Annotated in this window: 54 protein-coding genes; 34 read left to right on the top strand and 20 right to left on the bottom strand. The window is 41.0% G+C overall.

Annotated elements, in window-relative coordinates; all coding sequences use genetic code 11:
- From G563_RS38675 to G563_RS0116220, 15 genes are all read right to left on the bottom strand, one after another.
- Positions 1-244, bottom strand: a 244-nt coding sequence (locus G563_RS38675) for a hypothetical protein (RefSeq protein WP_211235281.1), incomplete at its 3' end; no start/stop codon positions are given.
- Positions 245-279: 35 nt separating this feature from the next.
- Positions 280-501 (bottom strand): NAD(P)-binding domain-containing protein, encoded by a 222-nt coding sequence (locus tag G563_RS34980; protein ID WP_037327165.1) that lies wholly within the window; start codon positions 499-501, stop codon positions 280-282.
- Between the two features lie 102 nt (positions 502-603).
- Positions 604-1,212 carry a Crp/Fnr family transcriptional regulator gene (locus tag G563_RS0116285; protein WP_037327183.1) on the bottom strand — a complete coding sequence of 203 codons (609 nt, stop codon included), beginning with the start codon at positions 1,210-1,212 and terminating at the stop codon, positions 604-606.
- A gap of 487 nt (positions 1,213-1,699) precedes the next feature.
- Positions 1,700-2,227, bottom strand: a complete 528-nt coding sequence (locus G563_RS0116280) for a hypothetical protein (protein ID WP_028666251.1) — start codon at positions 2,225-2,227, stop codon at positions 1,700-1,702.
- Between the two features lie 239 nt (positions 2,228-2,466).
- On the bottom strand, positions 2,467-2,955 hold the full coding sequence (locus tag G563_RS0116275; RefSeq protein WP_028666250.1) for an SMI1/KNR4 family protein: 489 nt from the start codon (positions 2,953-2,955) through the stop codon (positions 2,467-2,469).
- A 787-nt stretch (positions 2,956-3,742) separates the two neighbouring features.
- A complete protein-coding gene (locus tag G563_RS0116270; RefSeq protein ID WP_028666249.1) occupies positions 3,743-4,354 on the bottom strand; it encodes a FeoB-associated Cys-rich membrane protein in 612 nt (203 codons plus the stop codon).
- A 489-nt stretch (positions 4,355-4,843) separates the two neighbouring features.
- Positions 4,844-5,278, bottom strand: coding sequence for a hypothetical protein (locus tag G563_RS0116265; protein ID WP_028666248.1), 435 nt, complete (start codon positions 5,276-5,278; stop codon positions 4,844-4,846).
- Positions 5,279-5,399: 121 nt separating this feature from the next.
- On the bottom strand, positions 5,400-7,172 hold the full coding sequence (locus G563_RS34975) for a hypothetical protein (RefSeq protein ID WP_051211022.1): 1,773 nt from the start codon (positions 7,170-7,172) through the stop codon (positions 5,400-5,402).
- Positions 7,169-7,852, bottom strand: coding sequence for a type II restriction-modification system restriction endonuclease (locus G563_RS0116255; protein ID WP_028666247.1), 684 nt, complete (start codon positions 7,850-7,852; stop codon positions 7,169-7,171). The genes G563_RS34975 and G563_RS0116255 overlap by 4 nt, the downstream gene beginning before the upstream one ends.
- A 27-nt stretch (positions 7,853-7,879) precedes the next feature.
- Entirely contained in the window at positions 7,880-8,068 is a 189-nt protein-coding gene (locus tag G563_RS0116250) for a hypothetical protein (protein ID WP_028666246.1), read from the bottom strand.
- A gap of 676 nt (positions 8,069-8,744) precedes the next feature.
- Positions 8,745-10,727 (bottom strand): glycoside hydrolase family 3 protein, encoded by a 1,983-nt coding sequence (locus tag G563_RS0116245; protein ID WP_051211023.1) that lies wholly within the window; start codon positions 10,725-10,727, stop codon positions 8,745-8,747.
- Between the two features lie 234 nt (positions 10,728-10,961).
- Entirely contained in the window at positions 10,962-11,732 is a 771-nt protein-coding gene (locus tag G563_RS0116240; protein ID WP_028666244.1) for a LytR/AlgR family response regulator transcription factor, read from the bottom strand.
- The gene (locus G563_RS0116235; protein WP_229598517.1) at positions 11,729-12,787 is read right to left on the bottom strand and encodes a sensor histidine kinase; all 1,059 of its coding nucleotides are present in this window, start codon (positions 12,785-12,787) and stop codon (positions 11,729-11,731) included. Before G563_RS0116235 ends, G563_RS0116240 begins: the two co-directional genes overlap by 4 nt.
- A 233-nt stretch (positions 12,788-13,020) precedes the next feature.
- Complete coding sequence (locus G563_RS0116230; RefSeq protein ID WP_028666242.1) at positions 13,021-13,635, bottom strand: hypothetical protein; 615 nt, start codon at positions 13,633-13,635, stop codon at positions 13,021-13,023.
- A 438-nt stretch (positions 13,636-14,073) separates the two neighbouring features.
- The gene (locus G563_RS0116220) at positions 14,074-14,880 is read right to left on the bottom strand and encodes a hypothetical protein (RefSeq protein ID WP_028666240.1); all 807 of its coding nucleotides are present in this window, start codon (positions 14,878-14,880) and stop codon (positions 14,074-14,076) included.
- A 383-nt stretch (positions 14,881-15,263) separates the two neighbouring features.
- On the opposite strand from G563_RS0116220, the gene G563_RS0116215 reads away from it, so the two are divergent.
- The 4 genes from G563_RS0116215 to G563_RS0116200 all read left to right on the top strand — a co-directional run bounded on the left by G563_RS0116215 (position 15,264) and on the right by G563_RS0116200 (position 21,359).
- Positions 15,264-17,546 (top strand): glycosyl hydrolase family 95 catalytic domain-containing protein, encoded by a 2,283-nt coding sequence (locus G563_RS0116215; RefSeq protein WP_028666239.1) that lies wholly within the window; start codon positions 15,264-15,266, stop codon positions 17,544-17,546.
- Between the two features lie 183 nt (positions 17,547-17,729).
- The gene (gene surE / locus G563_RS0116210; protein WP_028666238.1) at positions 17,730-18,527 is read left to right on the top strand and encodes a 5'/3'-nucleotidase SurE; all 798 of its coding nucleotides are present in this window, start codon (positions 17,730-17,732) and stop codon (positions 18,525-18,527) included.
- An 82-nt stretch (positions 18,528-18,609) separates the two neighbouring features.
- A complete protein-coding gene (locus tag G563_RS0116205) occupies positions 18,610-20,172 on the top strand; it encodes a GH3 family acyl-acid amido synthetase (protein WP_028666237.1) in 1,563 nt (520 codons plus the stop codon).
- Between the two features lie 245 nt (positions 20,173-20,417).
- On the top strand, positions 20,418-21,359 hold the full coding sequence (locus tag G563_RS0116200; RefSeq protein WP_037327161.1) for a threonine ammonia-lyase: 942 nt from the start codon (positions 20,418-20,420) through the stop codon (positions 21,357-21,359).
- A gap of 111 nt (positions 21,360-21,470) precedes the next feature.
- Here G563_RS0116200 and G563_RS0116195 read toward each other — a convergent pair whose 3' ends face one another.
- Positions 21,471-22,922: a S41 family peptidase gene (locus G563_RS0116195; protein WP_028666235.1), complete on the bottom strand. Its 1,452-nt coding sequence runs from the start codon at positions 22,920-22,922 to the stop codon at positions 21,471-21,473.
- A gap of 165 nt (positions 22,923-23,087) precedes the next feature.
- Between G563_RS0116195 and G563_RS0116190 the strand changes: the two genes are divergently transcribed.
- The 3 genes from G563_RS0116190 to G563_RS0116180 all read left to right on the top strand — a co-directional run bounded on the left by G563_RS0116190 (position 23,088) and on the right by G563_RS0116180 (position 27,314).
- A complete protein-coding gene (locus G563_RS0116190) occupies positions 23,088-23,681 on the top strand; it encodes a MiaE family protein (protein WP_028666234.1) in 594 nt (197 codons plus the stop codon).
- A 110-nt stretch (positions 23,682-23,791) separates the two neighbouring features.
- Positions 23,792-26,518 carry a T9SS type A sorting domain-containing protein gene (locus G563_RS0116185; RefSeq protein WP_084650885.1) on the top strand — a complete coding sequence of 909 codons (2,727 nt, stop codon included), beginning with the start codon at positions 23,792-23,794 and terminating at the stop codon, positions 26,516-26,518.
- Between the two features lie 67 nt (positions 26,519-26,585).
- Positions 26,586-27,314, top strand: coding sequence for a 3-keto-disaccharide hydrolase (locus G563_RS0116180; protein ID WP_084650884.1), 729 nt, complete (start codon positions 26,586-26,588; stop codon positions 27,312-27,314).
- Between the two features lie 8 nt (positions 27,315-27,322).
- Here G563_RS0116180 and G563_RS0116175 read toward each other — a convergent pair whose 3' ends face one another.
- Complete coding sequence (locus tag G563_RS0116175; protein ID WP_051211021.1) at positions 27,323-28,213, bottom strand: alpha/beta fold hydrolase; 891 nt, start codon at positions 28,211-28,213, stop codon at positions 27,323-27,325.
- A 30-nt stretch (positions 28,214-28,243) separates the two neighbouring features.
- Here G563_RS0116175 and G563_RS39300 point away from each other — a divergent pair, with 30 nt between their 5' ends.
- The 4 genes from G563_RS39300 to G563_RS0116160 all read left to right on the top strand — a co-directional run bounded on the left by G563_RS39300 (position 28,244) and on the right by G563_RS0116160 (position 32,133).
- On the top strand, positions 28,244-28,531 hold the full coding sequence (locus G563_RS39300; RefSeq protein ID WP_051211020.1) for a hypothetical protein: 288 nt from the start codon (positions 28,244-28,246) through the stop codon (positions 28,529-28,531).
- A gap of 30 nt (positions 28,532-28,561) precedes the next feature.
- On the top strand, positions 28,562-30,445 hold the full coding sequence (locus G563_RS0116170) for a helix-turn-helix domain-containing protein (RefSeq protein ID WP_028666230.1): 1,884 nt from the start codon (positions 28,562-28,564) through the stop codon (positions 30,443-30,445).
- Positions 30,446-30,606: 161 nt separating this feature from the next.
- Positions 30,607-31,026: a nuclear transport factor 2-like protein gene (locus tag G563_RS0116165; RefSeq protein WP_157585384.1), complete on the top strand. Its 420-nt coding sequence runs from the start codon at positions 30,607-30,609 to the stop codon at positions 31,024-31,026.
- An 87-nt stretch (positions 31,027-31,113) separates the two neighbouring features.
- Positions 31,114-32,133, top strand: a complete 1,020-nt coding sequence (locus tag G563_RS0116160) for a proline iminopeptidase-family hydrolase (RefSeq protein ID WP_028666228.1) — start codon at positions 31,114-31,116, stop codon at positions 32,131-32,133.
- 149 nt (positions 32,134-32,282) lie between these two features.
- Here the strand turns inward: G563_RS0116160 and G563_RS0116150 are convergent, their stop codons facing one another.
- Both G563_RS0116150 and G563_RS37065 read right to left on the bottom strand, forming a co-directional pair.
- Entirely contained in the window at positions 32,283-32,579 is a 297-nt protein-coding gene (locus G563_RS0116150) for a hypothetical protein (protein ID WP_028666227.1), read from the bottom strand.
- A gap of 669 nt (positions 32,580-33,248) precedes the next feature.
- Positions 33,249-33,758 (bottom strand): helix-turn-helix domain-containing protein, encoded by a 510-nt coding sequence (locus tag G563_RS37065; protein WP_051211019.1) that lies wholly within the window; start codon positions 33,756-33,758, stop codon positions 33,249-33,251.
- Positions 33,759-34,093: 335 nt separating this feature from the next.
- Between G563_RS37065 and G563_RS0116140 the strand changes: the two genes are divergently transcribed.
- The 17 genes from G563_RS0116140 to G563_RS0116065 all read left to right on the top strand — a co-directional run bounded on the left by G563_RS0116140 (position 34,094) and on the right by G563_RS0116065 (position 40,845).
- The gene (locus G563_RS0116140; RefSeq protein ID WP_157585383.1) at positions 34,094-34,351 is read left to right on the top strand and encodes a hypothetical protein; all 258 of its coding nucleotides are present in this window, start codon (positions 34,094-34,096) and stop codon (positions 34,349-34,351) included.
- Positions 34,352-34,363: 12 nt separating this feature from the next.
- Entirely contained in the window at positions 34,364-34,519 is a 156-nt protein-coding gene (locus tag G563_RS38095; protein WP_157585163.1) for a hypothetical protein, read from the top strand.
- Positions 34,520-34,556: 37 nt separating this feature from the next.
- Positions 34,557-34,868, top strand: coding sequence for a hypothetical protein (locus tag G563_RS0116135; RefSeq protein WP_028666225.1), 312 nt, complete (start codon positions 34,557-34,559; stop codon positions 34,866-34,868).
- A gap of 86 nt (positions 34,869-34,954) precedes the next feature.
- On the top strand, positions 34,955-35,266 hold the full coding sequence (locus tag G563_RS0116130; RefSeq protein WP_028666224.1) for a hypothetical protein: 312 nt from the start codon (positions 34,955-34,957) through the stop codon (positions 35,264-35,266).
- Positions 35,263-35,478, top strand: a complete 216-nt coding sequence (locus G563_RS0116125; RefSeq protein ID WP_028666223.1) for a hypothetical protein — start codon at positions 35,263-35,265, stop codon at positions 35,476-35,478. Before G563_RS0116130 ends, G563_RS0116125 begins: the two co-directional genes overlap by 4 nt.
- A 71-nt stretch (positions 35,479-35,549) precedes the next feature.
- The gene (locus G563_RS0116120; protein ID WP_028666222.1) at positions 35,550-36,239 is read left to right on the top strand and encodes a hypothetical protein; all 690 of its coding nucleotides are present in this window, start codon (positions 35,550-35,552) and stop codon (positions 36,237-36,239) included.
- Positions 36,240-36,490: 251 nt separating this feature from the next.
- Complete coding sequence (locus G563_RS0116110) at positions 36,491-36,961, top strand: hypothetical protein (protein ID WP_028666221.1); 471 nt, start codon at positions 36,491-36,493, stop codon at positions 36,959-36,961.
- Entirely contained in the window at positions 36,928-37,422 is a 495-nt protein-coding gene (locus tag G563_RS0116105; RefSeq protein WP_028666220.1) for a hypothetical protein, read from the top strand. Before G563_RS0116110 ends, G563_RS0116105 begins: the two co-directional genes overlap by 34 nt.
- 11 nt (positions 37,423-37,433) lie before the next feature.
- A complete protein-coding gene (locus tag G563_RS0116100; RefSeq protein WP_028666219.1) occupies positions 37,434-37,799 on the top strand; it encodes a hypothetical protein in 366 nt (121 codons plus the stop codon).
- On the top strand, positions 37,762-38,154 hold the full coding sequence (locus G563_RS0116095; protein WP_028666218.1) for a hypothetical protein: 393 nt from the start codon (positions 37,762-37,764) through the stop codon (positions 38,152-38,154). Before G563_RS0116100 ends, G563_RS0116095 begins: the two co-directional genes overlap by 38 nt.
- 4 nt (positions 38,155-38,158) lie before the next feature.
- Positions 38,159-38,935 (top strand): DNA adenine methylase, encoded by a 777-nt coding sequence (locus G563_RS0116090; protein WP_028666217.1) that lies wholly within the window; start codon positions 38,159-38,161, stop codon positions 38,933-38,935.
- A 134-nt stretch (positions 38,936-39,069) separates the two neighbouring features.
- Entirely contained in the window at positions 39,070-39,378 is a 309-nt protein-coding gene (locus G563_RS0116085; RefSeq protein WP_157585382.1) for a hypothetical protein, read from the top strand.
- Positions 39,379-39,396: 18 nt separating this feature from the next.
- Positions 39,397-39,708: a DUF3850 domain-containing protein gene (locus G563_RS39220; RefSeq protein ID WP_051211018.1), complete on the top strand. Its 312-nt coding sequence runs from the start codon at positions 39,397-39,399 to the stop codon at positions 39,706-39,708.
- A complete protein-coding gene (locus tag G563_RS38090) occupies positions 39,647-39,895 on the top strand; it encodes a hypothetical protein (RefSeq protein WP_157585381.1) in 249 nt (82 codons plus the stop codon). The genes G563_RS39220 and G563_RS38090 overlap by 62 nt, the downstream gene beginning before the upstream one ends.
- Positions 39,896-39,991: 96 nt before the next feature.
- Complete coding sequence (locus tag G563_RS0116075) at positions 39,992-40,201, top strand: hypothetical protein (RefSeq protein WP_028666215.1); 210 nt, start codon at positions 39,992-39,994, stop codon at positions 40,199-40,201.
- A 112-nt stretch (positions 40,202-40,313) separates the two neighbouring features.
- Positions 40,314-40,475, top strand: coding sequence for a hypothetical protein (locus tag G563_RS0116070; protein ID WP_157585380.1), 162 nt, complete (start codon positions 40,314-40,316; stop codon positions 40,473-40,475).
- Entirely contained in the window at positions 40,468-40,845 is a 378-nt protein-coding gene (locus tag G563_RS0116065) for a PIN domain-containing protein (RefSeq protein WP_028666213.1), read from the top strand. Before G563_RS0116070 ends, G563_RS0116065 begins: the two co-directional genes overlap by 8 nt.
- Positions 40,846-40,849: 4 nt before the next feature.
- Here G563_RS0116065 and G563_RS38085 read toward each other — a convergent pair whose 3' ends face one another.
- Positions 40,850-41,065: a hypothetical protein gene (locus G563_RS38085; protein ID WP_157585378.1), complete on the bottom strand. Its 216-nt coding sequence runs from the start codon at positions 41,063-41,065 to the stop codon at positions 40,850-40,852.
- Positions 41,066-41,308: 243 nt separating this feature from the next.
- Here G563_RS38085 and G563_RS0116055 point away from each other — a divergent pair, with 243 nt between their 5' ends.
- From G563_RS0116055 to G563_RS34960, 6 genes are all read left to right on the top strand, one after another.
- The gene (locus G563_RS0116055; protein WP_028666212.1) at positions 41,309-41,701 is read left to right on the top strand and encodes a hypothetical protein; all 393 of its coding nucleotides are present in this window, start codon (positions 41,309-41,311) and stop codon (positions 41,699-41,701) included.
- Positions 41,698-42,099 carry a hypothetical protein gene (locus G563_RS0116050; RefSeq protein WP_028666211.1) on the top strand — a complete coding sequence of 134 codons (402 nt, stop codon included), beginning with the start codon at positions 41,698-41,700 and terminating at the stop codon, positions 42,097-42,099. Before G563_RS0116055 ends, G563_RS0116050 begins: the two co-directional genes overlap by 4 nt.
- A complete protein-coding gene (locus G563_RS0116045; RefSeq protein WP_028666210.1) occupies positions 42,096-42,890 on the top strand; it encodes a hypothetical protein in 795 nt (264 codons plus the stop codon). Before G563_RS0116050 ends, G563_RS0116045 begins: the two co-directional genes overlap by 4 nt.
- The gene (locus tag G563_RS0116040) at positions 42,890-43,591 is read left to right on the top strand and encodes a hypothetical protein (protein WP_028666209.1); all 702 of its coding nucleotides are present in this window, start codon (positions 42,890-42,892) and stop codon (positions 43,589-43,591) included. The genes G563_RS0116045 and G563_RS0116040 overlap by 1 nt, the downstream gene beginning before the upstream one ends.
- Positions 43,588-43,842 carry a hypothetical protein gene (locus G563_RS0116035; protein ID WP_028666208.1) on the top strand — a complete coding sequence of 85 codons (255 nt, stop codon included), beginning with the start codon at positions 43,588-43,590 and terminating at the stop codon, positions 43,840-43,842. The genes G563_RS0116040 and G563_RS0116035 overlap by 4 nt, the downstream gene beginning before the upstream one ends.
- Positions 43,839-44,076 (top strand): hypothetical protein (locus G563_RS34960; RefSeq protein WP_037327151.1); only part of this gene is annotated, 238 nt, incomplete at its 3' end. The genes G563_RS0116035 and G563_RS34960, both read left to right, overlap by 4 nt.

The following is a 44,076-nucleotide window of genomic DNA, read 5'->3' as shown; positions in this document are numbered from 1 at the left end:
CAAGAACATCATAAGTAGTCGCTACTTTATAATGATATAATAAAAAAAACAAAGCTTCTTTTGAGTTTTGAAATATACTATTGTTACCAAACCCATTAGGAAATCCTGATAGAACTGTTGGAGTATAATAACAAGAAAACTTTTCAGATAACCTATTAAACTCCTCTTTACTAAGGCCTGTTGTAGCTCGAAAATCTCTATCAGATTTTATATTACTAAATATACTAATTCTTTGTGATTTCATAATAACTTATTAAAATGTTAATTACCGCAAATATATCATAAAATATTGATTATCAGCAAAAGAACAAGTCTATTCTTAATAGCTTCCCGTATTTCGGTTGCTGTCGCGAGTGTTCCTAATTCTTTTGCCAATGCTTTTGCATCTTCCAACTTTCGGCTTGCAATAATGATAGGACGATTCCCTTTTACAAAGTTTTGGGCTAAAGTTTTTCCGATATTTCCTAAGCCAATAATGGCTACTTTTGATGTTGTTGACATACTATCTCTCTTTAAATTTTAATGAAAATTTGACAGCACAAAGTTGGGTTGTAAATAGCTCCAACTCCAATGAACTAGGTCAAGAAATAGTATTGATATAGTTTAAGATTTTTTGGTTTGCTTGTTCCTTAAACGGCTTAAAAATTCGGGTGTAATGCCTAAGAATGAAGCGATTTGCGTTTGTGGAATGCGGTTTGTGAGGTGCGAATAACTTTCTATAAATGATAAATATCGTTCTTCAGCAGAAGAACTAATGTTTTGCAATAATCGCTTTTGAAGCGATATGAAGCTATTTTCAATGAGTACTCTAAAAATGCGGTCAAACTTGGGTGCTTGGATATATAGAGTCAATAAATTATCATGGCTTATTTGTAATACCATTGTATCTTCCAAAGCATCAATATTGAGTTCAGAGGGTTTGCGTTCGTGAAAACTACCAATATTGCTCAACCACCAATTTTCGGAAGCAAACTGTACAATGTGTGTATTTCCTTTATCATCTACCTTGTACATACGCAGGCAACCTCGAACTATAAAATTGAACTGATTGCATACATCACCTTCTTGCAATACATACTGTCGTTTGCGATACAGTCTGGGTTTGAACAAGTCGCATACCAATTGTTTTTCTTCCTTATTTAGAGGAATCAAATTTTGGAAGTAAGCTAACAAAGGTTCAATTTGTTTATGTATTATTTTGTCTTCTTTCATTTTTTGGAAGTCCGTTGAAGCATGGTCGTTCACTGCATTGCCTACAATAAGATATAGGCGAAAGAATTCGCCTACACCCCAAATGTATCCACTTTCAATAAAATGTACCCAATGATGTTATGCAAATTTTTCCCAAAGTGGGTAACAGCTAAACACATATAGCGCTTTTAGCGTACAATCACCCCCATTTTGTTATCATTTTGAAACGGTCTTTTTGCGACTCCTGTTGTGATGTATTCAGGGCCCCTAGCAAAATCGTTGCTCAGGAATGCAAGTTTTGCAAATCAAGTTTGGAATTTGCTATCAAAATAGCTATAGATATGATTACTGCTAACGTTTAGTGTTTATATTGTGCCCGATTAAGAGTACCTTCGTGTAGAGCCAGCACTAATGTAATTAAAAAGCAGAAACCTTCGAGAACCACGTCACCGGGCATAATTTAAACATGGTGTTATGGGCTTTAGTTATTTAAGCTCTATATGAGAACTTAGTTTAATTCTCTGGTAACTTCTACTGGATAGTATTTTGCAATTATTTCTGCAGTTGAGAATAGTTCTTTTATTTTAGGAATAAGTGCTTTTGTATGCTCTTCTATGTCTGTCAATGTCATAGAGTTTAATTTGCCTTGATAACGCCTTGAGGAAACAATTTTTAGAGTTTCGCCTTCGAGAAAGGGGTTGTGGGCAATAAAGTCTCTAACGTTTCTAATTGATTTGTTATAATATTTAGAGAACCCCTTTAACGACTCTACTGCATCTTCTAGTTCAGCATTCGCTTGATTATTCATAGTTATCATAGTTATAAGTAGGATGATTTGATTTATTCGTATACGCAAGCTTTGTTCTTGAATGAAATCAATCGTATCGTTCAACAAATCTTTATTTGTAGAGTTTTCAGAATAAGTACCAACAATTTGTTCCAGCATCACGTTAACAATAAACTCGAACGTATTGACCTTTGAGACAAATTCTCCGATAATTGTATAGTATTTAATTTGTTGATTTTCAGTAGTCATTTGAAATATATTGGATTTTTACTATTACCCATAACGTAAAAGCATTGGCGATGTGGCCGGATTCATGGCTTCGTCCGCCTGGCTACCAATGCCCGATAAAGGTAGAGTGTTTAAGTTAAATTCTGCTGCCCAATAGCGCAACTTCTGCCGGAACTGAAGCCTAATAGCATTCCGTCCGCCCAATGGCTGAACGTCCAGCCGGCCATATAGCCAATGCGATGTTGTGTGCTGTATATTCTTCACACGTTAATCTTTCCGTCTAACCACCATTCTATGAATTTGGCCAAGTTGGGTGCTACCCAATTTCTACTATCGTCTTCGTGATTCCAACTAAAAATGTCATGATGGTCAAACTTTCCGTTCAGTGTTACGATACCGAATAAGTCCCCGTTCCCAGCGTCCGAAAAGAACAGTAACTGTTCAAAGGACATATACAAATCTTTAAATTCTTTATAATTTCTGTACTCCTTATTTGTTTCAATAGTTCTCTCCACTGTCCAAATTAATTCACCAATTGTCAGTTCACCAATATTGTCCACAGTCATTTTATGTTCAATTCCGTTAGTCTGCCTATATAATTCTTCAAGTTCACTCGGTAATTCGTCAAGGTTAAATTCCAATTTCAAATCTTCTAACAATAAGTCTGTTGTCGGTGAATTAAAGCCAAAACTTATTGTCTTGTCCGCTGAATTTGAGTTTATTTTAGTAATATGATCTTTCCAATTCATAGTATATATGTCGCTTCATTATATAGCACACAACGGGTAGGGAATAGCCGAAGTTCCCTGAAATAAAGACCGATTAGGTCGAAATGTAAGGGAATTTTGGCTATTCCCTGTTGGACGAAGTTGAGGTGTAGGAAAAGTGGCCTTAAGCTCTCTAAAGCCGGAATGAGAAAAATATTTTGCAAATCTTAGATTTGAGAAGTCTTTTTCTCATGGTTTTTGTCTAACTTCGCCGCGCTTGAAAGCTCTGCTTCCCTCACCGCGAAGTTAGACAAAAACCGGCTACTTGCTCTCCAAACGGCCTACTGCTGGCCCCACCTCAATTTTGTTCAACAAGATATAGCCGCAACCCTTTCGCCTATACCCCAAATATACCCACTTTCAATAAAATGTACCTAATGATTTTACAGGATGTTATGCGAATTTTTCCCCAAAATGCGTCCCAGCTAAACAGACATAGCGTTTTGGGTGCAAAATCACCCATTTTGCTATCATTTTAAAGTGGTGCTTTTGCGGATCCTGTGATGATCAGTGCAATGGCCACTTTCATTTGATAGCAAAATCGTTGCTCAGAAATGCAAGCTTTGCAAATCGAGCTTGGAATTTGCTATCAAATAGTTCCGTTGTAGATTAGAGTGGGGTATTTTTTTATAGAAAGTAACGAATTACGGCTTGGCGATGTGGCGGATTTTAGCATCCCGAAGGCTTTCGGGATTTCATAGAAGCATCGCGCCGCCGACCCGGTTCAGCCGCCATATTGCCAAACCGATGTTGGTGGCTGGGCTTCCTTTCAACGTCTCATTGATATGTTTTCGTGAACCCATTTTGCTTCTTCGTCTGGCGTTACTTTGTCTATCGTACTACTTATTCTGCTAAAAGTTGCTTGTGGAAAGTCGTAAGGTTTGCTGTCGTCAAAATATGGTCCAACTACACCTAAAAACCATCCGTCTTTTGCAGCCCAATGTGGTTCGTTCACTCTACATTTAAAAACTTCATAGTGAACAAAGTTGTTTTGTCCGTCAAAGTCAAAGGTTACACGTTTGATATGTTCGATTTCGTCAGGGCAAGCACCAAGTTCAGTCGGAAATTCTAACCAATTTGCAAGGTTGCTTTCTGCACCTGAAATTAAATTATTGAATTCCTTCGGGAAAAGATTTGTCTTGTCCTGGTCTGCTAAAAGTTGAAATGCGGTCTGTCTGGTTGATACGTTTTTCGCAAAAGGCAAAACGTCATTTTCTGTAACTTCTTGTCCACTTTCAAGTTTGTCATAGAGCTTTTTAACTCTATCAAAGCGTTCTGCATTTAGTTTGTTGTTCTGTCGTTTTACAGTTACAAGTCTGTAAATAGCAAAAATTGCTATTGCTAAAACTATCAGCCCGATTATTATAAAAGCTATTTTCATTCTTCCTTTATTTTGATTTTGTCTGTGTAGTGTCTGTTAGCCTTGCCACCAACACAATATGGACGCAATCATTGCGCCTATACCCCAAATGTACCTAATGATTTCATAGAATGTTATGCAAATTTTTCCCCACAATGCGTCCCAGCTAAACAGACATAGCGTTTTGGGCGCAAAATCACCCATTTTGCTATCAAAAACCCAAAGGCTGCACTCAGTGAAATCGGGCAGCCTTTGGGGGAGGGGGAGAAGGGGTGTTACTTCTTTTTATAAATACGATTGTATGAATCTACGGAGTTGTTCGGGATTTGATAAAGCACTCGACTATCAAACAGACAGAAGAAAGTTGCACAATCAACGATAACTCCATAACAAAAGAAAAGGGTTTGTGAGCACCACTCACCGCTAGGCTAGCCGCCCGCCCGAGTTTCGTTCAATCCCGAAGGCTTTCGGGACTTTATGGCTTGGCTTTCAGCCACTACGAAACCTTAGTTATTGTAGCCAGTTTTCTTCACACTTTTCAATTTCTTTCTTGAATTCTTCAACTAGCTCATAGAAATAACTTATTGATTTCAAATGTTGCTCCTTTGTCACAGTGGTTGCAAAAACGACTTCCCAACTAATATCTTTTGATTCAAATCCCATGCAATAAGCTAGTATCATATTAGCCCAACCCGCAGTCGATTCATAATATCCAAGTTTTTTCGCTACCCAGTCGAAAAAAGGTTCATTTGAATGTGAAACTATCCCATTGTCTACAAGCGCATGGTGGTAACCGTTGCAATAATTATTAATGCTTTTTAAAGTAGCTTCTCCAGTCCACATTGCTGGGCGTTGCTCTATTTGCTTCAATATTTTATAACATTCTAGTATCATATAATTGCACCTAACGGTTTTCGGCTTGGCGATGTGGCGGATTTTTAGCATTCTGAACGTTTTCGGGGTTCAATTTAAGAACGAATATTGAAATTTTTACAAATGATCAATCCAAATTATTCAACCCCACTTTTAATCATACATTGTTATTATGTACAGTTGCTCGCTCGGTCTAGGCAAATAATTGAGTTTGTCTATTTTCTATTGGAGACATTTTATTTATGAATTCGCACCAATAGACCAAAGTTAGGTTGAAATTGTATGTTTCGTTTATATAATTTAATTCTTTCTGTAATTCTGACTTGTCAATGATTTGAGCCAATTTCAAAAGGTCAATACGCATTAAAACGTCTTTAGTAAAAGTTCTCTTAGCATCTGAAAAAGTTATGGATTGCAGAAACCTCACCGTCGTCTGAGAGTTTAAAAGTATTAAAGAATAAACAGCAAATTCCAGATTGTCAAAACCTAACATATAACAAGTGTCGTCAAGCATTACAGGCTTTTCATCCTGTGGTAAAACAAGCGTAAAATGAAATGTTTTGTAAAGACCCGAAATAGCAACTTTGTATGGCTTAAACGAATAATCTCCTATACCAAAAATAGAAAATGGAGGTTTGTTATTATAAATGCTCGACTTTCTTGAATTAAAAACATTTTCATGTTTACTCAAATATTTGTAGGTCTTGGGAAAGTCGTATTTGATGTAATTAGTTTCTTGCCCAACTTTTTTTTGCGTTACAATCGTATATTTTCTCGTTTCTTTAATGACTGTATTTTTTAAGTCAGAACTTTTTAGCATTCCATAAACCAAGTCATTTTCCAATTTGATTTCTTCTTTCAGTCCATTTACAAAATGCTCGTTCACTTTGTCTAATTCCATAATGGAAGAACAATCGTGTTTTATACCTTGTCGCCACTCAAAGGGGCATTGCCCGTCAATTCGCTCCACGTTTGAATAAGTATCAAGATTGGAAACAAATTTGTTAGCTAACCAACCGAAATTTACTTTTGCAGTTGAGTTATTGTAGAAATCAAATTCTGTACAATTGAATGATGGATTTGAGTTTAGCTTGCAACAAAACAAAGCTGCTTCAACAGAAACATTAAATTCCTTTTTGCTATCAATACAATGTTTTTCTATATCAGAAACTGCATATTTTTTTACCAGCTGGTCAAAAACGATGTTTTTTATCACCGTGTTTTTGACCAATAAAGCAATATTACCTTTTTGATGCTGAAAGGTTTCAATCATCATTAGGGTAATGTATTCGGCAATATCAAAATTGCCTTTTCCTGTCATTGCATCTAATCCGCTATGGTTTTTAAAGTTTGTTTTTTTAGGAAGATTTGATGAATTTAAACTTCCTAATTTTGAGTTCGTTACCCATGGTGGATTGCCGATGATTAAAATCTCTTTTGTGCTATCTTCTTTTAAAATACTTTTGAAATTAAAGTCAAAAACGCTACTGTGAATGATTGAAATTTCGGGTTTGTTTTTAGTTGGATTACTCAAATAAAAATTTATAATATTGAATTTGCTTTCCCAAACGTAGGATTTGTAAATTTCAATACCGAAAACTTTTTTTATGCCCGTAAATTGCTCCAAACAAGCAATAATAAAGTTGCCTTTTCCGCAAGTTGGCTCAATCACTATTTCTGGTGAAATATTTTTTGTGGTCAGATTAAAAGCAATTTTTTTTGCTAAAACTGTATTGGTTTGAAAGTCGCCATATTCAGCTCTGTCGGGTTCTGAAACAATATTTTGAGAACTTAAGATAGTTTCTTTGAGTATTTGTAAATCTTCCACATTATCAAAAAAATGTATGAAGCCGAACGCTTCATGCATTTTTTGATTAGCCTTTTCAATAGATACAATATTCTTCAGAATATCGTTTAAATAATCCGAAACTTGATGAGTAATATTTACTTCAAATACTTTAATCATTGTGGTCGGTTATAGCTTACAATTTTTTCAATTCCTGGAATGTCATTTGCTAAGGCAACAATACGCTGATATTGTAGCCTCCATTGTAAAGCATTGGAAATGGTCAGATAACCTTGCTCTGGTGGTGTTTGTATGATTTGTTCCGCTATTTGGTTAAGAGTTATTTCATCTGCTGGAATATTTTTATCTTGTAGATACGCAACAATATCTGCTTCGTTAGCACCGTCTTTTACCATTTCTCGTAAGCGAAATGAAGTTGTATAGTCGGCAGTCCTTTCTTTATGAACAAAAGAACAGCTCACAAAATTTAGTGTTGCAGTTTTAGTATTTGGGTCGTCTGCTTTGTCATAAACAAATACAAGAAGATTATAGCCAAGTCCAAATATTTTTTGCTTGGCATCTTTGAAAGGGCAAGATGATTGCGGTTGCTTAATAGAAGTTACTTTTATGTCAGTATGAATGTTGTCAGAAGGCAAATCAATTCCTTTAGCTGAAGAACCTACTGTTACTTCATATCTTTCGTTTAGGTATTTTTGAAACTTCTGTTCAATCAATGTTCCTACGGCCTTTCCGTCAGTAACACCATAAAGTTCTTTGTGTTGAAATTTGGACTGTTCAACGCAAAATTTTTTAGCTTCTTCTATCAGTTTTTTTATTGTAAGTTCCTTTTTTTGTTCCATTCGGTAAATTTATAATTTTTACTGGCGTTAGATTTGGCCTGTTATTCCTTCCACTAAACTCTGATAGATAACTCTTTCTATTATGTCAGTTTCAGATGAATAGCGTATTTTAAATACTGGCTTTGGAATGTCAAAATGAATTGCCTTTCCAGCTTTATACTCCTGATTTTTATTGTTATACTTTTCTAATTTCTCTGAAACAAATTTAGCATCCAAAATATCTTCATATTTTAGAGGGCCTTGAAACCAATCGTCTTTTATGTCAAGTTTTACTCTTTTGATAACCTTATCAATATCTAAACTGAGTTATTTGTTAGTAATTGTATTTGCCACTTGAGTTTAATGAATAAGATTAAAGTGTCTGCACGGGTGTGTGTCGTTAGGGGGGCAGCTAACAACATACAAGATTTCACTATCCCCCAAATATACCCACTTTCATCAAAATATGTCTAATGATTTTATATGGTGGTGTGTAAGCTTCTATTAAAGTAATTGATAGTCAAATAGATATGGTTTTAAGGTTGTATTTATAGCGTAAAATCGCCCATTTTGCTATCATTTTGTGTTTGCAAAAATGTAGCTTCAGCTGGCATCCGTGCGGGAAAATAGACTCAAATTACTTACTATTATCGCCTTAGTCTATGATTTTCTGCGGATGTTATTGAGAAATTGGAACCAGTGGGTTGCGCTTTTTCTTAGATATTGGTGCCATAGAACAGGAAATCGGTACCGAAACGCTTCGATACCGATTTACAGATTAAGAATAGCCATCTCACACGCCCTTTATACTACTGCTTGCGCATACCAATATTGGGGATAAATTATGTTTGTTTGATTTCGAATTTGAGAGTTTAATGGCAAGTAAATAGCAGTCCGTTAATATGGCTTAGTATCAATGATAACTTAAGCCATCTCCAAATTTGAACAATGAATAACCCTTGGGTTCTAGCATACCGGGTACATCTGATTTGTTTTGTTCTACCGCCTGTTGAGAAGCGGGAATTGTAAATGGCAATTTACCTGTTGGGTTAAACTTCCCACTTATGATGTCCAAAAGGGCGTCGGTAGTGGTGCCAAAGGTCGCTATGATTGTTTTGGCGGCCTCACTGTTAAGTTCATCTAGCACCCATGGACTTGAAAAATTGATAGCCAATACCGTAGGTTTGCTTTTGAGGGTTTCGTTTACGCGGCTTATATCAATTTTGTTTTTTGATAAACCTAATTCAATGGGCTTATCGGCTGAGGCAAACAAACCTCCAGCACTTGGAACAAGCCACAATACCACCACATCTGCTTCTTCTTTGGTCGTCACGAATTCCAAGGATGGGTGATGAGAGGTGGGTTTATAAACCGTAATTGGGTTGGCAACTCGACCATTGTCGTAATGGGTTTCAAAATAGACCTTTGTTTTGGGGGCTAATGGCAGAATTTTCGAATCATTTTTTAAAAGAACGATAGATTTACGCAACGCCAACTCGGCTTTTTCTTGAAAAGCGGTACTGCCCACCGTAGTTTGTGCTTTTTCAGGGTCAACGTAAGGATTTTCAAATAGACCCAATGCAAACTTCTCGGTCAATAAACGTGCGACAGATTCATTGATTCGAGTTTCGGAGACCAGTCCTTGCTTCACTACATCTTTCAAAATAGTAGGGTCTGCGGTGCCAGAAAATAAATCTACGCCTGCTTCCAAGGCCTTTTGGTAGCGTTGGGCTAAGGTGAGCTGTTCGACTCCCCAAGGCATCATTTCAATAGGGCCGGTGTCAGAATTGACGATACCTTTGAATCCCAATTTTTTTCGTAAGAGGTCTTGAATAATGGCTTTGTTATAAGAAAAACCCACTTCTTCAAATCCCTTCCCTTTAGGACTTGAATAATACGGCATGATAGCCGAGGTACCAGCTTCAATCGCCGCTTTAAAAGGCTTTAGGTGATATTCAAACATACCCCCTGGATAATGTGCATATTTTCCCCAATCAAAATGCGAATCCAAGCCTTTTTCTTGAGGCCCACCCCCCGGAAAATGCTTCGTTGTCATGGCTACCGAACTGGGGGATAGATGCGCTCCTTGAAATCCTTTTACAATCTCGCCTATCATGGCGGCGCTCCAATCGGCATCTTCTCCAAAAGTTCCTTCGATACGCTGCCAGCGGGGTTCGGTTGCCAAGTCGGCCATGTACATATACCCTTTGCGCAGCCCCACTGCCGTCCATTCTTGCCGCGCAATCTCGGCAAACTCTCTCGTAAGTTTTAGATCATGCATGGCCGCGAGTCCTAGCTCTCCGGGCCATTTTGAAAACGCCGTAGTTCCGACACTCAATCCAATGGCGGCATCAATCGTGATGTGATTTCGGGGGTTGGAGGCCACAATAGCCGGAATTCCCAAACGAGTGCTTTCGCACAAATCTTGCAAAAGATTGGCCCATTCGGCTATGGTTTTTGCGGGTGGATTGGCACGAAGTATAAAGTGTCGTAAGTGGAATTCTTTTACTCCTTTGGTGGTACCCGCAGCCGACATCATAGGCACCGTGAGGGGCTTCCGAGTAAACATATTATTGGGTTGTACCAAATCTTCTTCATTAAACCCACTGGTGATTTGCGTTCGCGGTCCTCCTTGCTGAAAGGCGTTGTCGCCCGCCATTCGGGTGGTACTAATAAGCATAAAGCCTACTTTTTCTTCTATCGTCATTTGAGAAATCAAATCCTGTACGCGTGCCTCTGGCGACAGACGCCAATCTTCGTAAGGATCGAGCTTTTCATTTTTATTGAGGTCCTTGAAAGTTAGCCCATCTTTGAGGATTATTTTTACGGAACGATAGCCTAAGGTAGGCTGCTGAGCCAAGAGGAAGCCTATTGAATAGGGGCCTATCATCCCCATGACTAAAGCTAGAATTTTTTTCAATTGAATCATCAGGTTAAAAGTGCAATGTCTAACAGAACCATACTATTTTGTCTTCTCTATTCGCCAAAACGGACGTTTTAGAGCAATGAATCCTTAATAATATTCTCTCTCTTTCAAGTAGAAAAATAAAAAAGACTCAATGACTAAATAGGGTGTCTGAAGCAACTTTTCTGATGCTCAAAAATAGGGGTCATGAACCAAACCCCGTCATTATTTGCCTAGCCACTCTTTAAAATTGGGTACTCGGTCGGCGCTTACGTATATTTCTTGTAGCAATGCAGGTTCTAATTCTAGTTTAAGTTTACCTCCAAAAAAAGAATGGGCCGTTTGGATAGCCGATAAGGACACCAACAATGAGCGATTGACCCTGAAAAACAAATAAGGGTCGAGGATTTGTACTAGCCGATCAAGGCTATAGTCGATGGGCCACCGCTGTCCTTGGTTAGTAATCAATAGCGTAACCCGATCTTCATAGAGAAAATAGGCAATATCTCTGACGTTGATACTGCGGTATTTTGAACCTAAAGACACCATAAAACGGTCTTTGTAGGCACTATATAGAGGTGTTTTGGTCGGATGCGTGGGGGCAGGTGCCATCAATGCCGATTGAGAAGATGCCCCCCAATGCCTTTTAAATTTGTCTAAAGCCTCGCCAAGCTCAGTGGCATCAATTGGTTTTAGCAGATAATCAACACTATAGTGTTTAAAAGCCTCTAAGGTGTATTGGGGATATGCCGTCGTAAAAATGATAGGAATGGAGAGTTTTAATTCCTTCACAATTCGAAATCCTAAATCATCTTCTAAATGAAGATCAAGAAAAATAAGGTCTGGCTTTGAGAAAGAAGGCTCTCCGAACCATTGGATACTCGCATTGACTGAGCGCAAGTGGGCCAAAACTTCAATTTCTGGGTCATAATTATGGAGCAATGTCTGTAGCCGCTGGGCGGTCAAAGTTTCATCTTCTATAATCAATACTTTCATGATAAAATAGGTATTTTAACAACAAAGACATCTTCTGTTTCTTCTATCAAGACGGGGCTGTTGGTCAACAATCGGTAGCGTTCGATGATATTCTGCAATCCTAACCGCGTGGAGGGCTCAGGGACTTGGCGCCGCCGAATGGAGTTGTGAATCATGAGATAGTTTTCGAGCATATCAATCATCACAATCAAAGGCTCTTGCAAAGACATCTGGTTGTGTTTTACCGCATTTTCTACCAACAATTGTAGTGTCAATGGGGCAATGAAATAATTGTTGGCCTCTTTTTCGGATATATGGATGTTTACTTGAAACCTTTCTTCAAAACGCATTTTGAGCAAAAAAGTATAAGTATTCAGGAAATCTAACTCTTCGTGCAAACTAATACGCTCATGCATACTCTGCTCCAAAATATAGCGGTATGCTTTAGAGAGATGATGAATAAATTGAACGGATAATTGAGGCTGTGTTTCGACCAATGATGCCAGAATACTGAAATTATTGAACAGAAAATGAGGGCTTACCTGATTTCTGAGGGCAATATTTTGCATTTTAAGGTGTAATTTCTCCATTTGTTCCGCCTTAAACTCCGCATCTTTTAGCCTTAGATAGGCCCTTCGATAAGACGCAAGGTAAAAAGCCGATAGTAGCGCCATAATAGTTAAAGCATTGAGGGCATTTTTTAGGGGAAGTTGGCGAAAGTTTCGATAACTCACATTGCCTTTTGTTTGTCTCTGCACTATTCCAAATTGGGTTTCGAGTGCCGTTTCAGTCTTAGTCCACAAGAAGCGAAAACCTATATTGAAAATAAGAGACATGACACACGCAATGATAAAGGTCGCTACTTGAATCGGAATTTTAAACTCCATTAGAAAGGCCGTGCCAAACCAATCAAACAATTGATTTTGGAGCCATTCGATAAAAAAAATCCAGATGAAAAAAAACAAGGCAATAACAATAAACTCCATAGTCCACAGTGGTACACGCTCCCATGATAGCTGCTGACGAATATCGGGGATGAGTGCGTACATCCGTAAGGGCATATAAAGCACTGACATGCTTAGGGCTAGTCGCCCTATTTGTCGAAAAGTTAGATGGTAGGAAGTAGGACTATTCATGGTGCCTAAAAATAACATTTGCTAACGTACCTTGCACCATCAAATGTACCAGTGAGCTTGTCTATTTACAAGTATTGTAGGTGTATGTTTTGCTGGTGAATCGCACTGCACCTTGGTTTCAGGGCTGTGGAGATATAGACTACGGATTTGGAAGGGAATAACGCGCAAGACTATTATGCTTTTGGGTAAATTTCAATTCGATAATTTTTCATTTCAAGACTGCCCTCTTCCCAGTAAAACCCAACTCTATTCTCCATAAGTTTTATCTGAGTCAATTTTAAAATATCCCAAGGAGTAAATATTTCATCAGGTTTATCTAAGAAATAGGCGACTTCACAAGGCCAATCCTCATCTTCTATGTCTTCTTTTTTTAAGGCATTTAACCAAACCATTTCTTCTTCAATAGGTTCGCCATACTCAATAGTTTCCCTAATATCATTCTCAGTGTTTAGTTTAAACCGTTTAGTAAAGTTATTGGTAACTACAGAGTACCCTACATAGCCATCGTCGGTATCAATGATTCCTATGATGCATTCAGGATTACCAAAATAATCAAATAGCTCTTTTTCTAATGGGGATATCCCCTCTTGAAAAAACAATGAAGATAAGACATCGTTAAAAATAAGTATTCCTGTCTCGTATCTATCAATAGTCGTATTATGAATATTTCTATCGTAAGTATGCGATGCCTCAATATTGCTATTACTAGCTAGAAAAGTGGCAATTTCATCAAGATTGTAATCTTTTGTTTTTGTTGGTATTGCAATACCATATACATTCCAGCCCATTTGAAGATTTTTTAAGTTAAGTTAAGTGATAGGTTGGATACTTCCGTTTGCTAAGAAAGAAGGCTTTCTTTAATAAAGAACTACAAGTTAAGTCAACTACCCAAAAAATTTTCAAGAAGAGTCTTTTGTGTCCCTTCACCCCTGATTTTACCTTGTTTTTTACATCATCCTATTTTCTACACCATGTTCTGTGTCCCACACACCTATTGGCAGTAGCTGATTTTAAAACCGAAAAAGTCCAAATTCGTCTCTTTCACTTTGATAAAGTTTTGCTGATGAATCATACTGCACCGTGGTTTCAGGGCTGTGGAGACACGGATTGAGGCTGTCATATCATTTCATAAAAATGCCTTAGACGCTAATCTAAGGCATTTTTATGAAATGTCGAACGGAGCCTCTCAAATTGTAGCCTGTTGAGGTTACAACATGTCATTCTGGCTATTTACAACTATTATAAGTATAAGTTTTGCTATAAGTGGCAATGCCTGAGCCATCCAAAAAACGAGTGAGAGATTGCTCCGTAAGCGGGAAATCCTGCTCGTTGTAAGTATAAGTATAGGTTGTTTCTCGGGTAGCTTTGCCCGCCACGTATTCTACGCGCTTGGTGTAGTTGCCGCCCGCACCGGCCACAAAAAGCGGTACTTTGATATAATCGCCATAGTAAGTCAAGATACTAAAAGGCCATCCCTCAAAACCATCTTGTACGGTTTTTTTGTTATCGAAATCGCTCAACACATTGCGATACACTTCCTGATTAGTGGCAGTATTGGTAGTGATGGTTTCGATGATATTGCCTTGGGCGTCGCGCTTGATGGTAGTTTGCAGCCCTTTCGTATCCGTTATTTTAGAGATACGTTTATTGGCGTCGGTTTCAAAAGTAAGGGTATAATTAATATAAGCTGGCTCTACGGTTTTGTCCACCACAAGACTTCTCAGCGCTCCGTCCGAAGTATAGGTCAAGGTTTCTTCGACGGCTCCATCTATGATTTTTACAAGTCGGTTGTTGGCATACGTATATTGGGCATTGCTCGCAAATTGCAGCTGTCCACTTGTGTTGTCTTTGAGCGAGACACGCAGCCCTTCTATCAGTCCGGCATTGTTGTAAGTGTATTCTAATTTATAGGCATCATTTACACCCGTTTCGCTGCTTATGGGGCAAAAGTAGGTAGGTACAGGCGCGGGTTCTTCTTTGGGATTGCACGAAAAAACCAAGACAATAAAGAGTAGTAATGCTATTTTGTACATTAGGCGAAATGGTAAGTTGGTAATTTCAAGAACGAAGAAATCTCATTTTTCTTTTGCCCTAAGCTATGAATAAATCATTAGGAATGCGCTCAAGAGAAAAGGAATTTTAGTTATGTTAAAACTTTATCAACATTCACTTTTCTTAAGAATATGTTTAATATTTCTAAAAATATTAAAAAAGAGAAAGGGTATAGAAGTCGTGTCGTTAGTCACCGTTTTGGGGTATTAATTTTTTGATTATAAGTGTTTTAGGCGTATTTTGGGTAGAGAAGCCATAGCTTTTTTTGAATATCTATTATGAGCTTGCGGCTTGCAAATGATTTTATGAAATAAAGGAGAAAATGCCCTAAAAAGCCTTACTTATTATAAACAATTTTATAAAAATGACCAACCGTTTCGTTTATTTATTGTTAAGCATATTTTTAGTGACACAAGCCTCTGGTCAAGTCGCTGCCAAACACGATTTGGTGTTTGATAAACTTCCTACGCGTTGGGATGAAGCCCTTCCGCTAGGAAATGCTTTTATGGGAGAGCTGATTTGGCAAAAAGGCGACAAGCTCCGTTTTTCGCTCGACCACGCCGAACTTTGGGATTTGCGTCCGATGGTAGGAATGCGCAAGCCGGAGTTTACTTACAAGTGGGTACAGTCCCAAATCAAAAAGAACAATTATGCGCTGGTACAGCAGTATGGGGATATTCCTTACGAACGCGAGCCTGCACCGAGTAAGATTCCGGGGGCTGCCCTCGAAATCGACTCCAAAGAGTGGGGTGAGGTGAAAAGTGCGCGTGTCAATATCGAAAAAGCAACGGCAGAAGTCAAATGGGCCAATGGCGCACAGCTCAATTCTTTTGTACACGCTAGTCAGCTTTTGGGGTATTTTCGTTTGAAAGGCGTTAAGGTGTTCAATATCAGTCTTATCGCTCCCAAATACGAAGGCGAAGTGGACAAGACCGCTGGCGGCTCAGTAGCAGGTGATGATTTGGCAAGGTTGGGCTATAAACAAGGAAAAGTAGTAGAAGGGGCCAATTCTTATACCTACCGTCAAGCAGGCTGGGGGGGATTTGAGTATGAAGTAAGTGTACGTTGGAAAAAAACAGCAACCGACACTTGGGAGGGCTCCTGGAGTATCTCGGCTCACTATCCCAATCTCCCTAAAACCGAAGCTAGCCAACAAACTACCGCTGCCTTGTCGTTTGACAAAGCGCTGGTGTCGCATCAAGCTTGGTGGAAAAACTTTTGGGCCAAATCTAGCATTAAGATTCCGGACGAAATCTTAGAAAAACAATATTATTTGGAGCAGTACAAATTTGGAAGTACGGCTCGTAAAGGTGCACCGCCGATTTCGTTGCAAGCGGTATGGACTGCCGACAATGGACGCTTGCCGCCTTGGAAGGGAGATTTTCACCACGACCTCAACACGCAATTGAGCTATTGGCCGAGCTATGCCGCCAATCACCTCGACGAAGCGATTGGGTATATTGAGCATTTAGAGCAAAACCGCGAAGCCTATCGAGATTATACCAAATGGTTTTATGAAACCGAAGGAATCAATGTGCCAGGCGTAACCACCCTCACAGGCGTAGCTATGGGAGGCTGGATTCAGTACTCATTTTCGCCCACGGTATCGTCGTGGTTGGCGCATCATTATTATCTTCAGTGGCGATATAGCATGGATCGCGAGTTTTTAGAGAAAAAAGCCTATCCTTGGTTTAAAGATGTAGCTACATTTTTGGCGGCCAATACCTTTATGAATCTGAAAGGCAAACGCCAACTACCCATTAGCTCAAGTCCCGAAATCAATGACAACCGAGTGACGGCTTGGTTTCATGAAAATACAAATTACGACTTGTCGTTGATGCGTTTTACATTTGAAAAAGCCGCTGAGCTAGCGCAAGAGTTGAATCTATCTCAAGAAGCTGCCTATTGGCGCAGATTTTTGAGCGAATTTGACGGCTATGCCCTTTCTGACAACAACGAACTCAAATTTGCGCCTTCTTTGCCTTACAATCAGTCACATCGGCACTTTTCGCACTTGATGGCGATTCATCCTCTAGGAGAAATCCGCTGGGAAAATGGCGAAAAAGACCAAACAATTATCAAAAACACTATCAATTTGCTCGAAAAAATAGGCCCTGATTGGTGGTGTGGCTACTCGTATTCTTGGATGGGAAATCTCAAAGCACGTGCCAAAGACGGTGAAGGTGCTGCTAAGTATTTACGTACCTTTTCGACGGCTTTTTGTTTGCCTAATTCCTTCCATGTCAACGGCGACCAAACCAAGTCGGGCTTGTCCAAATTTACCTATCGGCCTTTTACGTTGGAAGGAAACTTCGCGTTTGCGGCGGGGGTGCAAGAGATGCTTTTGCAAAGCTATGCTGGATTTATCGAAATTTTCCCGGCTATTCCTTTTTCTTGGCAAGGAGCTTCTTTTACGGATTTGCGTACAGAAGGAGCGTTTTTGGTAAGTGCCGTTCGGGTGGCTGGTCAAGTAGATGCCGTGACTATCAAATCCGAAAAAGGTGGCAAAACCCGCCTTAAATTGCCCTTTAAAACCTATTTGATTAAATCGCAAAAAGGAGCTACTGTCAAGAAAACAGAAGAGGGATTTGTGGAATTGACCTTAGAGAAAAACGGATTTGTGATACTCAAAAATGGCTACGAATAATCTTAAAATATATACCAAATATCTTAGGAAAGATACCGTTTTGGCAGAATAAAGATGAGATTTACGCCTTATAGCAGGGCGTAAAAGGCTGTTTTTCTGGACATAGTGAATGTATCAAAATCATAGATAAAAAATTGATGATTTGTCATTAACTTTGCCCACTTAAAAAAGAACAGCCACTCAATGACGTATTCTAAAAAACCACTTATACTGGTAAGCAACGACGACGGTATTACTGCGTTAGGAATCAGGACTTTAGTAGAGATAATGCAGCCTCTCGGAGAGGTAGTAGTAGTAGCTCCTGACAGCCCTCAGTCGGGTATGGGTCATGCTATTACGATAGGAGAACCTTTGAGGCTTCGGGCTACCGACATATTTGAGGATATAAAAGCCTATGAATGTAGCGGCACACCCGCCGACTGCGTGAAGCTAGGTAAGCATTATGTCTTAAAAGACCGCAAACCCGATTTGGTAGTGAGCGGAGTCAATCATGGCTCTAATAGTTCGATTAGTGTATTATACTCGGGTACTATGTCGGCGGCGATTGAGGCAGCGATTGAAGGCATCCCGGCGATTGGATTTTCGTTGTGCGACTTTGCCCCTAATGCTGATTTTTCACATACCAAACCTTTTATTTTAGAAATTGCAAAAAAGGTGCTTCAAAATGGCTTGCCCAAAGGAGTGGCCTTAAATGTCAATTTTCCCAAAAAATCGGCAGAACCTATCAAAGGAATTCGGATTTGCCACCAAACCGATGGTAAATGGCAAGAAGAGTTTGAAAAACGCAAAGATCCCCACGGGCGTAGCTATTTCTGGATGGCGGGCAACTTTGTTAATTTTGATGAAAACAAAGAAGATTCTGACGAATGGGCTTTGGCCCACAATTATGCCTCTGTGGTACCATGTCAGTATGATTTGACTGCCTATGAAACGGTCAAACTCATGAAAACGTGGCAATTGGAAGAAGCAGTAAAACAATGATTTGGTGTCTTTCACAGAAGCTTTGTATCTGACTATCCTAACTCGATGAAAATTCAACAATCACCCAAAAACCCCGATTAGCATGGCACTTCTTGGAAACTTGTTAAAAGGAGGCATTACGCTTACAACGCGTATTCAGAGCAAAAAGGTGAATTTTGCGAAAGTACAGCGCAAAACCCTCAGTAAATTATTAGCAAAAGCTCGTTATACCCAATTTGGAGAGCAATATAATTTTGAAGATATTCTCAATTCTGCCGTTTTTGATGAAGGCAATGCCTTCTATGAAAAGTATAAGCAATATGTGCCCGTTCATAATTATGAGAAAATCTATCGCGAATGGTGGCATAAGGCTCGTGCTGGTGAAAAAAATGTAACTTGGCCGGGAAAAGTTAAATACTTTGCGCTGAGTTCGGGGACTTCGGAGGCGGCCTCTAAGTATATTCCGGTCACCAAAGCAATGACCAAATCCTTTCGTAATACAAGTATTCGGCAGATTTTGTCGTTGGGTCGCTATGAGGATTTGCCAAGCGATTTGTACGAAAAAAACTTCTTGATGATTGGCGGCAGCATCGACCTGACTGCTATCGACGAAGGCCGTTTTGAAGGCGATGTAAGTGGTATCAATGCCAAAAATATTCCCTTTTGGTTTGAGCCTTACTATAAGCCGGGCCGTGAAATAGCCCGCGAACGTGATTGGTCACGTAAGCTCGAAAAAATCGTCGAAGAAGCTCCTAACTGGGATATTGGTTTTATGGCGGGTGTACCCGCTTGGCTCCAAATCATCATGGAAAAAATCATCGAACGTTATCAGCTTGACAATATCCATGATATTTGGCCCAACCTGACAGTATTTGGTCACGGTGGGGTGTCGTTTGAACCTTATCGTGCAGGCTTTGAAAAGCTTCTTGCACATCCTCTGATTTACATTGATACTTATTTGGCTTCGGAAGGATTTATCGCTTTCCAAAATCGTCCCAATGCCGACGGAATGAAGCTCGTGCTCGACAATGGTATTTTCTATGAATTTATTCCCTTCAATAGCCAAAATTTCAACGAAGATGGGGAGATGGTAGAAAACCCCCAAACGCTCATGATTGATGAAGTGGAGGAAGGGGTAGAGTACGCTTTGCTAATTTCGACTTGTTCGGGGGCGTGGCGTTATTTGATTGGTGATACTATCCGATTTGTGAATAAAAAATACGGTGAAATCGTCGTAACAGGCCGTACCAAGCACTACTTGAGCCTGTGTGGCGAACACCTCACGGTCGAAAATATGAACAAGGCCATTGAGCTTACTGCCGAAGAACTTGGGATTACGGTCAAGGAGTTTACGGTAGCGGGTGTTCGTTTGGATTCACTTTTTGCGCATCATTGGTATATTGGTACCAACGATCAGGTGGATGCGCAATTGGTAAAAGAAAAAATCGACCATCACCTCAAAGTCCTAAATGACGACTATGTAGTGGAGCGTCGTCATGCTCTCAAAGATGTGTTTGTGACGATATTACCGACCGATACTTTTTATGGTTGGATGGCCAAGAGAGGTAAGTTAGGCGGACAAAATAAATTTCCAAGGGTGTTGAAAAAGAACCTAATTGCTGATTGGCAAGAATATTTGGAAAATCAGCCGCTTGTGCAGAGTTGAAAAAAGAGTATTGTGTTTTTTTTGAGTGCTTCAATTAGTATAAAGTCGGAGACTTTATACCGTATCGTCCCGACATGATGTCGGGACGAGCGATGATAATACAACCCTTGTTAAGGGTTTCATACCTGATTTTTTTTCTTCTACATTAGGTCTTTTAAAGCGACTTCCTGAGAAATATTCTATTTAGGAGGTTTTGTATTTTTTTCAAAACCTCCTACTTTTATCGCTTCCGTAAACCCATACTTATGATTCCTACTTTATCTGTCATTACAGCGGCGCACGAGCGCATCCGCCCTTATATTCATCAGACACCAGTTCTTACGTGTGAGACTCTCAATCGTTTAAGTGGAGCAGAGGTTTATTTTAAATGCGAAAATTTCCAGAAAATCGGCGCATTTAAAGCACGTGGAGGGGTCAATGCCGTGCTGTCGTTGTCGGAAGAAGAACTCACCAATGGCGTAACCACACATTCGTCGGGCAACCACGCGCAGGCGATTGCGTATGCGGCAGGCTTGGTAGGTACCAAAGCCTATATCGTAATGCCACGCACTGCGCCGCAAGTCAAAAAAGATGCAGTACGCGGCTATGGTGCGGAGGTGATTGAGTGTGAGCCTACGCTCGAAGCCCGTGAAAGTACCGTGGCACAAGTTATGGCAGCGCAGGGAGCTACCATGATTCACCCTTTCAATGACTATCGCGTGATTGCAGGGCAAGCTACGGCCACCAAAGAATTGATTGAAGAAAAAGGAAATTTTGATGTGATTATGGCTCCCGTGGGCGGTGGTGGATTGTTGAGCGGTACCGCTTTGAGTGCTCATTATCTTTGTCCCAAAGCGGAGGTGATAGCGGGCGAACCCGAAGGCGCCGCCGATGCGGTATTGTCCATCAAAACTGGGCATATTGAAAAAGCCCCTTTTATTAATACCATCGCTGATGGATTGCTAACCAATCTCGGTGACAAAACCCTCGAAATCATTCGGGTACATGTGAAAGATATTTTGTTGGTAAGTGACCCCGAAATCATCGAGGCCATGCGCCTGATTTGGGAACGGATGAAAATCATTATTGAACCTTCCTGTGCGGTGCCTTTTGCGGCGCTATTGCGCAACAAAGAGAGATTTTCAGGAAAAAAAGTAGGCATTATTCTTACAGGAGGCAATGTAGATTTGGGTAAATTGCCTTTCTAAGTTTCAGGTTTATGTCTTTTCCAAACTTAGAAAGTCTCTTTTCGGTTTAGAATCAGCTCGATGGCTTTTAGGTAAGACTTTCTAAGTTTTAGGTCTATGTCTTTTCCAAACTTAGAAAGTCTCTTTTCGGTTTAGAATCAGCTTTATGGCTTTTTCCATTTCTACGTCTCGTCCTGAAGCTATATCTTTGGCCGTATAAACAACAGGGTAGTGGGGCTGTACGCCTCTACCTACATTGGGGGCAGAGGTATTGGTTTCAAGTCTAAAATGAGGAAAATTTACTATCATTTTGGTTTGTGGGAGTATTACTTTAGAGGTAAGGCCGCCGCTGCATCCTGCTTCACCTCCACCCGTCTCTTGACCAATCAAAATAGCATTGGTGTGGGCTTTGAGTAAACTCGCCAAAATCGCACCCGCCGAAAAAGTAAAACCGCTCGTGAGTACATATATTTGTCCGTTGAAGTGGCCTTTTTTATAAGGTTTTACGATTTCGATACCGTCGGCAATGCGGCGGTATTGTCCGTTGGGAAGTTGTTTCAATTCTTTGGGATTAAACAAATGATCTTTAGGGGCGGGGGCGATGTGTGCCGTAAAAGATAGCTGATTGACGGGCGCATCGCAGGTTCGAAAATTGGGAATAGCTTGGGTCAGTACATACCTCAAAATATCATCACTGCTACCGGTATCTCCGCCGGGATTGTTGCGTAAATCGATGATTAGGTTTTTAATTTTTTGTTGTTCCAACACCCGAAAAACGCTTTTGTGGAATTTTTTATGATCTTCATATCCAAAGCCATTGCAAGTCATCAGAAGCGTGTGTGGCGCTTCTGATAGCACTTTGAAATTGCGTAGTTTTTCCAAAGCGGCCTTCGCTTGCTGTTTTTTTTCGGCTTTGGAGGGTTTGGAGGAGGTATTTGAAACCACAGTACGTGTTTTTGTAAACACAATACTTTCGCGAACTTCGCCTCGGGGGCTTTTGACGAGCATTCGATACGGAGCTTTGATGTTGTAGAGGTCGTTGATGGTTTCTTCTAACCGATACAAACTCAAAAAGTAATCTTTAAAAGTTTGGTTGTAGCCATCGGCTTGGCAATAATTGCGCGCAGTTTGGATAAATTCAGAAACAGGTCTGTCGTTGATGCGCAAGATTTCGGTGCCGCGTACAAGGGTGGTATCAGAGCAGTTTTTACCCAAAAGTCGGACAAAAAGCTGATTGTTAATGACTTGACAATGAAAAGGAAACCAAGAGTTGTCGTCTTTTTGGGCGTCAAAAGCTTCCGAATTCATCAGATAAGTATGCCCACAGTGGATGTTGGTAATGAGGGGCGCCCACTTAAAAAACAGCTCTTTTTCGCTCATGGGGCGGTCGAGTTGGTTGAAAGCCTTCTCAAAGGCACTGTCCATGCTATCTTTTGGCGTGTACCAATAAAGCCCCGGATGTGCTTCTTCTAAGATATGGCGGAGAAAATTTAGATCGCTTTTAGACTGTTCGACGCTGTAGACCTGAGCGATACTTCGCGCGAAAATGCTTACCAATAAAAAACTCAAGAGTTGTTTTTTCATGCTGTTTGAGGAGAGTTAAGCGAAAATAATACGCTTTTGTGGACTTTTGCAAAAGCTAAATTTAGATAGGAGTATCAGATAAGTAGTTTAAGAAGTGCCAATGATTTTAGAATCCTTAATTTTGTAGGCGTAATTAAGTATTTCCAAAATTAGTCTCCAAACATTATGTCTCTGACGACTTTGGGCCTTGAGCTTCCTACCGATCCGCGCTGGGTCAATATCGCCGAAATGCAATTGGAAGAAATTCTGATTGACCATGCTTATTGCGAACAAAAAGCTGCCTCGGCTTGTATTTCGATGATTGTGCATTATCCCGAAAAAGAAAAATTGGTGGAAGTAATGACCCCCGTAGTAGCCGAAGAATGGGCACATTTCAGGATGGTTTTGAAAGAACTCAACAAAAGAGGTTTTAAATTAGGGCGTGCTCGTAAAGATGAATACGTCAATCGTTTGCAAGAAATTATCAAGAAAAAAGGCGACCGCGAAGAGGTGTTTTTGGACCGATTGCTTCTGTGTGCGCTCATCGAAGCCCGTAGCTGTGAGCGTTTTAAGCTCCTTTCTCAGCATATTGCCGACGAAGATTTACGGAAGTTTTATCATGAGTTGATGATTTCGGAGGCGGGCCATTATCGCAATTTTATTGAACTAGCCGAAACCTACCTGCCTGCCGACAAAGTGCGGTCACGTTGGAAAGAATTACTTGCCGCCGAAGCTCATATCATGCAAACTCTCGAAGTAAGAGGCGACCGAATGCATTAAATAATCTATGCCATTTGATAATTAATGGCGTTTTTGCGATGAAATTTTGCAAATTAACCCTTAACTTGACCAGCACGATTAACTATTGACAGTTAACAAAAAGCCATTTCATGAAATATCAATCTTTACTTATCGGTCTATTATTGAGTGTCTGTCAAGTGTTTGGGCAAACTCGCCCCTATCTTGTCAAAGATATTAATGTAGGAAGTGGGAGCTCGATTCGTTTTGGGGTAACGGGCAACGCCGGAATGTCGCCTTCAGAGCTAAGTCATAATTTTTGCGTTTTTAAGGGCTACTTATACTTCTTTGCGTCGGATGGTTCCAAAATTTCCCTTTGGCGCTCTGATGGTACACGACAAGGAACCTCTATTTTTTTGTCGTTTACATATGCTACCAATATTTTGGGTGACGAATTTGGCGGACTTATTGCCAACGACAATTATTTGTTCTTTTTTGCTAATACTACCACTACAGGTACTGAACTATGGCGTACTGATGGTACTACCGACGGCACAGGCCTTGTAAGAGATTTCAATCCTGGTACGGCAAATGGTATCGTGAGTGCCAACTATCAAGCCGTATTGGGGGCTGAAAACTACGTTTATTTTACGGCTAGAAGCGCGGGCAATATAGGTAACTCTTCCAATGAGCTTTGGCGTACAGATGGTTCAGGGGCAGGAACGAGTGTCATCAGACCTCGCATTGGTAACAACACCGCTACCACTGTGAGTGCGCTTATGCGGTTTAAAGACAAAATTTACTTTACTGCCAATTTTTCTACCACTGGCTCAGAGCTTTGGGTGACAGACGGTACTCAAAACAATACGCAGCTTTTTAAGGAATTTGGTGAAGGAAATATATCTGGACCCGTTTTTTTGGGTCAATACAATTTTGGAAGTGTTGCTACTTCCAATCACCTTTACTTTGTAGATACACGTAGACTGTATCGTACTGATGGTACACCTGATGGGACGGTATTGGTAAAAGAATTGAGCAGTAGCACAGATGTTTTTTCGGCTTCTTCGTCATTAGGTGTACCTAGTAATCTCACCGCAATCGACAATATCGTTTATTTTCTGACGCCGACTCGCCTCACAGGAGTAGGAGGAAGTGCCAATGTAGGTGCTATTTGGCGTAGCGATGGTACAGATGAGGGCACTAGGCTTGTAAGCAATACTTCGGTAGAACGTCCTGAGCGGATTTTTGGATTGAAAAATTCATTCTTGTTATTAGGAAGTTTAAACGGAAACCAAGGCAATCCCGCTATTCAAAGTGGGCTCTGGGGCGCGTCGGTTTCCCAAGCAGTACCTTCACTCATCACATCAAGGGTAGGGAAAGCCCTCGACGTGGGGCCTGACAATACCTATTTGAACTATAACAACAACGCTGTTTTTATCGCTCAAGGCCCCAACCAAGATTTTTATGGCTGGCGTACAGATGGTACTTCGGGAGAAACAGATACACTTTTTAGCCTGACTCCCGCTAGTGGGACTTATTTGTGCGGAATCGTAAACGACATCGCCTTGTATTATGCCAATTCGACAGATCCTAATGTAGGTTGGGAATTGTTTGCGGCTCCTATTGCAATCAAACCTAGCAACTGTACGGTATCGGTTACTATCGAAGCTCCCAACCTAAGGATTCCTTGCAACGGCGGTAGTGTAGCGCTGAATGCTGTTCCTGCCAATGGCAATGGCCCTTTTCTATACCGTTGGAGCAAGGGAGATTCGAGCACTGTCATTGCAACTTCTCAGAGCTTCGTAGCTAGAGAAAGAGGTATATACAAAGTAACCGTAGTAGATGGAAGGGGGTGTACTTCAGCCCCTAGTAATGTGGAAGTGATTCAGCCCATGATGCCTACGCTACGTATTGGAGGAACGCCTTCGGTATGTAGTAATGTAGGCTCTACACTTCGAGCCGAAATAGGGGGAGGAAAATCGCCTTTTACTTACCAGTGGAAAATCGCCAATGTAGAAGTGGATAATAATAAAGATAGCCTTCAGATCAAAGACGGAGGGCAGTATGGCTTGAGTATTGTAGATAGTGAAGGCTGTCTTGTTTCTACAATTGTCAATGTTTCGGAAGATAATGTCCGCCCTACCGTGACAGGTACGTTAGGGTTTTGTCCCAATCAAAGTACGACTCTCACCGCTGCGGTACAGGGTGGAGTAGCACCTTTGACCTATCAATGGAAAAAAGACACGGTCAATGTAGGTACTAATCTCAACACTTATACGGTGAATACAGCTGGTAATGTGACTGTTGTTGTCAAAGATGCACGCGGTTGTATTGGTACTTCGCCTGCGGCGGGTATTGAGGCGTTTGCGCTTCCTCCCGCGACTATTACGGCAACCAAGACGCAAATTATGCCCAACGAAACTACTACCCTTACCGCCAATACGGGTACGGGGCTTAGCTATCAGTGGCAGCAAAACAATAACCCCATTGCCAATGCTACTACCAATGCTTACAGTACTTCACAAGCCGGAACATACCGTGTGCTTGTGACCCGGACAGGTTGCGTGGCTACCTCCAATGAAATCACGGTGGGCATCATTACTTCCATTGAGCCTATCACGGCAGAGATGACGTTGGAGATTTCGCCCAATCCCGTGGCTAATTTGTGTCATATTAAGCTTTTGATGCCCCAAGCGGCGGCGGTATCTTTTCAGTTGACTGATGCTAGTGGAAGGGTTTTGCAAGAATGGAAATCCCCGCAGCCTAGCAAACTTCATCAAAGTACGCTTTCAGTGGCGTCATTGCGTGCGGGTAGTTATTTTATTCAAGCCCAAACTGCCGAAAAACGATTGGCTAAAAAACTGCTAAAAATAGATTAACAACCTACAAAGAGTAATTTAGGAAAGCGATAGACTTCTACATACATCACCCTAAAAAATGTTGTGTATGTCGAAGTTTATCGCTGTATTCCTCTGTGCTTTTGGTCTAGTATGCTCATCAATTCAAGCGCAAAACACGCTCACTGCCCAAGAAAAAAAACAAGGCTGGAAATTACTTTTCAACGGCAAAGATTTGAGTGGATGGCATGCTTACGGAGGGAAGGCGGTAGGGAGTGCGTGGATGATAGAGCAAGGAGCTATCAAATTACATGTACCCAATAGAGGAGGCAATAAAGCCGTTAATGGAGGAGATATAGTAACCGACGAATCGGTCAATGGAGATTTTGAGTTTAAGGCCGAATGGAAAGTAAGCTCACTTGCCAATAGCGGTATTTTCTTTTTTGTGAAAGAAGCACCGCAATACAAAAACATGCACGATACAGGTTTGGAATTGCAGGTACTGGACGATAGAATTTACGAAGGAGCTTCTGAAAACAAACACCGCGCAGGCGATTTTTTTGGCGTAGCCAATGCCCGCGTGCGCGAACTCAATCCCGTAGGAGAGTGGAATCAAGTGCATATGATCCTGAAAAACGGAATGCTCACCGTCACCCTCAACGGCTTTACGATTCAAGAACATAACCTCAAAGGCGCTGATTGGAAGCAAAGAATAGCTGCAAGTGGTCTCAAAAATGCGCCTATTGCTCAAGGAATATACAGCGGATTGATTGGTTTGCAAGATTGGGGGAGCACTGTATGGTATCGCAATATCAAAATCAAAACTGCTGGAAAGTAAAACAAAGCTTATTTGGCCCAATGCGCTTTGACAATTTTTAAAAACGCTCCTAAATCTTCGACAAATAAAGCAGGTTTTTCGTAATGAATATTGTGGCCTGTATGCTCATAAATTTTATGAGTAATGAGACGGGGATGTTGCTTTTGGAGCTTTCTATTTTCAACCTCATAGGGGAAAAGGTCATGCTCTGAAGTAGGGTCTAAGATAAGCATCGGCACCTGTAAATTTCGATATACAATCTTAGGCTCAATGATAGCCATTGATTCCCCAAACAATGTCGATTGGGTAGGTCTCAAAATGTTGTCAATAAACTGAGCTTCATTCGCCATATGAAACAATTTTTCGAGGCCGTTTCCAATGCTCCATTTCCCTTGGTCGTCTGCTGTCAGCCAAGCCAAAAGTTCAAACTGCGTACCACCGCTGCTATAATCATAATAGGTTTTATAAGCTTCATATTCAGTGTCGAATTTGGCGTATGTCACTCTGTCCTTGAAAATATTTTGGACTTGTTGGCGTAATACGGGGTCTTCTAATTGATGATAATGAGTATTGGTCGAAACCGAGCCGCCATCTTCTAGAACCAACCCTAGCACTTTGTCGGGATAAGCATCATAAAAAGCCGTAGCGATAAATCCTCCTCTCGACCAACCGCCAATTACCGCTTTTTTGATTTTTTTTGCTTCCATCAATGTATTGATGTCATCGGCTACGTGATACAAAGACACCTCATGGGGCGGGATTTTGGTAAGGCCATGTCCATAATAATCAATCGCAATGACATAATACCCCTGTTTTACTAAATCTTCGGCAAGCCCTAATAATTCATAGCTATTTGTAAAACTCCCATGCGCCCAAATCAGCGGTGTATGTTGAGGATTACCCCAACTAAGATAATACATCTTCGTATTTTTTGTCTGGATAAAACTCCTATGCGTTTTTTCAAACCTTTTAAATTCGATTTTGGCACTATCATATTTTGGTTTTATATCTACGAAATTGGCAATATTTTGGGAAAAGCTATTAGGCATAAAGCTTATCTGAAGAAAAAAGAAAAGGAGTATTCTTGGCATGAGGTAGCTGTCAATGATGAGCTTTGGGTGGAGTTTCAAATTTACAGCATCGTTTGGAAGATAATAGAAAGCTTTACAAAAACTTTTTTTGAATGTAACCGAATACTCACAACAAAGGAGTTCTTTATGAAATATGAGTATATTTAACCAGAAAAACTCCACGGCCTACTTTAGAAAATGATGACTGATAAGGTCTTTATAGAAAAATTAAATAAGCTGATTGACGATAACCTTGACAATCCCTCCCTTACGATTGATACTATCTGTGAGCAACTTGGGATGAGTCGCTCACGTTTGCATAGATTGCTCAAAGAAGAATCAGAACTTTCGGCAACTTTGTATATTCGTCGGCGTAAATTGCTAAAAGCTAGAGATTTGTTGAAAAATACCGACCTCCGTATTTCGGAGATTGGTGACATGGTAGGCTTGGTCAATCCTCAGAATTTTAGTACTTATTTTATCCAAGAGTTCAAACTCAGTCCTTCTGATTTTAGAAAACAGCAGATACAACACAGTATTCAGACAGAAGCGCGCAGCCTCCAAGAAGAACCACCAATCGTAATTACGGCATCACCACCACCTAAGAAACTGTTTTTGAATAGTATAACACTGAAACGTAGCGGTATATATGTTTTTTGGGGCGTTATGTTTTTAACTGCTATGAGCGCCATCTTGTTGTTGATAAGAAGAGAATCTACCTCTCCGCAGCCTACCCAAAGTTCTTTAGCCATTTTGCCTTTTACAAACCTTGGTACGACCGATACTGAGCCTATCTTAGACGGAGTGATGAGCGAACTTCATACTTCTCTTTCGCTTATCAAAAACCTGAGAGTGATTGCACGCTCGTCTTCCGACCAATATAAAAATACCAAAAAAAGTATTTGGAAAATTGGGGATGAGCTTCATGTAGGCAATGTAATCAGGGGAGCTATTTTGAAAACAGGTGATCAGATTCAAATCAAACTCGAAATGATTGACACCCAAAATGATATTAGACTTTGGTCTAAAACATACAATGGTGCATACAAGGATATTTTTCAACTGACAGACCAAATTGTAAAGGAAGTGGCTGCTCAACTAAAGCTCACTGTGAATGCTTTGGCTAACGAAAAACATACCCGCAGTCCTGAAGCCTATAATATCATGGTACAAGGGCGGCAGCTTTTAGTAAGTCGAATGGATGAAGACCTCTTGGCTAGTATTGTTCGTTTTGACCGTGCTCTCAAAATCGACTCTACTTTTGCAGAAGCCTATGCGCTCAAAGCCTTTGCCTACCATTTACTACGTGGTTCCAATAAGATGGAATCTTCTAAACTTGACGAATTGACCAAAAAAAATGCCCTAAAAGCCATTCAGTTTGATGCAGCCAACAGTTCTGCCTATGGCGTATTGGGAAGTCTTTATTATGCTACTTATCAATGGGGCGCTTCCGAAAATGCCTACCAGATAGCCTTACAGCACAATCCCAACAATGCAGACATTTATCATTGGTATGGCTTACTTATGCGCACTACCGGAAAGCTTGATAAGGCGATTGAGTGTAGTTCACAGGCGATTGCACTTGCACCCCTTCATCCTATCATGCTGAGTGCTCACATTATTAATTGTAGCCTAGCGAGTCGTGGAGAGGAAGCTAGAGCGGGGATTGAAACAGGACAAACCCTTTTCGATAAGTCTTTTTCTTTCAAGATGTCGATTGCTTTATATTGGGTATCCCAGAGTGATTATCCTAAAGCAGTATCGGCTTTTGAAGACGCAATCCGCTTAAATCCAGATGATAAAGGTCAGGTACCTATTTTGATTTACTGCGAAGCCAAACGAGGAAATACCCAAAAAGCCCGCCAATATCTCCAGACATTGGCCGATACTCCCCGTGCTTACTACGAACGGGCGGTGGTATATGCAGGTCTCAATCAGCCCGATAGTAGCCTTATCAATCTCAAAAAAGCCGCTGATGGAGGCTATCTTTATCGCGATACCAAAGTGATGATTGCTTTTAAATCCTACCATTCAAATCCGATTTTTAAATCTGTGATGCGTCAGTTTAATCTGCCTCAATAGCAAACTACCCCTTCCTGCAACAATACACTAAGTTTTGATACAATACACTAAGTTTTTGGCACAATAAGAGAAGCGTTTGTGGAAAGAGAAGGAGAGATTTGCTTCCTGATTTACGAGTTTTTAAATAGTACCATTGTTGAGGTATTTGTACAAAAAGACATATGAGACTTACTTATCCGCTTCAGTTGGTCTTTGCTTTTCATCTCTTAGGGACTTGTCAATCCTCCGACATGACACAAAAGCAAACCGATAATATGAATCTTACTAAAAAACTTCACAAACACCTCAATCGTCAGGATTGGCGGGCGGTAGAGGAACTGTGCGCCGAAAAGCTTCATTACCGAGGACGCGCTACTCATTTTGTAGATGTGGAAGAATCTAAAGCTCTATTTGTGCGTCGATACCAAACATTACTGACCAAAGCCAAACCCTTTGAGATACGACAACTCTATCCGGCAGGTCTCTATCATGTGATTGTGGAAGGGACGGTAGAAGAATATCTGCCCGACAGTTCGTTGGCGGTATGTTTGATTTATACTATCGAAGATAAGCACATTACTCGTTTGTATGCGTATGAATGAACCTAAAGGTAGGGTAAGAATTTCATCCTGAAAATGGACATCCTTTGAAATATACTTTAACTTTATAAAAACTCTTAACCAAAAACTATGCGCGTTATTTATTTTTTCCTAGGGCTGTGTTTGTTAGTGGCTTGCCAGCAAACCAAAACTTCTACATCGGCTACGGTAGCTGATTATTTCTCCTACGGAGATTCGCTCGAATCGGCAGGCGTAAAATTAATCCCCATCAAAACCCCCGTGGGTGACTTTAAGGTTTGGACCAAAAGATTTGGTACCAATCCTAAAATCAAAATCCTGCTCTTGCACGGTGGCCCTGCCATGACCCACGAGTACATGGAATGCTTCGAGACGTTTTTTCAGCGCGAAGCTTTTGAGTTTTATGAATATGACCAATTAGGGTCTTATTACAGCGATCAGCCCAAAGACGACCGCTTATGGACTACCGAGCGATTTGTGGAAGAGGTGGAGCAAGTGCGTCAGGCTATCGGGGCCGATAGTTCTAATTTTTACGTGTTAGGCAACTCATGGGGGGGAATTTTGGGCATGGAATACGCCCTCAAATACCAGAAAAACCTCAAAGGCCTGCTGATTGCAAACATGGTAGCAAGTGCGCCCGAATACGGCAAATATGCCGACGAAGTGCTTGCCAAGCAAATGAAGCCCGAAATCTTGGCCGAAATCAGAGCGCTAGAAGCCAAAAAAGACTTTGCCAATCCTCGCTATATGGAACTACTCCTTCCTAATTTTTACCAAGAGCACATTTGTCGTTTGAAAGAATGGCCCGACGGCCTCAACCGTGCGCTCAAGCATGCCAACAACGAAGTATACACCCTCATGCAAGGCCCCAGCGAATTTGGCATCAGCGGACGACTGGCGCAGTGGGACATCAAAAACCGACTCTCCGAAATCATCGTACCCACGCTCATGATTGGTGCTAAGCACGACACCATGGATCCCAAAGCCATGGAAGAGCAAAGCAAGATGGTAAAAAAAGGGCGCTATTTGTACTGCCCAAACGGTAGCCACCTAGCCATGTGGGACGACCAAAAGGTATTCATGAACGGCGTCATCCAGTTTATTCATGATGTGAATGAAGGCAAATTTTGAGATATCCCCCTCGCCAACTTTTTGGAACTTTGGCGGGGGGGATTGGAAAAAGTTCAAATTCTGTCCAGTAGCAACATATGATTGCTGGCAAGAAAAGCCCAGTAATCAGGATGCAAATAATATTGGTCTGCAGAACAATAATGAGTTGATTATTTTTTAAATAAAGTAAAAGGTTTCACTGTTTCTTTTACCGGATCTAAAAGCCCCAACCTTAAACCAACTTGGTCACCTTCTATTACTTCGTATAATAGATAGCAATTTTTAGTGTTTGGGATTGAAACACAACCCAGAAGCATAGGGGGTGGTGGCACTTCGCCAAAATCACATGAACATTTGTCTGTACTACTAACTTTATAGCTTACTGCTTTATGCGAAATTTCTTTAATGGTATTTGTAAAAGTAGTGGCTGTGATTTTAAGACCTTGACTTTTGTCATTTTCTAACATCCATTCACCAATCAGTAGTTTTTTTTACTCAGCAACTGATACTTTCTTTTGGTCAAAATTTAACTCATCGCCTGGAGGCGGTGGCCCTTGGGCAAAACTAGACTGAAAAATAAATAGGCTAAAAAAGCTAACCAAGAGGACGAAAGAAGTTTTCATGAGGTTTGATTTAGATAACTTTTACTTATTTTAATGATGTGGCGTTCAAGATACCGATTAATAACATAAAAGTAAAACGGATTAAATTGTAAAATTTTTGAAGGTTTTATGCTTTTATGGACTTGTCAGCTGCTGAAGATAATATCAAAATCCAGTGATTTTTCATAAAAGCCATTTGTGAGCTATCAACTGAATCAACGTGTGTCCTTCTGAATAGCTATATTATAGACTCTTGCTTGTTTATCCAACTGGGTTTTAAACTCCCTAAGCTATTTATTAGGAATGAAACTTACTCCACAAATTTTGGTTTTAATTCCTGAAATAGCTGAAAATTAGTAGTTTGTACAGGCTATGAAAACAAAAAACCCTGCTGAAAAGCAGGGTTTTAGTGGTTTCAACACGTCTTAGTGCGATTCTGTGACCCGTAGGGGAACAGAGGCAAAACCCTCAACTTTCTGATAGATAGCCACTTGGAAATGCTGAATTTCCAACTGTGAGCGAAACTGTGAGCAATTACACAACTAGCATTACCGCATTGGGTACAAATTCAAGGACTTTATTCCCTTCTTCATGCACTTTATCAGTAGTAATAGGCATTGGTATAATTTCACAGGTGGCACTTTCGCTCACATCAAGCTTTCCCACTTGACCCATTAAAAACTCAATTTGGCGATCTTTTGCTTCAAGTTGGGTTTGGAAAAATCGACGCATTTCGATGAACTCTTTCTCTAGGCGAGAAAGATATTCTTGTAAATAGTTGTCAGGAGTAGAATAGACACTTGGGAGAATCATTCCATTATTTTCCATTTCCCCTATACCATACTTGAGCCATTCCTTATTTATTTTATATGTCTCACAAATGGCATCTATCACCTTGTCTCTTGGAATCGAATAGTTGTTGACTATTTTGTTAATTGCTGCATGAGAAAGGTTTATAGACTCAGCCAGTTTAGACTGGTTTATACCACGTCGATACATCAATTCCTTGATTCTCGCACCTATTCCATTTTGTTCCATTTTCATGTTAATAGTTAAGTTATGTAACTTTTTAGAGTAATTATTTAAACTTTTACTTTGTGATTTAGAGTAAGTTTAGTTATAAATTGCTAGCGACCGTTAGCTTTTTAGCTTTATATAGTAGTTTAAAGTTGCATTAGTTAATTTAGAAAAGTGTATTTTTTTAACTTTTATCTAATTGGTAGTCAGTTGTTTATGGATTTTAGTAAAAAATATTTACTTTAAAGTGTATTAATGTAACTTTTAATAGTATATTTACATCGCATTTCACAACAAATCAACAACTTTTTGGCAACTTTTCAACAAAAATGTTAGAGATTTTTACTAAACGGTCTAAAAGCATGATAACACTTGAGGAAATTCGTTTGAAGTACCATGACGGTATCATTCCCAAAAAAGCGAGAAGCGAAATCAAATCTGATTTCATGACGCACTTCAACTACTCGACCCCTCAGCAGTATAACATGATGCTGGCCTTGGGTTCGCTTCAAGTGCCTACGCCCAATGAGTTTGATTGGTTGTCGGAAAAGATTGTTCGTTATCATGACTATTACAGCCCCAACAAAAAAGGAAAACAGCTTGAATTAGAAAAGTTATAAACAAGTAACTCTATGAAAATCGCCCCTACCTCCGAAACTCCCAAGCATCATTGGTCGTATCCAGTACTTTTCTGGATTCTCCTTTTTGCCCCTTTCATCGGCGTTTTTAGCCTTGGATTGCCCTTTTACTATTGCTGCCTCACTTGGATTCCATTGTTCTTTTATTAATCCAACACGCTTTTTTCACCATAAACCAATACCTAAAATGAATGAATTTACAAAGTTTTTGGCAGAGTTAGGAGGCGAAGACATTGTGGCAGGAGAAAGCCTTATTCACTGTATTTTTAGTATCCCCAAGTGGGAACCATTTGAGATGTATTTGTGGGTCGATATTTGCCCTCTCAGAAAATGGTTTTACGTAAATCTGATGGTCTTTGAGCATATTATTCCACTAGTTCCCCACTCTAATTATAGCGATTTTGACGATTTTGTGGGTCAATTTCAAGCTCACTCACAAATCAAAGCCACTTTGGATTTCATCAAATCCTCAGAAGTTCATACTGTTCATACCCTGTAAATACTACCGAAGCACTCCTTGACTCAGGTACTAGCTACCTACTTAGCTAGGCAGAATCCTGCCCTCTCTTTAATCCTGCAAAAACCATGACACTTGCTACCAAAGAACGAGAACAAGCCTTACAAAACTTAATAAGTATAGTAGAAGAAGGATTGGCCGCACGAGGCAATGCCCATGCCCAACGAACTGCCCTGCTTCGTATACCCAATTTTGCCAACCAAGCCTCCGTTGCCCCCCTCGACTGGATTGAATGGTACTTCACTCAGAAAAGCCAAAACGCTCCCTCTATCAATGAGGGTATCCATTGCAAGGGATGTGACCGAATCTTTCCCAACCTCTATGCCTACAATGGCCACGGACCCACTAAATGCCAAACCAACCGTTTGAGACAACAATGAAGACTACCACCGAAAGCCGCGAATGGGCAGAACAACTCTGTCAGAAAATCGAAAAGCAGTACCAACGGGTAGAAGTTTGTGAGAAAGCTGTGTTGATAGGTGCATCCTATCCCAACTGGGCTTGCATTCTCAGGTTTGGTAAAACAAAAAAAGGATTGGCCTTACAGCATTTTAGAGCCATAAGGGATTTTTTAGAAGAAAGAATAAACTAGAACTATACCCGATTTCAATACATAAAAGTACTCATTTTCAGTCATTTTTACAAACTTTCACCCCTAAAAAAATGCTCAAAAACACCGTTACCGCAGGGATTTGGTCTCAGTACCAACGTCACGCCGCACCCGCTTCTTTCTTTCCTCGAAAACCTGCTTTTTCAATGGCCAAGACCAAAGCTAAACTAGCCGAGTTTTTCCATTCCAACGAGCAAATCAGAAAACTATGCCAAGAAAACAAGGATACCTATCCACGTATGCACCAAAGCGTTCAGAACACCGCTTGGCAACTCCTCATGCACTACATCAAAAATTGGGGAAAACCTACCGCCCGTGCCTACGAAATCCGCATCACCCACAGCTATCTTAGGAAAGCACTCAACGATAGTTGTTGCATTGCTACTATCAAAAATCATATCAATAAGCTATTGGGTATGTACAAGCCATTTTTGACCGAAAAGTACCGTGGTGGATTGGGACTGCACGACCAAAACACCCCCTGTATCATCCTCAAAGTTAACCCGCTTGTGCTTCAATTTGAGGATGAGAGGCACAACGAAGCCGTCAAGGTCGGCGAACTATCCGCCGAAGAATCACGCTACAAAACCCAACAAACCAACCAAAAACACCGTGTGGTAGGGGCTTCTATCATGGCCGCCAAAGCTCAGGTCGAAAACCAAGCCCAAAAACGCTCCGAAACGCCGTCGGCCATTGCTTCGATTTTTGAAAACTCGTTTGCCCATTTTTTAAAAAGGGAATAGCTAATTTTTGACTATAAGTACAGACACAAGTACTGAATCCGTACCTATCTGTACTCGTCTGAACTTCTGAAAGGACTTTTAGTAAGGTCTTCGACCTTTTATCCCAAAAAATCCTCCCTGTTTCGGTTCAATTTTCCGGAAAGTTGCGGCCCGTTTCGGTTTTTGACTTTGGGTTAGGGGGGGGCGCGGCCCGATTTTTCTTGACAAAATTTACAAACAACTGATTATCAAACAATTAAACAAAATCAATCATGAACACTACCGTATTCAAGCCTGCTACTAAATCCGAAAGCCCCTTTGATGAAGCCAATAGCCTTTTGGCTATCACCATTTACCACCAAAACCCCGTCAATCATCAAGGTAAAAAGAACCTAAAGTATTACCTCAAAAAGAAAATAGACCGCGAATACGACGCCCTTCTCAACGAAGATGAAAGGCTAATGCTCGAACTCAATAGGTCGGTCAGATTCATCGAAAACAAGCTAAAATCACGCTATGGTGACAATCAAATGACCTCCATACAAATCTATTTCAACGACAACAAAGGAGGGACGATTCCCGAAAGTCACCCCAATGCCATGCTTTGCAAACTCAACATCTTCACGAATGGGCAATGTGAGCCTCATATCAACCGAGACATCATTGCGACCCAAGAAGGGGTTGATTTTGTGACCAAAATCATGGAATCATGGCAGTACTACATCCAACAAACCCGTCGATAGCCATGCACTACCCTCACTTTTACTTCAAAAAGTTAGCGGATAAGGCCGAAATCTATATCCAATCCGCCGAAGTGGATTGGATAGAATGGACGCTCATGGCCAAAATCTACCCTCCCTGCCACGATTTTGAAAGGCTCGAACCCCTCAGCCGTACCCCCGAAAATATCCTTCGCATTGCCCATATCAAGACCCTGCTTAAGGACATCGAAAAATGGAAGAAATCGGGGCAACTGTGGCACTATCAAGGGCCAAATCAACGAGGGTTGAAAGTCAGGATTTCCGTTGAGGTCGCTATCATCATTTTTGAGCTGTGTGAGGCTTCCAACAACAAAGAGTTGAACATCCTCAAAGGCAATATCCAAACGCACTTGGCGAAGCATTTCAACCTCTTTTTGGGAGATATGAAACGCGAATCTACCCCCGACAATGAAGAAGATTATCTCTGGTATTTTGAACACTAAACAATCATTCTATGAAACGAATCCAACTCATTTTTCTCTACTTTTTGGTGATTGGAATCATCACCCTTGGTTCTTTATTTATGTCTCCTCCTGTCATTCCGATTGGTCAGGTTTTGGCCGTCGAACGTACCGAAGATTCGACCGAGATAAAAGCCGTTATCACTGCCGAAAACGCACAAATCAAGCTCTTCTTTGTGAAGGCTGTGCCCTACATCAGCCCTGCCCGTATAGACGTGTTCGCCAAGGACATCAATGGAAATCCGCTCTACTACGACCCTCAAACGCTACTTCATGCTATCCCTGATTCTGTTTTTGTAAAATTCAATCTCCCTTACCGAAATGAACAACCAATGGAGCCATCACATCGACCTTTTTGAGCAACAAGGTTACAAGCCACCTTTGACCTTTCCCAAAATCAATCTTGGCGAAAACTACAACAACAAATTGGCCGCTAACCATAGTTTTCAGGTGCTTTTGCCTGAATCTGACCTTTACCAAGTGGGGGAAACTTACGAGATTCAGGTCAAAGGGAAAACCTTCCTGTATGCCATTTGTGAAGCAATCAGCGTCTATCCTTTTTCACGCATCAGCAGCTTTGTATCACGCATTGATAGAGGGATGAAGCTCGAAGAATACCAACGACAACTACAGTTTGAGTTTAGGCACTTGGGAAGCGTCGAAAACCTCAAATTCTACTTCATGAACATGGTCATCGTCAAAAACAAACCCTAATCCAATGTTTTCTACCACCATAAAAAGCGGTGCTTCAGACAAAAGCTACTTTGGAGGCAAAGGGCAAGACGGGGTCTATCAGACTATCATCAACGAAATACCGAAATGCCACGACTATTGGGAGATTTTTGCGGGGAATGCCTCTATTTTTAGGAGATTGACCAACAAAGCCAAAAGGTCATTCCTGATAGAGTCAAATCACAAACAAGCCAAACGACTTGCCCATAGTCTCCAATTGCCCCTTATTAGTTTAGATTACCTTGTGGTCTACGTTTTACCTATTGAAGAGGAAGGAGCATGGGTGGTGTGGGGGTCTGCCTTCCAGATTCTAACCAAGAGAACGGAGGGATATTTACCTGATACTATCGGTACATACATTTTTGTTGACCCGCCTTACCCTCTTTCAACCCGTTCTTCTAACAATCGCTATTTGCACGAACTTACAGATGGTCAACATGAGCTACTTCTTACGAAGTTGTTGCAGTTTGAAAATGCACAAATAGGCATCACCACCTACCCAAACGCCATGTATGAAGAAAGACTAACGGATTGGAGGAAAACTATCTACAGTTCCGTTACAAGAAGTGGTCAAGTTCGCACCGAGCATATGTACCTGAACTACGAGCCTCCCCAAAAACTGCAAGACACCTACTACATCGGCAAGGACTACCGAGAACGCGAAACGCTCAAAAAGCAACAAAAGAATTGGGCCAAGAACTTTGCTCAGATGCACAAGCATCAGCGGCAAGCCATCATCGAAAAGCTTATCAAACTCCTATAAAATTTTGATAGCAAAATACCTATTGATCGTGAAGCCTGGACAGCGCCGCAGCGTCCATTTTGATAGCAAAATAAATGCACTAATCGCTGATGCGCGACGGAGCAGAGCTGCATCAGCCAAACCAACCTAAAAAAATGATAGCAAATTCAGAAAAAAAGGACTTCAAGACTATCACACTCCGTGATATGAACGAAAAACCTGAACTCGTCAACATCATGAACGAAGTCATGGAAAAAGAAGGCATCAAAACGGGTCAGAGTGTCATCGAATACATCATCAAAGACTACGACTGTACCAAAAAAGCGTATCAAGCACTTCAAAAGAAGTCTGAAGAACAATACCGAGACTATTACCGTTGGCGAAATGAGTTTGAGGAGAAATACCAAAAACTCGAAGAGAATATCAATCTAGTCAAAAAAGCCTTTAAAATCTTAATGAAATAACCCTAAAACGACTACTCCATGACACACATACTAAAAACCGAGCCCTTATACTTTTGGGCCATATGGAACCGAAACAAACTGTTTGAGGCACGAAAAGACGACCGTAACTTTCAAGTAGGAGACACCTTACATTTGGTCGAATATTCTTCAGTACTCCAGTCCTATAGCAAATTTTATATCACTGCCGAAATCTCCTTTAAGCTAGAGGGGGAAAGATTCGGAATCAAAAAAGGCTTTTGCATTTTATCCTTAAAAAACCTCCAAAATCATGAACATACGGAAAGAGAAGTATCAGCTATACCTCAAAATAGAGGTATTGAAACGCTTTAAACAATTGTCGCTTGACCTGCATACCTATGCTCATTACCAATCCAATCATGCAAAGTGGAAACTGCAACGGTTCTATTACAAACTCATTTGCAGACTAGCCAGTTGGTCAAAGTCATACGTTCAAAAAACGCTCACCATACAATACATTGAGTATGAAAACTACCCCTCAGATGAAGAATTACTTTAATCAATAAATTCCTATGAAAACCAATACCTTATTTTCGGTAGTGGGCATATTGGCCTTCCTGCTACTATTGGTGATAATCCTAAAACAACTCCTGCCATGCCTGATAAAATAACCTTGACCAGAGAGGCATATCGAAAAGCCTACACCGACCAACTAGAAGTCATTCAAATCTTGAAAAAAAAGGCAATAGGGTTAGCCGAATGCCTTCCCAATTTTGCCGACCAACTCCTCGAAGTAACCATAGAAATAGTCCAAGCCCAAGCTAAGTTTGAGGCTATTCAGGGCATTTGGCAGGATAATAAATGAAAAAACATACACTCTCCCTTTGGGAACGTACAAAGGGAGAATGATGTATCTTGCCATGAATTGTCAAATGAAATTTGTAATTTTGGTGAGTGAAATTAAAATACTTACAACCATGACTGTTATCATCAAACCTAACGCCACCAAAAAGCAGATAGAAGAGGCTTTAGGCAAACTCAAAAAGCCTACTAAAAAATTTGACGTAGATAAGTTCTTCGGTAAAATCAAGTGGGGAGAAGACTCCTTGAAATTTCAACGTGAGTTAAGAGGTGAATAAAGAAGAATACATATTGCTAGATACCAACGCTCTTATCCGTTTGTTGGAAGGGGATATGGCTGTTAAAATCATCCTTGGTGACAAAACCCCCTGCATATCAATCATCACGGAAATGGAAATACAGTGCAAAAAAAACATGACAGCCTCAGAACGTAAGCTAATAAAGGCTTTGTTGGAACAACTCCTGATTTTTGACCTTAATGAACAAGTCAAGACTTTAGCCATTAAAACACGACTCTCCACTTCCCTCAAACTTATGGATGCCATTATTGTAGCTACGGCTCAGTGGCTTAATCTGCCATTGATAAGCAGCGAAACAAAATTTAAGAGTGCTTCCATGATTGATTTGATACTTTTAAGTAATAGGTAAACCTCTACTTCTTGCCATAAAACAACCAAACATCAATGCGGTAAAACTCCGCAAAGGTACGAATGGTGATTTGTTTTAGGTTCAAGGTTTTTCGGATGTAGGCCATTTTATGACGTGCGTAGTGGTCGCCATAAATTTCATTTCGAGTCAGAAATTTCTCATTAACCTCCTTAAACATCCAAGAATTATCTAGCGAAAGAGTTGAGGCAGTTGGTAACATAGCTTCCTTAGTAGGTGACTGTATTATAGTCGCAATTTACCTCAAAATAGTAATATTTAAAAACGTTACATGATGTTACAGCCACGTAACATCATGTAACGTATGTTACGTAACCTCCCATGCGTATAATATGTAACGTGTTTTTTATGTGAGGTTACGTGATAAAACCTCATGTTACGTAAGGGTTACATCACGTAACACATTTTTTGTACTGCATCTTTCGGAAAACTATTTCTTATAAAGATGATTAGTCAACCTTCCCTCGTAGCCCTAACCAAACACCCTTGGCTTTTGGAAGCCAACACGCAATTGCTAAGTTTACGAATCTCTCAATCACTTAGAGATGCTATTGACCAGAAGGTAGAAGAGAGTGGCGAAGGCATTAACAGCATTGTAAGAAAAGTCCTCATTGAAGGATTTGACCCTGACACTACGCCTACACCTAACGCCATTGCTCCACCACCACCCCCACCACCTGCCGCACTCACCCCACAGCAAGAAGCCTACCAAGCCTTTTCCAATCCTTCGATTAAGGCCGCTATCAAGAGCCTAGCCCAAGGCTTGCAGAGCGGAAGTATTGCCCTCAACACGACCGAAATCATCACCCATTTTCTAACCTTTTGCCCCACTTCATGAGACTTGTCATCGTCAACCAAGAAAAGGTGATTACCTACGATTTTGGGGAGTTTACCGAAGAAGAAGCGCAGACTTTTTTTCGGGATGCCATTGAGGCTCTCAAATTCCGCCAACAATTCCCCCTAACGACCATTCAAAACGAGGTTCAGTTGAGGTTATTGACCGACACCTTTGCCAAAATGGGACTTCTCAATGCCAACCCCGAAGCCATACAGGAATGGATGAGACCCTATATTTCTAACGAAATCCAACGCTTGCTCAAGCGCGAAAATACCGCCCAAAAAGCCCGTCGAATCATCGACGAAACCAAGGGTAAAGCCTTCGATTGGCTCAAAATGAAGCTAGTAGACGGCCTTTCTAAATTCTTCTCCAAATTCATAAACCGATTCAACCGATGAATCAATTTCAAAACCTTCGCGATCAGTGGTTAGGCGCAGTGGCACAGGATACTTTGGACACGGCCAAAACCGCCTTTTCAAAAATCCTCGCCGAAAAGCCTGCCGAGCTTCCCCCGCCAAGTACGCCACCCACCCCACCAGAGGCTTATCAAGCGCCTACCCCCATCTTTCAAGCTCCAGTACCGCCGCCAAATGCGGTGGCAGCTGAGCAATTTCCGCGTCAAGCACCGATGCCGCCAATGTATGCCTATCCTTCCCAACCTATGTATGGAATGCCTACGCCTTACATGCCACCCCCACCGCCCCCACGCTACAAAGTGGACGAGGAAAAGATGCGCAGCATGGCCAAATGGAAAGCCACCGTCAACCTCAAGTACGTCGAAACCGCAGGTAGATTTGCCCGTAGTCTCGTGGGTGCCTTGGCCGCTACCAATGCAATGGTAGAGATGGTAGAAAGAGCCGAAAAACTCGACACCACCCTTACCCAAGAAGAGCTTGCAATGATTCCGACCATGCGCAAAGCAGTCGAGAAAAGAAGGACTATTGAGCAATCCAAAACGCACATTCTTTCCGATGATGATATGCGCAATATCTACGAAGAACTCATTTTTCAGGAGATGTGGGACTTGAACGAGCGGGGTGAACTCCGCCTCGAAGACCCTAGAGATTTTCTCAAAAACTACATTCTTCTCACGGGAGCCGAGATTGTAGAATCAGGTAAGGAGGTCATTGTAGAAAAAATATCGGGTGCGGTGGGCAGTGTCAAAAACAAATTTTCTAAGAAAAAGTAATGAACGCAAAGGGTAATATATGGCTTGCCGTGGGTAAGCGAAATGTGGGCAAAACCTACACCGCCTTGCAGTTGGCTACTGAATTTTCAATTAGGGGGTCAGTACGCAAGCATATTCTTGTGTATGACCATACCAACAACTCTAGTTACAACACCCACAACTTAATTCCCCTCACCTTAGAGCAAATCATCTATCTACTACCCCTGCAACAAGAACCCATACGCGGCATCGTGAGGGGCGTAGAGATTGACGAATTTTGTGAGGCCGTGACCCATCACGTCAGCAAAAGCAGTATCCTTTTTGATGATTGTGGGGTGCTTTTTCGGGGAAATCTTACCATAGCCCGCGAAAAACTCCTCAAAACGCCCAAAAACAACGGCAATGAGCTGATTTTTCAAGCCCACAGCATCCGCGAAATCGCCCCCGCCCTGCTCGAACAAGCCAATATGTACATCCTCAAGCAGACGGTAGACGACCCCGAAAACCTACCCCTAAAGCTCATTGCAAGGCGCGAAATAGGGCATTTGCTCACCGAAGTGATTAGGGAAAACTACACGCTCGAATCCAACCAAAAATGGGCTACCCGTATCTACGACACCGAAGATGATGAAATCTGGATTCCTGACTCAAACGGTGACTTTACGATTCACCGAGGCGAAGACTATTTCCCTTTTTCTTACAAAAACAAATACCTCCAATGACCTTCACCGACGACCTTTCAAAAACGAGCCTCGAAGTATTAGAAGCCATGCGGAAAGAGGCACAAAGCAGCCTCAAGCACCTGAAAAAAAATCCCGAAACGCCCGTTACGGTGGTGGCTTTGTACCACTTGGGCAAGGGAGAACTCTTTAGCGTACAGTCCAACCTCCCCCATGAGTTTGTAGCAATCGAACTCGAAAGAATCCTTACCGAAATCAATTTTGCCATCCAAAACCGCACAAAAAAACCATGAATCAGCAACTTCAAAATCAGTATTTTCAGCAAATGCCTCCGCTGCAACCCTCTTACGCTCAAGCTGACGAAGAAACCCCCAAAGAAGAACGCTCAACCTCTTTTTTCTGGATTGTTTTTTGGGTTTTTGTCTTGGTAGGATTGGCATTGTCGGCCTTTTATTTTGGCATTTTGCTTCCTGCCTTATCTAAAATCATGGTCAAGGTCAATGGCCTCACCACCCACCAAAAGTCTC

This window comes from Runella zeae DSM 19591, assembly GCF_000423565.1.
Lineage (GTDB): Bacteria > Bacteroidota > Bacteroidia > Cytophagales > Spirosomataceae > Runella > Runella zeae.
This window is presented reverse-complemented; position numbering and strand designations above follow the sequence as displayed.

What these genes read in the sequence shown, in the direction of transcription:
- G563_RS34980 (WP_037327165.1), bottom strand. Translation starts at nt 501, where the DNA reads ATGTCAACAACATCAAAAGTAGCCATTATTGGCTTAGGAAATATCGGA.
- G563_RS0116285 (WP_037327183.1), bottom strand. Translation starts at nt 1,212, where the DNA reads ATGAAAGAAGACAAAATAATACATAAACAAATTGAACCTTTGTTAGCT.
- G563_RS0116280 (WP_028666251.1), bottom strand. Translation starts at nt 2,227, where the DNA reads ATGACTACTGAAAATCAACAAATTAAATACTATACAATTATCGGAGAA.
- G563_RS0116275 (WP_028666250.1), bottom strand. Translation starts at nt 2,955, where the DNA reads ATGAATTGGAAAGATCATATTACTAAAATAAACTCAAATTCAGCGGAC.
- G563_RS0116270 (WP_028666249.1), bottom strand. Translation starts at nt 4,354, where the DNA reads ATGAAAATAGCTTTTATAATAATCGGGCTGATAGTTTTAGCAATAGCA.
- G563_RS0116265 (WP_028666248.1), bottom strand. Translation starts at nt 5,278, where the DNA reads ATGCTAAAAATCCGCCACATCGCCAAGCCGAAAACCGTTAGGTGCAAT.
- G563_RS34975 (WP_051211022.1), bottom strand. Translation starts at nt 7,172, where the DNA reads ATGATTAAAGTATTTGAAGTAAATATTACTCATCAAGTTTCGGATTAT.
- G563_RS0116255 (WP_028666247.1), bottom strand. Translation starts at nt 7,852, where the DNA reads ATGGAACAAAAAAAGGAACTTACAATAAAAAAACTGATAGAAGAAGCT.
- G563_RS0116245 (WP_051211023.1), bottom strand. Translation starts at nt 10,727, where the DNA reads ATGGGGATGATAGGCCCCTATTCAATAGGCTTCCTCTTGGCTCAGCAG.
- G563_RS0116240 (WP_028666244.1), bottom strand. Translation starts at nt 11,732, where the DNA reads ATGAAAGTATTGATTATAGAAGATGAAACTTTGACCGCCCAGCGGCTA.
- G563_RS0116235 (WP_229598517.1), bottom strand. Translation starts at nt 12,787, where the DNA reads ATGTCAGTGCTTTATATGCCCTTACGGATGTACGCACTCATCCCCGAT.
- G563_RS0116230 (WP_028666242.1), bottom strand. Translation starts at nt 13,635, where the DNA reads ATGGGCTGGAATGTATATGGTATTGCAATACCAACAAAAACAAAAGAT.
- G563_RS0116220 (WP_028666240.1), bottom strand. Translation starts at nt 14,880, where the DNA reads ATGTACAAAATAGCATTACTACTCTTTATTGTCTTGGTTTTTTCGTGC.
- G563_RS0116215 (WP_028666239.1), top strand. Translation starts at nt 15,264, where the DNA reads ATGACCAACCGTTTCGTTTATTTATTGTTAAGCATATTTTTAGTGACA.
- surE (WP_028666238.1), top strand. Translation starts at nt 17,730, where the DNA reads ATGACGTATTCTAAAAAACCACTTATACTGGTAAGCAACGACGACGGT.
- G563_RS0116205 (WP_028666237.1), top strand. Translation starts at nt 18,610, where the DNA reads ATGGCACTTCTTGGAAACTTGTTAAAAGGAGGCATTACGCTTACAACG.
- G563_RS0116200 (WP_037327161.1), top strand. Translation starts at nt 20,418, where the DNA reads ATGATTCCTACTTTATCTGTCATTACAGCGGCGCACGAGCGCATCCGC.
- G563_RS0116195 (WP_028666235.1), bottom strand. Translation starts at nt 22,922, where the DNA reads ATGAAAAAACAACTCTTGAGTTTTTTATTGGTAAGCATTTTCGCGCGA.
- G563_RS0116190 (WP_028666234.1), top strand. Translation starts at nt 23,088, where the DNA reads ATGTCTCTGACGACTTTGGGCCTTGAGCTTCCTACCGATCCGCGCTGG.
- G563_RS0116185 (WP_084650885.1), top strand. Translation starts at nt 23,792, where the DNA reads ATGAAATATCAATCTTTACTTATCGGTCTATTATTGAGTGTCTGTCAA.
- G563_RS0116180 (WP_084650884.1), top strand. Translation starts at nt 26,586, where the DNA reads ATGTCGAAGTTTATCGCTGTATTCCTCTGTGCTTTTGGTCTAGTATGC.
- G563_RS0116175 (WP_051211021.1), bottom strand. Translation starts at nt 28,213, where the DNA reads ATGTATTATCTTAGTTGGGGTAATCCTCAACATACACCGCTGATTTGG.
- G563_RS39300 (WP_051211020.1), top strand. Translation starts at nt 28,244, where the DNA reads ATGCGTTTTTTCAAACCTTTTAAATTCGATTTTGGCACTATCATATTT.
- G563_RS0116170 (WP_028666230.1), top strand. Translation starts at nt 28,562, where the DNA reads ATGATGACTGATAAGGTCTTTATAGAAAAATTAAATAAGCTGATTGAC.
- G563_RS0116165 (WP_157585384.1), top strand. Translation starts at nt 30,607, where the DNA reads ATGAGACTTACTTATCCGCTTCAGTTGGTCTTTGCTTTTCATCTCTTA.
- G563_RS0116160 (WP_028666228.1), top strand. Translation starts at nt 31,114, where the DNA reads ATGCGCGTTATTTATTTTTTCCTAGGGCTGTGTTTGTTAGTGGCTTGC.
- G563_RS0116150 (WP_028666227.1), bottom strand. Translation starts at nt 32,579, where the DNA reads ATGTTAGAAAATGACAAAAGTCAAGGTCTTAAAATCACAGCCACTACT.
- G563_RS37065 (WP_051211019.1), bottom strand. Translation starts at nt 33,758, where the DNA reads ATGAAAATGGAACAAAATGGAATAGGTGCGAGAATCAAGGAATTGATG.
- G563_RS0116140 (WP_157585383.1), top strand. Translation starts at nt 34,094, where the DNA reads ATGATAACACTTGAGGAAATTCGTTTGAAGTACCATGACGGTATCATT.
- G563_RS38095 (WP_157585163.1), top strand. Translation starts at nt 34,364, where the DNA reads ATGAAAATCGCCCCTACCTCCGAAACTCCCAAGCATCATTGGTCGTAT.
- G563_RS0116135 (WP_028666225.1), top strand. Translation starts at nt 34,557, where the DNA reads ATGAATGAATTTACAAAGTTTTTGGCAGAGTTAGGAGGCGAAGACATT.
- G563_RS0116130 (WP_028666224.1), top strand. Translation starts at nt 34,955, where the DNA reads ATGACACTTGCTACCAAAGAACGAGAACAAGCCTTACAAAACTTAATA.
- G563_RS0116125 (WP_028666223.1), top strand. Translation starts at nt 35,263, where the DNA reads ATGAAGACTACCACCGAAAGCCGCGAATGGGCAGAACAACTCTGTCAG.
- G563_RS0116120 (WP_028666222.1), top strand. Translation starts at nt 35,550, where the DNA reads ATGCTCAAAAACACCGTTACCGCAGGGATTTGGTCTCAGTACCAACGT.
- G563_RS0116110 (WP_028666221.1), top strand. Translation starts at nt 36,491, where the DNA reads ATGAACACTACCGTATTCAAGCCTGCTACTAAATCCGAAAGCCCCTTT.
- G563_RS0116105 (WP_028666220.1), top strand. Translation starts at nt 36,928, where the DNA reads ATGGCAGTACTACATCCAACAAACCCGTCGATAGCCATGCACTACCCT.
- G563_RS0116100 (WP_028666219.1), top strand. Translation starts at nt 37,434, where the DNA reads ATGAAACGAATCCAACTCATTTTTCTCTACTTTTTGGTGATTGGAATC.
- G563_RS0116095 (WP_028666218.1), top strand. Translation starts at nt 37,762, where the DNA reads ATGAACAACCAATGGAGCCATCACATCGACCTTTTTGAGCAACAAGGT.
- G563_RS0116090 (WP_028666217.1), top strand. Translation starts at nt 38,159, where the DNA reads ATGTTTTCTACCACCATAAAAAGCGGTGCTTCAGACAAAAGCTACTTT.
- G563_RS0116085 (WP_157585382.1), top strand. Translation starts at nt 39,070, where the DNA reads ATGATAGCAAATTCAGAAAAAAAGGACTTCAAGACTATCACACTCCGT.
- G563_RS39220 (WP_051211018.1), top strand. Translation starts at nt 39,397, where the DNA reads ATGACACACATACTAAAAACCGAGCCCTTATACTTTTGGGCCATATGG.
- G563_RS38090 (WP_157585381.1), top strand. Translation starts at nt 39,647, where the DNA reads ATGAACATACGGAAAGAGAAGTATCAGCTATACCTCAAAATAGAGGTA.
- G563_RS0116075 (WP_028666215.1), top strand. Translation starts at nt 39,992, where the DNA reads ATGCCTGATAAAATAACCTTGACCAGAGAGGCATATCGAAAAGCCTAC.
- G563_RS0116070 (WP_157585380.1), top strand. Translation starts at nt 40,314, where the DNA reads ATGACTGTTATCATCAAACCTAACGCCACCAAAAAGCAGATAGAAGAG.
- G563_RS38085 (WP_157585378.1), bottom strand. Translation starts at nt 41,065, where the DNA reads ATGTTACCAACTGCCTCAACTCTTTCGCTAGATAATTCTTGGATGTTT.
- G563_RS0116055 (WP_028666212.1), top strand. Translation starts at nt 41,309, where the DNA reads ATGATTAGTCAACCTTCCCTCGTAGCCCTAACCAAACACCCTTGGCTT.
- G563_RS0116050 (WP_028666211.1), top strand. Translation starts at nt 41,698, where the DNA reads ATGAGACTTGTCATCGTCAACCAAGAAAAGGTGATTACCTACGATTTT.
- G563_RS0116045 (WP_028666210.1), top strand. Translation starts at nt 42,096, where the DNA reads ATGAATCAATTTCAAAACCTTCGCGATCAGTGGTTAGGCGCAGTGGCA.
- G563_RS0116040 (WP_028666209.1), top strand. Translation starts at nt 42,890, where the DNA reads ATGAACGCAAAGGGTAATATATGGCTTGCCGTGGGTAAGCGAAATGTG.
- G563_RS0116035 (WP_028666208.1), top strand. Translation starts at nt 43,588, where the DNA reads ATGACCTTCACCGACGACCTTTCAAAAACGAGCCTCGAAGTATTAGAA.